The 54,579-nt window shown below is 66.8% G+C and carries 59 protein-coding genes and 4 tRNA genes (1 of these 63 only partly in view); 44 read left to right on the top strand and 19 right to left on the bottom strand.

Annotated elements, in window-relative coordinates; genetic code table 11:
• On the bottom strand, nt 1-393 hold the 5' end (the start) of the coding sequence (locus tag HV783_RS05095; protein ID WP_024068252.1) for a Bug family tripartite tricarboxylate transporter substrate binding protein. Its footprint begins 597 nt before the window's first position; the window shows 393 of its 990 coding nt (coding positions 1-393); it begins with the start codon at nt 391-393; its stop codon lies off the left edge, out of view.
• Nucleotides 394-583: 190 nt separating this feature from the next.
• Between HV783_RS05095 and gcvA the strand changes: the two genes are divergently transcribed.
• The 3 genes from gcvA to HV783_RS05080 all read left to right on the top strand — a co-directional run bounded on the left by gcvA (nt 584) and on the right by HV783_RS05080 (nt 3,576).
• A complete protein-coding gene (gcvA, locus tag HV783_RS05090; RefSeq protein ID WP_064524172.1) occupies nt 584-1,504 on the top strand; it encodes a transcriptional regulator GcvA in 921 nt (306 codons plus the stop codon).
• 12 nt (nt 1,505-1,516) lie between these two features.
• A complete protein-coding gene (gene mnmA / locus HV783_RS05085) occupies nt 1,517-2,635 on the top strand; it encodes a tRNA 2-thiouridine(34) synthase MnmA (RefSeq protein ID WP_054501336.1) in 1,119 nt (372 codons plus the stop codon).
• Nucleotides 2,636-2,757: 122 nt separating this feature from the next.
• On the top strand, nt 2,758-3,576 hold the full coding sequence (locus HV783_RS05080; protein WP_054501335.1) for a sulfite exporter TauE/SafE family protein: 819 nt from the start codon (nt 2,758-2,760) through the stop codon (nt 3,574-3,576).
• 62 nt (nt 3,577-3,638) lie between these two features.
• On the opposite strand, the gene HV783_RS05075 is transcribed toward HV783_RS05080, so the two are convergent.
• Nucleotides 3,639-4,250: a glutathione S-transferase gene (locus HV783_RS05075; RefSeq protein ID WP_054501334.1), complete on the bottom strand. Its 612-nt coding sequence runs from the start codon at nt 4,248-4,250 to the stop codon at nt 3,639-3,641.
• Nucleotides 4,251-4,411: 161 nt separating this feature from the next.
• On the opposite strand from HV783_RS05075, the gene purB reads away from it, so the two are divergent.
• Both purB and HV783_RS05065 read left to right on the top strand, forming a co-directional pair.
• Nucleotides 4,412-5,788, top strand: coding sequence for an adenylosuccinate lyase (gene purB, locus HV783_RS05070; RefSeq protein ID WP_175188784.1), 1,377 nt, complete (start codon nt 4,412-4,414; stop codon nt 5,786-5,788).
• 56 nt (nt 5,789-5,844) lie between these two features.
• Entirely contained in the window at nt 5,845-6,303 is a 459-nt protein-coding gene (locus tag HV783_RS05065) for a c-type cytochrome (RefSeq protein WP_006393799.1), read from the top strand.
• A 109-nt stretch (nt 6,304-6,412) separates the two neighbouring features.
• On the opposite strand, the gene HV783_RS05060 is transcribed toward HV783_RS05065, so the two are convergent.
• The 3 genes from HV783_RS05060 to HV783_RS05050 all read right to left on the bottom strand — a co-directional run bounded on the left by HV783_RS05060 (nt 6,413) and on the right by HV783_RS05050 (nt 8,649).
• Nucleotides 6,413-7,105, bottom strand: coding sequence for a cytochrome b/b6 domain-containing protein (locus tag HV783_RS05060; protein WP_054501332.1), 693 nt, complete (start codon nt 7,103-7,105; stop codon nt 6,413-6,415).
• Between the two features lie 87 nt (nt 7,106-7,192).
• Nucleotides 7,193-7,474 (bottom strand): hypothetical protein, encoded by a 282-nt coding sequence (locus HV783_RS05055; RefSeq protein ID WP_116791106.1) that lies wholly within the window; start codon nt 7,472-7,474, stop codon nt 7,193-7,195.
• 812 nt (nt 7,475-8,286) lie between these two features.
• A complete protein-coding gene (locus tag HV783_RS05050; RefSeq protein ID WP_054501331.1) occupies nt 8,287-8,649 on the bottom strand; it encodes a hypothetical protein in 363 nt (120 codons plus the stop codon).
• A 106-nt stretch (nt 8,650-8,755) separates the two neighbouring features.
• Between HV783_RS05050 and HV783_RS05045 the strand changes: the two genes are divergently transcribed.
• The 4 genes from HV783_RS05045 (at nt 8,756) to HV783_RS05030 (ending at nt 11,670) form a co-directional block, all read left to right on the top strand.
• Nucleotides 8,756-9,262 (top strand): GNAT family N-acetyltransferase, encoded by a 507-nt coding sequence (locus HV783_RS05045; protein WP_175168304.1) that lies wholly within the window; start codon nt 8,756-8,758, stop codon nt 9,260-9,262.
• Nucleotides 9,263-9,416: 154 nt separating this feature from the next.
• A complete protein-coding gene (locus HV783_RS05040; RefSeq protein ID WP_175188783.1) occupies nt 9,417-10,148 on the top strand; it encodes a DUF3053 family protein in 732 nt (243 codons plus the stop codon).
• Between the two features lie 43 nt (nt 10,149-10,191).
• Nucleotides 10,192-11,295 carry an AI-2E family transporter gene (locus tag HV783_RS05035; RefSeq protein WP_144658077.1) on the top strand — a complete coding sequence of 368 codons (1,104 nt, stop codon included), beginning with the start codon at nt 10,192-10,194 and terminating at the stop codon, nt 11,293-11,295.
• Nucleotides 11,296-11,445: 150 nt separating this feature from the next.
• Nucleotides 11,446-11,670 carry a hypothetical protein gene (locus HV783_RS05030; protein WP_054501327.1) on the top strand — a complete coding sequence of 75 codons (225 nt, stop codon included), beginning with the start codon at nt 11,446-11,448 and terminating at the stop codon, nt 11,668-11,670.
• Between the two features lie 66 nt (nt 11,671-11,736).
• Here HV783_RS05030 and HV783_RS05025 read toward each other — a convergent pair whose 3' ends face one another.
• Both HV783_RS05025 and HV783_RS05020 read right to left on the bottom strand, forming a co-directional pair.
• Nucleotides 11,737-13,545, bottom strand: coding sequence for a DUF4153 domain-containing protein (locus tag HV783_RS05025; RefSeq protein ID WP_175188782.1), 1,809 nt, complete (start codon nt 13,543-13,545; stop codon nt 11,737-11,739).
• Between the two features lie 4 nt (nt 13,546-13,549).
• Nucleotides 13,550-14,311: a S24 family peptidase gene (locus HV783_RS05020; protein WP_054501326.1), complete on the bottom strand. Its 762-nt coding sequence runs from the start codon at nt 14,309-14,311 to the stop codon at nt 13,550-13,552.
• A gap of 325 nt (nt 14,312-14,636) precedes the next feature.
• On the opposite strand from HV783_RS05020, the gene HV783_RS05015 reads away from it, so the two are divergent.
• From HV783_RS05015 to HV783_RS04920, 20 genes are all read left to right on the top strand, one after another.
• A complete protein-coding gene (locus tag HV783_RS05015; protein ID WP_054501325.1) occupies nt 14,637-14,894 on the top strand; it encodes a hypothetical protein in 258 nt (85 codons plus the stop codon).
• Between the two features lie 804 nt (nt 14,895-15,698).
• Entirely contained in the window at nt 15,699-16,292 is a 594-nt protein-coding gene (locus tag HV783_RS05010; protein ID WP_054501324.1) for a phage neck terminator protein, read from the top strand.
• 10 nt (nt 16,293-16,302) lie between these two features.
• Nucleotides 16,303-17,778 (top strand): DUF3383 domain-containing protein, encoded by a 1,476-nt coding sequence (locus HV783_RS05005; protein ID WP_144658075.1) that lies wholly within the window; start codon nt 16,303-16,305, stop codon nt 17,776-17,778.
• 13 nt (nt 17,779-17,791) lie between these two features.
• Complete coding sequence (locus HV783_RS05000; RefSeq protein WP_026384175.1) at nt 17,792-18,232, top strand: tail tube family protein; 441 nt, start codon at nt 17,792-17,794, stop codon at nt 18,230-18,232.
• A gap of 3 nt (nt 18,233-18,235) precedes the next feature.
• On the top strand, nt 18,236-18,685 hold the full coding sequence (locus HV783_RS04995) for a phage tail assembly chaperone (RefSeq protein ID WP_064524154.1): 450 nt from the start codon (nt 18,236-18,238) through the stop codon (nt 18,683-18,685).
• 26 nt (nt 18,686-18,711) lie between these two features.
• Nucleotides 18,712-18,870, top strand: coding sequence for a DUF6889 family protein (locus HV783_RS04990; protein ID WP_006393814.1), 159 nt, complete (start codon nt 18,712-18,714; stop codon nt 18,868-18,870).
• Nucleotides 18,863-20,539, top strand: a complete 1,677-nt coding sequence (locus HV783_RS04985) for a phage tail tape measure protein (RefSeq protein ID WP_175188781.1) — start codon at nt 18,863-18,865, stop codon at nt 20,537-20,539. Before HV783_RS04990 ends, HV783_RS04985 begins: the two co-directional genes overlap by 8 nt.
• A complete protein-coding gene (locus HV783_RS04980) occupies nt 20,532-21,131 on the top strand; it encodes a phage baseplate protein (protein ID WP_054501320.1) in 600 nt (199 codons plus the stop codon). The genes HV783_RS04985 and HV783_RS04980 overlap by 8 nt, the downstream gene beginning before the upstream one ends.
• Nucleotides 21,132-21,140: 9 nt before the next feature.
• Nucleotides 21,141-21,440, top strand: coding sequence for a phage baseplate plug family protein (locus HV783_RS04975; protein ID WP_175188780.1), 300 nt, complete (start codon nt 21,141-21,143; stop codon nt 21,438-21,440).
• 1 nt (nt 21,441) lies between these two features.
• Nucleotides 21,442-22,470 carry a phage protein gene (locus HV783_RS04970; RefSeq protein WP_231132908.1) on the top strand — a complete coding sequence of 343 codons (1,029 nt, stop codon included), beginning with the start codon at nt 21,442-21,444 and terminating at the stop codon, nt 22,468-22,470.
• A 34-nt stretch (nt 22,471-22,504) separates the two neighbouring features.
• Nucleotides 22,505-23,248: a Gp138 family membrane-puncturing spike protein gene (locus tag HV783_RS04965; RefSeq protein ID WP_175188779.1), complete on the top strand. Its 744-nt coding sequence runs from the start codon at nt 22,505-22,507 to the stop codon at nt 23,246-23,248.
• An 8-nt stretch (nt 23,249-23,256) separates the two neighbouring features.
• Nucleotides 23,257-23,610: a contractile injection system sheath initiator gene (locus HV783_RS04960; RefSeq protein ID WP_054501317.1), complete on the top strand. Its 354-nt coding sequence runs from the start codon at nt 23,257-23,259 to the stop codon at nt 23,608-23,610.
• Nucleotides 23,607-24,788, top strand: coding sequence for a baseplate J/gp47 family protein (locus HV783_RS04955; protein WP_175188778.1), 1,182 nt, complete (start codon nt 23,607-23,609; stop codon nt 24,786-24,788). Before HV783_RS04960 ends, HV783_RS04955 begins: the two co-directional genes overlap by 4 nt.
• Nucleotide 24,789: 1 nt before the next feature.
• Nucleotides 24,790-25,455: a DUF2612 domain-containing protein gene (locus tag HV783_RS04950; RefSeq protein ID WP_116791064.1), complete on the top strand. Its 666-nt coding sequence runs from the start codon at nt 24,790-24,792 to the stop codon at nt 25,453-25,455.
• 13 nt (nt 25,456-25,468) lie between these two features.
• Nucleotides 25,469-26,500: a phage tail protein gene (locus HV783_RS29425; protein ID WP_175168313.1), complete on the top strand. Its 1,032-nt coding sequence runs from the start codon at nt 25,469-25,471 to the stop codon at nt 26,498-26,500.
• Nucleotides 26,501-26,511: 11 nt separating this feature from the next.
• Entirely contained in the window at nt 26,512-26,961 is a 450-nt protein-coding gene (locus HV783_RS04940) for a tail fiber assembly protein (RefSeq protein ID WP_064524144.1), read from the top strand.
• Nucleotides 26,962-27,244: 283 nt separating this feature from the next.
• Complete coding sequence (locus tag HV783_RS04935) at nt 27,245-27,706, top strand: hypothetical protein (protein ID WP_054501310.1); 462 nt, start codon at nt 27,245-27,247, stop codon at nt 27,704-27,706.
• Nucleotides 27,696-28,226 (top strand): hypothetical protein, encoded by a 531-nt coding sequence (locus HV783_RS04930; RefSeq protein WP_144658067.1) that lies wholly within the window; start codon nt 27,696-27,698, stop codon nt 28,224-28,226. The genes HV783_RS04935 and HV783_RS04930 overlap by 11 nt, the downstream gene beginning before the upstream one ends.
• Nucleotides 28,207-28,479, top strand: coding sequence for a hypothetical protein (locus tag HV783_RS04925; protein WP_144658066.1), 273 nt, complete (start codon nt 28,207-28,209; stop codon nt 28,477-28,479). Before HV783_RS04930 ends, HV783_RS04925 begins: the two co-directional genes overlap by 20 nt.
• A 344-nt stretch (nt 28,480-28,823) precedes the next feature.
• Nucleotides 28,824-30,401, top strand: coding sequence for a diguanylate cyclase (locus tag HV783_RS04920; RefSeq protein ID WP_064524140.1), 1,578 nt, complete (start codon nt 28,824-28,826; stop codon nt 30,399-30,401).
• A gap of 19 nt (nt 30,402-30,420) precedes the next feature.
• On the opposite strand, the gene HV783_RS04915 is transcribed toward HV783_RS04920, so the two are convergent.
• Nucleotides 30,421-30,663, bottom strand: a complete 243-nt coding sequence (locus tag HV783_RS04915) for a 6-phosphofructokinase (RefSeq protein ID WP_144658065.1) — start codon at nt 30,661-30,663, stop codon at nt 30,421-30,423.
• A 169-nt stretch (nt 30,664-30,832) separates the two neighbouring features.
• On the opposite strand from HV783_RS04915, the gene yddG reads away from it, so the two are divergent.
• Nucleotides 30,833-31,741, top strand: coding sequence for an aromatic amino acid DMT transporter YddG (gene yddG / locus HV783_RS04910; protein WP_064524136.1), 909 nt, complete (start codon nt 30,833-30,835; stop codon nt 31,739-31,741).
• Nucleotides 31,742-31,798: 57 nt separating this feature from the next.
• On the opposite strand, the gene HV783_RS04905 is transcribed toward yddG, so the two are convergent.
• Entirely contained in the window at nt 31,799-31,990 is a 192-nt protein-coding gene (locus HV783_RS04905; RefSeq protein WP_006393830.1) for a hypothetical protein, read from the bottom strand.
• A gap of 258 nt (nt 31,991-32,248) precedes the next feature.
• Between HV783_RS04905 and HV783_RS04900 the strand changes: the two genes are divergently transcribed.
• From HV783_RS04900 to HV783_RS04890, 3 genes are all read left to right on the top strand, one after another.
• Nucleotides 32,249-32,503 carry a hypothetical protein gene (locus HV783_RS04900; RefSeq protein WP_054501304.1) on the top strand — a complete coding sequence of 85 codons (255 nt, stop codon included), beginning with the start codon at nt 32,249-32,251 and terminating at the stop codon, nt 32,501-32,503.
• Nucleotides 32,504-32,634: 131 nt separating this feature from the next.
• Nucleotides 32,635-32,826: a hypothetical protein gene (locus HV783_RS04895; protein ID WP_054501303.1), complete on the top strand. Its 192-nt coding sequence runs from the start codon at nt 32,635-32,637 to the stop codon at nt 32,824-32,826.
• Between the two features lie 161 nt (nt 32,827-32,987).
• On the top strand, nt 32,988-33,905 hold the full coding sequence (locus HV783_RS04890; protein ID WP_144658064.1) for a hypothetical protein: 918 nt from the start codon (nt 32,988-32,990) through the stop codon (nt 33,903-33,905).
• A gap of 41 nt (nt 33,906-33,946) precedes the next feature.
• Here HV783_RS04890 and HV783_RS04885 read toward each other — a convergent pair whose 3' ends face one another.
• From HV783_RS04885 to egtD, 4 genes are all read right to left on the bottom strand, one after another.
• Nucleotides 33,947-34,774, bottom strand: a complete 828-nt coding sequence (locus tag HV783_RS04885; RefSeq protein ID WP_054501301.1) for a carboxylesterase family protein — start codon at nt 34,772-34,774, stop codon at nt 33,947-33,949.
• A gap of 438 nt (nt 34,775-35,212) precedes the next feature.
• Nucleotides 35,213-35,289: transfer RNA gene (locus HV783_RS04880), tRNA-Met, on the bottom strand.
• A gap of 140 nt (nt 35,290-35,429) precedes the next feature.
• Nucleotides 35,430-36,743 carry an ergothioneine biosynthesis protein EgtB gene (gene egtB / locus HV783_RS04875; RefSeq protein WP_175188777.1) on the bottom strand — a complete coding sequence of 438 codons (1,314 nt, stop codon included), beginning with the start codon at nt 36,741-36,743 and terminating at the stop codon, nt 35,430-35,432.
• Between the two features lie 36 nt (nt 36,744-36,779).
• The gene (gene egtD / locus HV783_RS04870; protein ID WP_064524130.1) at nt 36,780-37,757 is read right to left on the bottom strand and encodes an L-histidine N(alpha)-methyltransferase; all 978 of its coding nucleotides are present in this window, start codon (nt 37,755-37,757) and stop codon (nt 36,780-36,782) included.
• A 325-nt stretch (nt 37,758-38,082) separates the two neighbouring features.
• Between egtD and HV783_RS04865 the strand changes: the two genes are divergently transcribed.
• Nucleotides 38,083-38,415, top strand: a complete 333-nt coding sequence (locus HV783_RS04865) for an ElaB/YgaM/YqjD family protein (protein WP_054501299.1) — start codon at nt 38,083-38,085, stop codon at nt 38,413-38,415.
• Between the two features lie 74 nt (nt 38,416-38,489).
• Complete coding sequence (locus HV783_RS04860) at nt 38,490-39,884, top strand: phospholipase D-like domain-containing protein (RefSeq protein ID WP_162876548.1); 1,395 nt, start codon at nt 38,490-38,492, stop codon at nt 39,882-39,884.
• A gap of 34 nt (nt 39,885-39,918) precedes the next feature.
• Here the strand turns inward: HV783_RS04860 and HV783_RS04855 are convergent, their stop codons facing one another.
• The 4 genes from HV783_RS04855 to HV783_RS04840 form a co-directional block, all read right to left on the bottom strand.
• On the bottom strand, nt 39,919-41,589 hold the full coding sequence (locus tag HV783_RS04855; RefSeq protein ID WP_054501297.1) for an FMN-binding glutamate synthase family protein: 1,671 nt from the start codon (nt 41,587-41,589) through the stop codon (nt 39,919-39,921).
• Between the two features lie 189 nt (nt 41,590-41,778).
• Nucleotides 41,779-43,002: a YeeE/YedE family protein gene (locus HV783_RS04850; protein WP_116791056.1), complete on the bottom strand. Its 1,224-nt coding sequence runs from the start codon at nt 43,000-43,002 to the stop codon at nt 41,779-41,781.
• A 149-nt stretch (nt 43,003-43,151) separates the two neighbouring features.
• Entirely contained in the window at nt 43,152-44,096 is a 945-nt protein-coding gene (locus tag HV783_RS04845; RefSeq protein ID WP_054433276.1) for an AEC family transporter, read from the bottom strand.
• A gap of 31 nt (nt 44,097-44,127) precedes the next feature.
• Nucleotides 44,128-45,036 carry a DMT family transporter gene (locus HV783_RS04840; RefSeq protein WP_175188776.1) on the bottom strand — a complete coding sequence of 303 codons (909 nt, stop codon included), beginning with the start codon at nt 45,034-45,036 and terminating at the stop codon, nt 44,128-44,130.
• A 118-nt stretch (nt 45,037-45,154) separates the two neighbouring features.
• Here HV783_RS04840 and HV783_RS04835 point away from each other — a divergent pair, with 118 nt between their 5' ends.
• Nucleotides 45,155-45,598 (top strand): GNAT family N-acetyltransferase, encoded by a 444-nt coding sequence (locus tag HV783_RS04835; protein ID WP_064524123.1) that lies wholly within the window; start codon nt 45,155-45,157, stop codon nt 45,596-45,598.
• 139 nt (nt 45,599-45,737) lie between these two features.
• Here the strand turns inward: HV783_RS04835 and HV783_RS04830 are convergent.
• A tRNA-Leu gene (locus tag HV783_RS04830) sits at nt 45,738-45,822 on the bottom strand.
• Between the two features lie 192 nt (nt 45,823-46,014).
• On the opposite strand from HV783_RS04830, the gene HV783_RS04825 reads away from it, so the two are divergent.
• The gene (locus tag HV783_RS04825) at nt 46,015-46,626 is read left to right on the top strand and encodes a tRNA-uridine aminocarboxypropyltransferase (RefSeq protein ID WP_175188775.1); all 612 of its coding nucleotides are present in this window, start codon (nt 46,015-46,017) and stop codon (nt 46,624-46,626) included.
• Nucleotides 46,627-46,910: 284 nt separating this feature from the next.
• On the opposite strand, the gene HV783_RS04820 is transcribed toward HV783_RS04825, so the two are convergent.
• Nucleotides 46,911-46,995: transfer RNA gene (locus tag HV783_RS04820), tRNA-Leu, on the bottom strand.
• Nucleotides 46,996-47,176: 181 nt separating this feature from the next.
• Here HV783_RS04820 and rnr point away from each other — a divergent pair.
• From rnr to HV783_RS04785, 7 genes are all read left to right on the top strand, one after another.
• On the top strand, nt 47,177-49,642 hold the full coding sequence (gene rnr / locus HV783_RS04815) for a ribonuclease R (RefSeq protein ID WP_054501293.1): 2,466 nt from the start codon (nt 47,177-47,179) through the stop codon (nt 49,640-49,642).
• 88 nt (nt 49,643-49,730) lie between these two features.
• Nucleotides 49,731-50,468 (top strand): 23S rRNA (guanosine(2251)-2'-O)-methyltransferase RlmB, encoded by a 738-nt coding sequence (gene rlmB, locus HV783_RS04810; RefSeq protein WP_054433280.1) that lies wholly within the window; start codon nt 49,731-49,733, stop codon nt 50,466-50,468.
• Between the two features lie 42 nt (nt 50,469-50,510).
• On the top strand, nt 50,511-51,755 hold the full coding sequence (locus HV783_RS04805; protein WP_054501292.1) for a cystathionine gamma-synthase family protein: 1,245 nt from the start codon (nt 50,511-50,513) through the stop codon (nt 51,753-51,755).
• 53 nt (nt 51,756-51,808) lie between these two features.
• Entirely contained in the window at nt 51,809-52,489 is a 681-nt protein-coding gene (locus tag HV783_RS04800) for a Fe2+-dependent dioxygenase (RefSeq protein ID WP_054501291.1), read from the top strand.
• A gap of 356 nt (nt 52,490-52,845) precedes the next feature.
• Nucleotides 52,846-53,118: an HU family DNA-binding protein gene (locus tag HV783_RS04795; RefSeq protein WP_003812968.1), complete on the top strand. Its 273-nt coding sequence runs from the start codon at nt 52,846-52,848 to the stop codon at nt 53,116-53,118.
• A gap of 148 nt (nt 53,119-53,266) precedes the next feature.
• Nucleotides 53,267-53,342 (top strand) — tRNA-Val (locus HV783_RS04790).
• Between the two features lie 338 nt (nt 53,343-53,680).
• The gene (locus HV783_RS04785; RefSeq protein WP_175188774.1) at nt 53,681-54,478 is read left to right on the top strand and encodes an energy transducer TonB; all 798 of its coding nucleotides are present in this window, start codon (nt 53,681-53,683) and stop codon (nt 54,476-54,478) included.
• Nucleotides 54,479-54,579: the final 101 nt, after the last annotated feature.

The raw sequence follows: 54,579 nt of genomic DNA, 5'->3' as shown, positions 1-54,579 counted from the left end.
CGGCACGGCGGCCAGGTTCGAAACCGGCGTGAAGTCCTTCTCGCCATCGAACGGCAGGTTCGGGTAGATGGCCGGGTTGATGCCGTGCGTGCTGACGGTGGCGATGCCCAGTGTGTAGCCGTCCGGCGCGCTGCTGGCGACGAAGGCGCTGCCGATGGAACCGCCGGCGCCGCCGCGGTTTTCCACCACGACGGTCTGATTCAGTTCCTTGCCGAGCTTGTCGGCGAACAGGCGGCCGACGATGTCGGTGGTGCCCCCGGGCGGGAACGGCACGATCAGGCGGATCGGCTTGCTCGGGTAGGCGTCCTCGGCATGGGCGATGCCCGAGGTCAGCGGCGTGGCCAGGGTCGCGGCGGCGACACACAGGCCCAGGACTACATTACGGCGTTGCATGAATTCCCCTATGAATTGGAACGCGGATGCGCAAAAGGCAGACGCAAACAGCAAGATTCTTTCGTGCAACCCTAGTTTGCACAAACGAAAGTTTCTCCTTAAGCTATGACTTTTTTTCATGCCTCTCTTTCGGCGGAGTTTCTTTTTGTAACTTCGCCTGCCGGAAACCCCGGTGCGGAGGCGCTATCCCATGAGACGGTTCTGTCCTTCCCTCACCGACCTGCAGGCTTTCGAAGTCGCCGCCAGGCATAGCAGCTTCACCCGCGCCGCCCAGGAACTGTGCGTCACGCAGGGCGCAGTGAGTAAGCAAGTGAAACACCTGGAGGAGTTCGTTGGCGTCGAACTATTCCTGCGCATCAGGCAAGGCCTGGTCCTGACCGAGGCCGGCCGCAGCTATCTGACCAAGGTGCAGGCCGGGTTGGGGCAGATCGAAGCCGCCACCGTCGAGCTGATCGCGCACCAGGGGCAGGGCGGCACGCTCAACCTGACCTGTATGCCGACCTTCGGCGCGCGCTGGCTGATTCCGCGTCTCACGGCTTTCATGCGGCTGCGGCCCGACATCCACGTGGAATTCCTGCCGCATCGCCAGGGCTATGACTTTTCCTCGCCCGAACTGGACGCCGCCGTCCGTTTCGGCGAAGGCATCTGGCCGGGCAGCGGCGCCGACTACATCGTCGGCCGCGAGATCCTGCCGGTCTGCAGCCCGCGCCTGATTCCGGGCGGCTGTAGCACGCCGGCGGACCTGCTGGCCTACCCCCTGCTGCATCACACCTCGGCCCTGGAAGGCTGGCGCGACTGGTTCGAGCAGGCCGGCTGCGACAGCCGGCGCAGCCTGGAAGGAGCGCGCTTCGACCAGTATGCGCTGCTGTCGCAGGCGGCAGCCGCCGGTTTCGGCGTGGCGCTGATCCCGCGCTGCCTGATCGAGGACGAACTGCGCGACGGCAAGCTGGCGGTGGCGATGCAGCTACCGATCCGCGCGCGCATGGGCTATTACCTGTGCTACCCGGACCAGAAGGCCAACCTGCCGACGCTGCAGGCGTTCCGGACCTGGCTGATGGAGGTCTCGCGGGCGGCCGAGCCGCAGCCGCAGGACGCGGCCAGCCCACAGTAAAATGGCATCATCATGAGTCAAACATCCACCAAGAAGGGCCGCGTTGTCGTCGGCATGTCCGGCGGGGTCGATTCTTCGGTCACCGCCTGGCTGCTCAAGCAGCAAGGCTACGAGGTCGTCGGCCTGTTCATGAAGAACTGGGAAGACGACGACGATTCCGAATACTGCTCCACCCGCCAGGATCTGCTGGACGCGGCCAGCGTGGCCGACCTCGTCGGCGTGGAATTCGAATACGTCAATTTCGCCGCCGAATACAAGGACCGCGTGTTCGCGGAATTCCTGCGCGAATACTCGGCCGGCCGCACGCCCAACCCGGACGTGCTGTGCAACGCCGAGATCAAGTTCAAGGCCTTCCTCGACCACGCCATGGCGCTGGGCGCCGAACACATCGCCACCGGCCATTACGCCCGCGTGCGCGAAGTGGCGGCCGAGGGCGGCGGATCGCGCTTCGAGCTGCTCAAGGCGCTGGACGGGTCCAAGGACCAGAGCTATTTCCTGCACCGGCTGAACCAGGCGCAACTGTCGCGCACCCTGTTCCCTCTGGGTGAGATCCACAAGACCGAAGTGCGCCGCATCGCGCACGAGATCGGCCTGCACAACGCGGCCAAGAAGGACTCCACCGGCATCTGCTTCATCGGCGAGCGGCCGTTCCGCGAGTTCCTCAACCGCTACCTGCCGACCGAGCCGGGCCCGATCCTGACGCCCGAGGGGCAGAAGGTCGGACGCCACGAGGGCCTGTCGTTCTACACGCTGGGCCAGCGCAAGGGCCTGGGCGTCGGCGGCGTGAAGGGCCGCCAGCGCGAGGACGGCACGGCCGAGGCCTGGTACGTGGCGCGCAAGGATCTGGAACGCAACGTGCTCTACGTGGTGCAGGGGCACGACCATCCCTGGTTGCTGTCCGGCTCGCTGCGGGCGCAGGACGTCAGTTGGGTGGCCGGGCAGGCGCCCGCCGCCGGGGAATACGGCGCCAAGACGCGCTACCGCCAGGCCGATGCGGCTTGCCGGCTGGGTGATGCGACCGCCGCAGGCTTCACGCTCGACTTCGTCGAGCCGCAATGGGCGGTCACGCCCGGGCAATCCGCGGTGCTTTACGATGGCGATATCTGCCTGGGCGGCGGCATCATCGTCTAGACAACCCGGCCCGCCACGGGCCGCCGCCATACCGATAGCAGTTCCAGCCAGGCCCCGCGGGCGTCGCGTCCGCGGGGCCTGGCTCATGAAAAACGGCGCACGCCGACAACGAGGAGAGGGATGTGGATGTAACGATGGTGATTTGCCTGCTGGCGCTGGGCGCGGTGGCGGGTTTCGCGGCGGGCTTGCTGGGCATCGGCGGCGGCATGCTGCTGGTGCCGTTCCTGACGATGCTGTTCGCCTGGAAGGGCATGCCGGCCGACCTGGTGGTGCACGCCGCCATCGCCACCTCGATGACCTCGATCCTGTTCACCTCGATCTCCAGCGTGCGCGCGCACCAGCAGAAGGGCACCATCAAGTGGCCGATCGTCTGGGCCATGGCGCCGGGCATCATCCTGGGCGGCCTGCTGTCGGGCGGCGCGGTGTTCGCGGCGCTCAGCACCCTGTGGCTGTCGCTGTTCTTCGCGCTGTTCGTGGGCTATTCCGGCTGGAACATGCTGCGCAACAAGAAGCCCAAGCCGAGCCGCCAGATGCCCGGCGTGATAGGCACCAGCGCGGCCGGCGCCGGCATCGGCTTCCTGTCGGGGCTGGTGGGGGCGGGCGGCGGCTTCCTGTCGGTGCCGTTCATGGTCTGGTGCAACGTGGCGCTGCACAACGCGGTCTCGACCTCGGCGGCGCTGGGCTTTCCCATCGCGCTGGCCAACAGCATCGGCTACGTCGTGTCGGGCCTGAACGAGGGCGCGACCCGACCCGGCATGCTGGGTTACATCTACTGGCCGGCCCTGCTGGTGCTGGTGTGCGTCAGCGTCCTGACGGCGCCGCTGGGCGCGCGCATGGCGCACCGCCTGCCGGTGCAGACGCTGAAGCGGGTGTTCGCCTGCCTGCTGTTTGCGCTGGCGGCCTACATGCTGTTCAAGGCCGGCCAGGCATTCTCGGCCTGAGCCGGACGTGAAACCGGCCGCGCGAGGCGGCCGGAGCGTTGCGGGTGGGCGCCGGAGGCGCGTCAGGCCGTCTTGGGGATGGTGTCCACGAACGACTGGCGCTGCGACAGCTTGTCGTACAGGCGCGCCAGGTTGGGGTGGTTGGCGCGCCAGTCGAGTTCGGCGAAGCGCAGGTCCAGGTAGCCCAGGGCACAGCCCACGGCGATGTCGGCCAGGCTGTAGTTGATGCCCATGCAGTGGGCGTTGTCGCCCAGGCTCTTGTCCATGGCGTCCAGGCTGGCGCGGATCTTGCCGTACTGGCGTTCGATCCATTCGGGGCTGCGCTGCGCCTCGGGGCGCTGCTTTTCCTTGACGATGGTGACGCACGCATCCAGCAGGCCATCGGCGATGGCTTCCCAGCACTTGACGGCCGCGCGATCGCGGCCCGGCTGCGGAATCAGGCGGGCGACGGGGGACAAGGTGTCCAGGTATTCGACGATGACGCGCGAATCGAACAGGGCGCCGCCATCTTCCATGACCAGGCAGGGCACCTTGCCCAGGGGGTTGTACGTTTGGATCTGCGTGTCGGCGGACCAGACGTTTTCGAGTTCGAGCCGGTAATCCAGCTTTTTCTCGGCCATGACGATACGCACCTTGCGCACGTATGGACTGGTAAGCGAGCCGATCAGTTTCATGGATTCACAAGCGGAGTCGGAAAGCGGCCGAAGTATAGCAGGCCGCATGACGGCCAAACCGTCCGCGGGACGGAATCCCGCCCAGTTTGCCACAATGTTGCGCGGCCCTGAATGATAAAATCGCCGGGTTTTCCCATCCGCCGCTTTTTCTTTCCCAGACCATGCAAATCGCCGACCAGCTTAGCCAACTTAACGCCCTTTCGCCACTGGATGGCCGATACGCCTCCCGCGGCGACGCGCTGCGCGGGCTGCTCTCCGAGGCCGGCTTCATGGCCCACCGCGTCGAAGTCGAGGTGGCCTGGCTGGTGGCCCTGTCCGATGCCGGCCTGCCCGAACTGCCCGCCTTCTCCCAGGAAGCCCGCGCCCGCCTGCAGCAACTGGTGCGCGACTTCTCCGAGGCCGACGCCGCCCGCATCAAGGACATCGAACGCGTCACCAACCACGACGTCAAGGCGGTTGAATACTGGCTCAAGGAAAAGGTCGCCGACCACGCCGAGCTGGCCACCGCGGCCGAATTCATCCATTTCGCCTGCACCTCCGAGGACATCAACAACACCTCGCACGCGTTGATGCTGTCGCGCGCCCGCAGCGAAGTGGTGCTGCCGCGCCTGCGTGAAATCGCCGCCAAGCTCAACGACATGGCCGTGGCCCAGGCCAACCAGCCGATGCTGTCGCGCACCCATGGCCAGCCTGCGAGCCCGACCACGCTGGGCAAGGAATTCGCCAACGTCGCGGCGCGCCTGAACCGCGCCATCGTCGCGGTCGAAGCGGTCGAGCCGCTGGCCAAGCTCAACGGCGCCACCGGCAACTACAACGCCCACCTGTCGGCGTACCCTGAAATCGACTGGCCCGCCTTCAGCCAGCGCGTGCTCGCCGGCCTGGGCCTGACCCAGAACCGCCACACCATCCAGATCGAACCGCACGACTGGATGTCGGCGCTGTTCGACGCCATCGTGCGCGCCAACATCATCGTGCTCGACCTGGACCGCGACATCTGGGGCTACGTGGCCCTGGGCTACTTCAAGCAGCGCCTGAAGGAAGGCGAGGTCGGTTCGTCGACCATGCCGCACAAGGTCAACCCGATCGACTTCGAAAACTCCGAAGGCAACCTGGGCCTGGCCAACGCCGTGCTGCGCCACCTGTCCGACAAGCTGCCGATCTCCCGCTGGCAGCGCGACCTGACCGACTCCACCGTGCTGCGCAACCTGGGCGTGGGCCTGGGCTACTGCCTGGTGGCGTGGGACGCCTGCATGCGCGGCCTGGGCAAGCTCGAAGTCAACGCCGCCGCGATCGACGCCGACATCGACGCCTGCTGGGAAGTGCTGGCCGAGCCGGTGCAGACCGTCATGCGCCGCTATGGTCTGCCGCAGCCGTACGAACAGCTCAAGGCCTTGACGCGCGGCAAGGGCATCACCGAGGAAGCCCTGCGAGAATTCATCCAGGGCCTGGCCCTGCCGGACGAACCCAAGGCGCGCCTGCTGGCGATGACCCCGCGTTCGTATATCGGCCTGGCCGCGGACCTGGCCCGGGCGGTATAGTCGCCTTGCCGCGCGCCGGGCGCGCGGCATTCTTGTTGTACTTACGGGAGATTGCAATGAAGAAGTTGTCCACGCTCGCCGCGCTGGCCTGTATGACCGTCGGGTCGCTGCTGGCGACCTCGGCCCAGGCGCAGTTCGCCAAGCCCGAAGACGCCGTCAAGTACCGCCAGTCGGCGCTGACGCTGATGGCATCGCACTTCGGCCGCATGACGCCGGTGATCAAGGGCCAGGCGCCCTACGACGCGGCCCAGATCAAGGCCAACGTCGAAGTGCTCAAGACCCTGTCGGCGCTGCCGTGGACGGCTTTCGGCGCGGGCACGGAAGGCGGCGATGCCCGTCCGGAAATCTGGAGCGACGCGGCCGGCTTCAAGCAGAAGCAGCAGGCGTTCCAGGACAACATCGTCAAGCTGTCGGCCGCCGCCGACGCCGGCGACCTGGACAAGCTGCGCGCCGCCTTCGGCGACGTGGGCGCGAGCTGCAAGGCCTGTCACGACGCCTACCGCAAGAAGAAGTAAGCCGGCCGCGCCCTCCGTGGCGCATCCGTCGCATGCGAAAAGCCCCTCGAACGAGGGGCTTTTCTTTTGGCGCGCGGTTTGGTTGTCGCGCCCTGCGCGAGCCGGACAGCTACGAGAACGACATGTCCGCGGCGATCTCCAGCGAGCGAATCCACAGCACCAGGCCGGTGACACAGGCGCCCAGGATCAGGGCGCGCAGCCAGATTGCGAACCCGTCCTGGGTCGGCGGGGTGCCGGCCGGGACGTCTTTCGGGTCGACATTGCCGGTGATGATGGCGCGCACCAGCCGCTTGCGCCGCACCAGCGCGTACCAGGCCACGGCCAGCAAGTGCAGGGCGACCAGGCCGATGATGACCCATTCGTTGAGCTTGTGCCACGAGGTCAGCAGGCTGGCGGTGGATTCGCTGACGTGACCGAACAGCGGGCCCTGGGTCATGATGTCGTCGGTAGTGAACAGGCCGCTCACGGCCTGGAAACCGATCACCAGCAGCAGCGCCAGCACCGACAGCGCACCCAGCGGATTGTGGCCGGCGGGCGCGGCCGCGCCCTTGAGGTAGCTGGCCACCGCGCGCGGGCCGCGCACGAACTGCGCGAAGCGCGCATAGCGCGGGCCGACAAAGCCCCACAGCAGGCGGAAGATGATCAGGCCCAGCGCGACGCAGCCGAAGCGCACATGCCAATCCATGTACAGACCGCCCAGCTTGACGCTGACGAAGGCGCCGACGATACAGACGACGAGCGCCCAGTGGAAGAGGCGGGTGGGAAGGTCCCAGATGCGGATGGCAAGCCGGTTGTTTTGCATGATGGTCGGGCGATGACTGCGTTGCCTGCGACTTTATCACGCACAAATGAAGCCGCCGCGGCATGACCGCGGCGGGTTTGCGCTAGCTCAGCGAGCGGCGCGACGCACCGGTTCGATGCGGTGCACGTGCTCGTGACGGAAGCGGATGCGCTGGCCGGGCGCCTTTTGCGCGACTGCCCCGCACGGCACCACTTCGGTGGTGTACGTGGTCGTGCCGTCGATCGGCGCGTTGAAGATCACGGCGGCGCGAATGGCGGGGCCGTGGGCCGGTTGCAGATAAACGATGTCGCCGATGTGGATCGGCATGTTGTCCAGCTTGGTATGGGCCGGGCGTCGGATCAGGTCCGAGGTCGTGAAACGAGTATTCATGGTGTTGTTCTCTTTCAAGTTCTTGTTATGGGATTGCCGTGCATTGCATGCCGCGAGGACCGGGCGCGGGCGTTGTCGCGTCCTGTTCGCGTGCCGAGTCATGCATGACACTAACGCATCTCCGTTGCCGGCGTTTTGCGCATTCTCATGGTTTGCGTTGCGCGTCACGCCGGTGGCGGAGGTACTGACCGCGGGCATGCGCCTGCGGCTTGTTGCCGGGCCGCGTCGGTCAATGACGGACGGCGTTCCTGGCGGGCGGTGGCGTTGGGTCGCCGCCGCGAATGGGTTACTGCGGGGTTACTGCGGGTTGCCGCGGGTTTACCGCGCCGATAGGGCCGCGGATAAGGGTTTTCGATCAGGCCGAAACGATCAGGCCGAAATGATCAGAAAACTGCAATGTTTGTCGTAAGACGAAAACCTGGGCGGGATGATCTTGCCATTCATCATGATGGCATCAATCGAGTCTGCGTTGTTAGGGTTATCTGTCGCAGAACGGATAAAACCGGACCCAGGGAAGGATTTCTTGCAAGCGCCCGGCAAGCGGGCCAAATGCCAAATGCGTGGCAAAGCGAACAACCGAAAATCAGGCCAATATCGGGCCAGTCAGTTGGGCAACGATAACGATGCCAATCGGGCAGCTCTATATGAGCCAAATATATGAGCCGCTTCCCGTACTTTTTCCAGCACTTTTCGGCTCAATCAATGATTCTATATCTAGTTCCGTGATTTTGCAAGGGTTTTTGGATGGAGCAGGCATGTCGCACCGAGAGGGCGCGCGGGCGAGGGGGCGTCGACACGCCTGCGATTCCCTGTCAGTGGCTGGTGGGGCCCGCCGCCTGTCGCTGGGCTTCGATGATCAGGCCTTCCAGCCGCGGCGACATCCGCAACGCGACCTGGGCGGCGGTCGAACCGTCCGGGCGCGTGTCGGTCTCCAGGGCCAGTTCGACGCGTTCGTCATCAAAGGCCTCGGGGGCGGCTTCGATCTCGACATAGCGCTCCAGCAGCGCGTCCACAGCCTTCTGGGCGTCGGCCAGCGCTTCCTGGCTCAGGCGGCCGGGGCGCAGGTACTGGTTGGCCACGCGCGCCAGGTCGCTCATGAAATACAGCAGCGCGGCGGCGCCGCGGCAGTCGGGCTGGGCAAAGCCCCAGGTGTCGGGGGAAACGTCTTGAGTCATTCCGTGGGATGGCTAGGAGGAAGGGCGGCCCTGGCGGGCCGGCAAACCGACATTCTAGGGGGTAACGACAGGCCCCGCCCGCCTGCCTGGGGCATACTGATGCCCCATGATCCGACGCGCCCATCCTGCCGACCTTGCTTTGCTGCCCGACATCGAGCGCTCCGCCGCCGAGCGCTTTCTCGGCACGCCCATGGCCTGGGCGGCCACGGGGGAAACCCTGCCAACAGCGACGCTGGCGCATGCGGCCGCAGCGGGATTGCTGTGGGTCGCGGCGGACGCCGGCGACCGGCCCGTGGGATTCGCGCTGGCGCAACCGATGGACGGCGACCTGTTTCTGTTGGAAATGTCGGTCTCCAGGCCTTGGCAGGGCCAAGGCCTGGGCGGCGGGCTGCTGCGCGCGGTGGTCGCGCGGGCGGCGGGGGAGTACGACTCGGTCGTCCTGACGACGGACCGGGAATTGCCCTGGAATGGCCCGTTCTACCGGCGGCACGGTTTTGTCGAAGTGCCCGCGGCGCAATTGACGCCGACATTGCGCGCGCGGCTGCGGGAAGAGGCGGCCGCGGGATTCGATCCTGCCCGCCGCTGCGCGATGCGTTTGGCGTTGCTCGATTGAGCGCGCCGGGCCGCCTGTGTCATATCGCTTCGATGGCAACAAAATCCGCCCGCCGGCGGCAGGCGGCGGATGCTTCGGGATAATCTGGCCGGGGGCACCGGCCGCGTAGCGGGCCGATAGCCGCGCGGCAACGGACTACGCAAGGAGCAAGGGCATGGCAATGCTGCGGATCTGCCTGGCCACCCTGGCGGCGGCCATGGCGCTGGCGCTGACGGCTTGCGGCAATCGCGAGCCGCAGGAGCGGGCCGCCTTCATCGGTCTGCTGCAGCAACGTATCGCCGCTGGCGCGCTGGCGCCGATCGGCGCGCTGAGCGAGGCCGAGTCGGACGCCATCGGCCGCTATCGCGATGCCTATGCGGTCATCACCGACTTCCAGGACGCCCTGGCCAAGACCGCGACGTCGCTGGGCCCGGTGCTGGCGGCCGAGCGCATTCAATCGGTCGACGACATCGTGCGGCGGCGCCAGGCGCTGAGCGACGCACGCGTGACGCTTGCCGACAGCGCCCGCGGCTTGCAGGCTGCCCGGGCCCGCGCCGACACGGCGCGCGGCGGCATGGAGCTGGCGCCGGATCTCGCGTCGGTCTACGACGGTGTGTACGACGAGGCGGTCACGGCCCCCGCGGCCGAGTTGCTTGACGCCGCGGGCAGGATGGACACGGTGGCGCGCGAGGCGCTGGGAGTGGCCGACTTCGTTGCCACCCATGCCGGCGACATCACGCTCGCGGACGGGCAGGCCAAGGTCGCCACGCCATCGCTGCAGCAGGAGCTGAATCGGCGGTTGCAGGGCCTGAATGCGCAATCCGGGGCGCTGGAACAGGCCCGCGCCGTGGTGGCGCGGCAGGCCCCTGGGCACCGGCCTCCAGACAGGCCGCCGGCAGGCCCTTAGTACAATGCGGGTCTCGCGGCGCATGCCGCGCCTTGGACGGAACATGAGCCAATCCTCAAGCTTGCATTACCGGACTTTCCTGCTCCTGCTGGTGGTGGTCTCCATCGCGTTCGGCTGGTTGCTGTGGCCGTTCTACGGCGCGGTGTTCTGGGGCGCCATCCTGGCCATCCTGTTCGCGCCGCTGCAACGGCGGCTGGTGCCGCGCATCGGCGGAAGGCGCAACCTGGCGGCCCTGATCACGCTGGCGCTGGTGCTGCTGCTGGTGATCCTGCCGCTGGTGGTCATCAGCGGTTCGCTGGTGAGCGAGGGCGCGAACCTCTACCAGAGCATCAAGTCGGGGCAGATCAACTTCGGCGCCTACTTCCAGCAGGCCATGGAGGCGTTGCCGCCTTCGGTACACGACATTCTGGCGCGGTTCGACCTGGCTGATATCCCCAGCCTGCAGGAAAAGCTCAGCGCGGGCGCGATGCAGGCCAGCCAGTTCCTGGCCACGCAGGCCCTGAGCATCGGCCAGGACACGTTCCAGTTCGTGATCAGCTTCGGCATCATGCTGTACCTGTTGTTCTTTCTGCTGCGCGACGGGCCGCAACTGGCCCAGCGCGTCAAGCGCGCGGTGCCGCTCAGCGACACGCACAAGCATCACCTGTTCCGCAAGTTCACCACGGTGGTGCGCGCCACGGTCAAGGGCAATATCGCGGTGGCGGCGTCGCAGGGCGCTTTGGGCGGCATCATTTTCTCCATCCTGGGCATCCAGGGGGCGCTGCTGTGGGGCGTCATCATGGGCTTTCTGTCGCTGTTGCCGGCGGTGGGCGCGGGGCTGATCTGGGCGCCGGTGGCGATCTATTTCCTGCTGACGGGCGCGACCATCAAGGGCGTGGTGTTGATCGCGTTCGGCGTGCTGGTGATCGGCATGGTCGACAACGTGCTGCGTCCGATCCTGGTGGGCAAGGACACCAAGATGCCCGACTACGTCGTGCTGATCTCGACACTGGGCGGCATGGCGCTGTTCGGTCTGAACGGCTTCGTCATCGGGCCGCTGATCGCCGCGTTGTTCATGGCCTCCTGGGACCTGTTCTCGCCTCCCGCCGAGGCCGTCGTCGAGCCGGCCGAACCGTCGCCCCCGTCCTCGCCCGAGAAGGCGGATTGAAGGCATTGCAGCCGGTCAAGCCGCCGTCAGCGCGGCCGGTGTAAGGTTGTGATGGCGCCGGTCTTCGCGGGCCGGCGCCACGCGCCAACGCCGCAGCCGGCCGCACGCCGGCAGCGCGCCTTTCCTTCTCTTACCAGGAGCACGTCGGATATGGACTGGAAACTGCACAAGTCGGGCTGGATCGAAGAACGCAACTTCGACATCGAACTGGCCGAAACCCCCGAGGGCTACCACGCCCGCGTCCGCGTCTTCGGCTTTCCCGTGCTGGAAGACACCAAGAACGTGTTCCCGAATGAGGCGCTGGCGGAAAAGGGCGCGCTGACCTTGCTCAAGAGCCAGTTCGCCGGCACGCCGGACCTGGAAGAAAAGCCGTAACCTTCATGCCCGAGGCTGTCGGCGCGACGCGCACGAGCGGCCTCGGGAGCGCCCGCCCCACGCCGTTCAGCGCAGTGGCAGGCGGCGCCCGCCGACGATCAGGTCGCGATCCTGGCGTGGTTCGGTGCGCACCTGGCCTTGCGCCAGCGCATTGACGATGTCCACGTCCGGACCGTGTTCGGACTTGCGGTTGCTCTTGGAGGACACGAGGCCCCACGTGTCGTCGCCCAGCCTTTGATAGGTGAGGAACGCTTCGTAGCCCCCCGCGCTGGCATCCGCACGCGGCGGTATGTACAGCACCAGGTCGTCATTGCCGAGGCCGGTGATGTCCGCGTGGATCAGCCAGCAGCGCGCGCCGCCCACGGCCGGATTGTCGGCCGCGGCCTGTTCCGCTCGCACGCACCTGTCTGCCTCATAAGGATTTTCCGCCGCGGCGTAGCGCCACCAGGCATCCGGCACCGGGCTGCCCGGCGGATACGCCTGCAGGTTGGCCGGCTTGGCTGGGGAACGTTCCCGGGATGTGACTCGCGGCCCCCAATCATGGTACTGACCCTTCAGGGCGTCGGCGGCCGCCGTTGCAATCCTGGGGGATTGCGCCTGGGCGGCGCCCTCGGCCAGTTTGCGCATGGCTTGCCGGCCGTATTCGCCCCGGTCGCGCGCGGCCGAGAGATAGCTGAATTCCTCCGGCGGAATGCGCCCGTCGATCAGGCGTTGTACCTGGCTGTGGACCTCGATTCGGTCGGGGCTCAGCAGCGGCGTGTTCGCCAGGGCCAGCATGATGAGCGCGCAGAACGCCGCGACGATGTTGGTGCCGCCCAGGATCGTGTGGAAGCGCCGCGCCGCCAATGCCGCCCAGGCATAGCCCAACGCGTACAGCGTCAGCAGGATCGCAGCGTAAAGGCCCCAGATGCGTGGAACGGTCCAGCCGTACTGCTCGATGCGCACCACCAGGCCGTACAACGCCACCAGTGCCAGCGGCAGCAGGCCGATCGTCGTCACACGCAGCACCGCGCGCAGGCGCGGGCCGAAGGGCGGGGCCTGCGGGCTGTCCTGCCAGGCGGAGTTGATGAGCTTGATCCACAGCGCGCTGAAGGCGATCAGCGCGCCGGCCGACAGGGCGCCCGCCTGCAGGTCCAGCGTCAGCCGGGCCGCCAGCGCCAGCACGAAGGCGATACCCACCAGCGCGACCAGCGGCAGCAGCCACGCGGTCAGCGTGAGCCACGAACGCTGCAGCGTGTCCGCCAGTTGCGGGCGGCGGTGCACGCCCACCAGGCAGACCGCCAGCACCAGCGGCATGACGCCAAGCAGGAAGCGGGTGGATTTGACGACCTGGCCGACCGCGGCGATGCCGATCATGCCGAACATGGCGCTGGCGGCCCAGAACAGCAGCCAGACCGCCAGGGTCAGGCCGCCCGCTAACGCCAGTTTGACGGTATTGCGCCACGCGGCGCGGAACACGGCGGGATAGTCCCAGCCGGGTCGGGATGGATCGAGCGCCTGGATCAGCGGCAGCAGCATGAAGCCGCTGGCGGCGGTGATCAGCGTCGCCAGCGACCGGGGGCCGCTGTCGGTGTAGGCGGCGGGCTGCCAGCCCTGCAGCGTCACCAGCCCGTAGGCATTCAGCGCCGGCAGGGCCACGCCGTAGGCCGCCAGCGCCAGCAGCCAGCGCCTGCCCGAACGCATGCCCGCCAGCATGGCGCCGGCCAGTGGCACCAGCCAGATCCATTGGATCGCGAAAAGGGTGGCGAACGGGTTGTGCCATGGCCACGCGCGGTTCAACAGCGCCGCATGCAGCGCCAGGGCCAGCAGTGCGCCGAGCGCGCCATGGATCAGGATGGTTTTCTCGGGCGCCGACAGGCGCGATGGGATTGCCATGGGGCTAGAAGTCCTCGCTGCGCCAGACCTTCAGCACGCGGCCGAAGACCTCGAAATCCATGCCTTCGGTGATGTCCCAGGCATCGTACTTGGTGTTCTCGGATTTGGCCCGGACCACGAGGCCGGCGGCGGTGGGGATGCGCTGCAGCCGCTTGATGAAGCCTTCGCTGCCGACGCGAAAGAAGTAGATGGCGTCGTATTCGACGGCCTGCACGCCACGGTCGACGATCAGGGGATCGCCGGGATTGAACATGGGGCGCATGGAGTCGCCGAACCCGGTGACGATGCACAGGTTCTTCGAGGCGGAAAAGCCGCGCACGTTCTTCTGCAGCCATTCCGGGCTGACGTTCCAGCTCTGGATGACGCCAGGTTGGTCGCGCAGCTCCAGGCCGTTGCCCATGGCGCCGCCGGTGTCGAACTGCGCGATGAGGACGTTGCCGTGGTCGGGCCGGCCCAGCCGCGCGGGGTGAAAGGAGGCAAGCCGGCCCGTGGGCTCGTCGGCCACGACATCGGGCGAGAGTTCGCGCCACAGATCGGGGTGCGGCAGGTCCATCCAGTGGGCGGGCTGGCCGAGGCCGGCGGCCAGCCTGGCGGCCAGCGCGTCGCCGACCCGGCGCGGGTTTTTGTCGCGCCTGCCCTGGAACCCTTGAAGGATCTGGTCGAGGTATTTGCGACTGACGCCAGCGCGTTCGGCCAGGCGGTCGACGCCCCCGGCCTCGTGCACGGCGTATTTGAGGTTGTTCAGTCGTATCGAGCGGATGTCCATGGTAGCGATAGTAGCAATCCGCTACCCGAAAGTACAGTAGCGATTCGCTGTTGATTTTTCGGTAGCGACTCGCTACCATGACTTTCATCCCGGGCATAGTCGGGCCGACCGCAAGTCTTCGATCAAGCGGCTTGCGGCTTGTGCGGATACGACGGGGCTGGCCGCCACGTCCGTGGCGATGGGGGTGGGTGACCGGCATGTGGCCCATTCATCGCTACCCAGGTAGCGATTTTCACCCGCCAGCCTTTCCGGGGACATGACGAACGGCAAGCTTGCATCAAGGAAAAAAAAGCATGGATAAGCGTCTTGGCGGGGAGGCATCCCGATGAAATATGCAACCGAAGTGCTGGACCTCATGGCGGCGGCGCCGGGGCGTCCGTGGCGCATGGCCGAACTGGTGCGGGGCGCGTCCGGCGCGCGCGAGCTGACGCGGCGCGAACGCAACGCAATGCGACAGGCGATCCTGCGCGTGCTCGAAGCCCTGCACGAGGGCGGCCAGGTGGCCCGCATCGAGCATGCGCGCAACTCGCTGACCTACGTCTGGGGCGAAGTGCGACGCGAGGGGGATTGCCTGCACGCCTGATGCGGCGGCAGAATGCATCCATGTCGTCGCGCTTCCCGCCGACGATCCGTCCAGGCGCCGATGCGCTGGAATGCTGGAGAATCAGGCCCGCTTACCGCGGGCCTTTTTTATGAGAGGGTACGTTCGTGTGAACGCGCCGTCAGTTATCGGCGCAACGCAGTGCGACATGCCGGGATTGCTTCGGCGGCAGACGGTGCGCGACAATTCGTTCATGGCGTTGCGGTTCATATCGACGCCCCTTGCAGGCAGCAACAAGTGCGCACCGAGCACACCGAAAACACCGCAGGCAACAAGCGGATCGCGACAATCGAGCAGTAGCAAGTAGCAAGCAAACAGCAAACAGCAAGCAAACCAGGCCCGCCTACAGCGGGCCTTATTTATGAGAGGGTACGTGTGCCCGGCCAACGCGCCGGAAGGCGGATGAATCGCCGGATGCGCGTCCCTCATGTTCTTCGCAGTTCTCCGATACAGGCTCGCCACTGGCGGGCCTTTTTCATTTGCGCGCCCCGCGTTCTCTTCGAGAGCGCGGGGCGTTTTGTTAGGCGCCGCCCGCAAGGCGGGGCCCAGCGGCCTGCCGCCTCGCCGTTCCTTCCATGACCGGGCCTTTCTCCCGCCCGCGGTGACCTGGAATGGCTCGAGGCGGCAGCCCGGTGGGCGACAGCCGGAATCCGCCGCAACCCGGCCGCACGCATCACGCAACGCGGCACCGCGCCGATGGCGCAGCAAAGTCGGCGTTCCGCCTCCAGGCCTCTGGATTCCCCCAAACCCGCCCTCGGGCATCTCAACACGACAAAGGAGCGACGCATGGCGAACAGTTCGGCCACCGGCGGCTACCTGGCGCCGATCGCCATTTCTCCGCCCCTGGAGGATGCCGAGCTCGAGGCGCTGTTCCAAGGGTTCATCGCCGGCGTGTCCGGCCTGCCCCTTGACCTGGTTCGTACGCGCTGGCCTGCCGCCGGCGTGGAACCGCCCGCGCAGACCGAGACCTGGTGCCTGATGGACATCCGGTCGCAAACCGCGGACGCCGGTCCGGTCGTCACCCACGACCCGGCCGGGGAAGGATCTGATTCATACGTTCGGCACGAACACATCGAGGTGCTTTGCTCGATGTTCGGGCCGCGCGCGCTGCGCCACGCGGCGCTGCTGCGCGACGGCGCCGCCGTGCCGCAGAACCGCGAGCCCTTGCTGGCGCAAGGCATGGCGGTGAGCGGCGCGGGGCCGATCGTGGCCATGCACGAACTGGTGAATCAGCAGTGGATACGGCAGTTCGACATGACCCTGCGTTTTGCGCGCCGGGTCGCGCGCAGCTATCCGGTCCTGAATCTCCTGTCGGCGCAAGTCACGACGCACGCCGCGTCGCTGTCCCCGACGGACAACATCAACCACCTTGCAGATTAAGGGATTTACCATGGCTAATGGATTGCCGGTATCACGCCTGATCAACGTCACGATCAACATGTCGCCGCTCGCGGCGCAGGGCGCGAGCCTGAACACCGCGCTGCTGCTGGGCTCGTCCGCGGTCATCGACACCGGCGAGCGCATGCGCTCCTATGGCGGCATCGACGCCGTCGCCGCCGACTTCGGCACCGGCGCGCCCGAGTACCGCGCGGCCCTGCTGTACTTCCAGCAGACGCCCCAGCCCTCGCAGTTGTACATCGGCCGCTGGGCCAAGGGCGCGACCTCGGCCACGCTGCGCGGTGCCGTGCTGTCGGCCGCCGAGAAGCAGATGTCGGCCTGGACCGCGGTGACCGCGGGCGCCTTCACGCTGACCGTCGACGGCACCGCCAAGACGGTCAATGGCCTGGACTTCTCCGGCGCCACCAACCTGAACGGGGTCGCGTCGATCATCTCGACGGCACTGGCGTCGGCCTCGGTGCTGTGGAACGGCTCGCAGTTCGTCGTGACCTCTAACACCTCGGGCGCGACCTCGACGCTGGGCTACGCCACGGCCGCGGGCGCCGGCACCGACATCTCGTCGATGCTGGGCCTGACCGCGGGCAAGGCCTCGGCGCCCGTCGCCGGCATCGTCGCCGAAACCCCGGTGGACGCCGTGTCGCTGTTCCTGGACCGCTTCGCCAACAAGTTCCTGGGCCTGGCCTTCGCCGATGCCGACATCACCGACGCCCAGCACCTGGCCGTGGCCGGCCTGATCGAGGCCGACCAGCGCCACCTGTACGGCGTGTCGACCCAGGCGCCGCAGGTGCTCGATCCGACCCACCACGACGACATCGCCAGCCAGTTGAAGGCGCTGAAGTACAAGTACTCGATCGTGCAGTTCTCCAGCGCCAGCCCGTACGCGGTGGCCTCGCTGCTGGGCCGCCTGCTGACGGTGAACTTCAACGCCAACAACACCACCATCACGCTGATGTACAAGCAGGAGCCCGGCATCGTCGCCGAGACCCTGAGCAGCAGCCAGGCCGACACGCTGGCAGCCAAGAACTGCAACGTGTTCGTCAACTACGACAACGACACGGCCATCGTCCAGTACGGCGTGACGCCCAGCGGCATCTTCATCGACTCGGTCTACAACGCGATCTGGTTCCGCAACCGCGTCCAGACCGACGTCTACAACCTGCTGTACACCAGCCCGACCAAGGTGCCGCAGACCGACGCCGGCAACCAACTGATCGCCTCGGTGATCGAGGCTGCGTGCGAGGCCGCCGTCAACAACGGCTACCTGGCCCCGGGCGTGTGGAACTCGGCCGGCTTCGGCGCTCTCAAGCAGGGCGACACGCTGGCCAAGGGCTATTACGTCTACGCGCCGGCGATCGCCACCCAGTCGCAGGCCGACCGTGAAGCGCGCAAGGCCGTCCCGTTCCAGGTCGCCGCCAAGGAAGCCGGCGCCATCCACACCGTCGACGTTCTGGTCACGGTCAACCGCTAATCAGGAGTAGCAGATGTCTACCTATTCGTTCGCTGATATCAGCGCCAGTCTCGTGGGCCCGGGCGGGGCGATTTCGCTGGGCTCCGGCTCGGGCGTGGCCGATGAGGGCATCGCCATCGCCGCCAAGGCCGAGAAAAGCGCCATGACGGTGGGCGCCGATGGCGAGGTCATGCACACGCTGCGCGCCGACAAGAGCGGCACCGTGACGCTGAGCTACCTGAAGACCTCGCCCGTCAACGCCCAGCTGCAGGCCCTGTACGACGCCCAGTCGCTGGACAGCCGCCTGTGGGGCAAGAACCTGATCACCATCACCAACCCGGCCACGGGCGACGTGACGGCGTGCCGTTCGTGCGCCTTCAGCAAGAAGCCCGACTTGACCTACAAGAAGGACGGCGACGTGGTGAAGTGGACCTTCGACGCCGCGAAGATCGACACGATCCTGGGAACCTACTAAGCCATGTCGCAGGAACTTGATCTGAACGGCCACCGGTACTCCATCGGGAAACTGAGCGCCAAGCAACAGTTCCACGTGTCGCGCCGCATCGCTCCGATCGTTCCTACGCTGATCCCCGTGTTCGTCCGCCTCGCGGCGGGCGGGCGCGGGATCATCGAGGATCCGGGCGGCATGGCCGATGTCCTGCAACCGCTGGCCGACGGCCTGGCGGCGATGAAGGACGAGGACGCCGACTATGTGCTGGACACCTGCATGCAGGTGGTCCAGCGCCGGCAGGAGCATGGCTGGACCGCCATCTGGTCGGCAAGCCAGCGCGTGCCGATGTTCCAGGACATCGACCTGGCGGTGATGCTGCCGCTGGCGGTGCGCGTCATCGTGGCAAGCCTCGGGCCTTTTATTCAAGGGCTGCTTACCAGCCAGACCGGCAGCCCCGAGGCGACACAGGCTGGCTGAAGAGCCTGCCCGGTGGCGAGGACTGGTTGCTGGCGCCGGTCCTCGAGGGGCTCTGCAAGTACGAGTCCCTCAAGGACGGCACCCTGGACCTGGCCGACATCGCGCTGCTGAACGACGCGTTGTCGGTGCGGGCAGACAACAAGGCGGAAGCGTACCGCCGCCACATGGCAGAAAAAAATGGCTAATACAACCGTGCCCATCGATCCGTCGGGGTTGATCGGCATATTCAAGATCGACAAGGACGACCTGAAAGACCTCAAGCAGGCGATCGGCGACTCGCGCAAGCAGAGCCTGGCCGACGCGCTGGCGGTGTTCGCGGGGCGGGCCAAGAGCGTTGTCGACTTCGCCGAAAACAAGATCGCCCAGTTCGAGCAAGGCTATTTCGCCGCCAAGCTGGGCGGCACATCGGGCCGGGACATGCGGGCGCTGGAGACGGTGGCGCAGGACTTCGGTGTCTCCGTCGAAGCAATGCGCAACAGTACCCAGGCGCTGCACCGCAACGTGCGCGACGATCCCAAGATCGCCGCGCTGCTGGAACAGCTGCACATCTCGTCGAGCGATGGCGCGGGCGCCCAGCGCAACAGCGCCGACCTGATGCTGGAGCTGAGCGACGCGCTCAAACGCATGGATCCGGCGCAGGCCCGGGCGACGGGCCAGAGCCTGGGGCTGGAACCAGGCGTCATGGAAGCCCTGCGCGATCCCGAGTTCGGGCAGCGCCTGTCGGTGCAGCGCGATGCCCAGGAAAACAGCACCGTCGAGGCGGCCGGTGAACGCGCCCATCAGTTGATGGGCACCATCCGTGAATTGAGCGGCTCCGTCAACGCGATGTTCGCGCAGGCGCTCCTGACGATGGGCCCGAAGCTGCAGGAGACGCTCGACGGCATTTCGGCCTGGTTCAAGGAGAACGGCCAGACGGCCGGCAAGCGGCTGGGCGAGGTCGGCAATTTCGTGCTGTCGATCATGTCGTTGCTGGGGCCGGTGATCAGCCTGATCACCTGGCTCGACGGGCTGACCGGGGGCTTGAGTTCGCAGCTCCTGGTGCTGGTCGGCGGCTTCCTGATGCTGGGCGGCGGTGGCGTGGTGGGGGCCTTGATGGGCCTGGTCTCGCGACTGGGCGGCATGCGCTCGATCATCGGCGGGCTGGGTACTCGGCTGGCCGCGCTGCCTGGCCAAATCAGCGGTTTCGTGAGCCGGGCCTGGACGGCGACCAGCAATTTCGTGGGCGGCGTGTTCGGCAGAATGACCTCGATGGGGCGGACGGCCGTCACCCAGATGAGCAACATGGCCAGCGCGGTCTGGTCCTGGATGGGCAACATGGCCGCCCGCGGCGGCGCACTCGTGGTCGACAGCGTCAAGGCCGCCGGCGCCACCGCCCTGCAATGGGGCCAGTCACTGTGGGCCTCAGCCAGTTCCTGGATCGGCCGCATTGCCGATGGCGCCAAGAGCCTGGCCCGCGGCGTGGCGATATCGCCGGTGGCGGCGGGAGTGGGGCTGGGCCTGTATCCCAGCACGCTCGGGGACGGCACGCTGAAGTCGCTGCAAGGCGACAGGGGTGTGGGTCTCGGGCAGCAGGAGCCGCGTGTCGACGGGGCCGCAGGCATCTGGCAACCGCCTCCCATGGACGGTGCCCGGATCGAGCCGTGGCGGGATTACCACTCCGGTTTCGCGCTTGGCGAAGCGGGTGGTGCCGCGCTGGCGCCGCCGGCCGCCGCTGCGCCGGTGTCGGTCAATGCCACCACCACCATCTACGTCAATGGGTCGGCCGATCCTGGCGCGACCGGAGCGGCCGTGGCCAATCAACAGAGCCGGGTCAATGCCGACCTGACGCGCAACCTGCAGGGTTCCTATGACTGACACGAATTTCACGGGCACCGACATGGTGGGCCTGCTGTCGAAGAAGATCGGCGACATCGTGGTGCAGGCGACCATCACCGAGTCGCACGACGATACGCTCAAGATCACCAGCCACCCGGTGGAGTCGGGCCCCTATGGCCGCTCGGCGATCAGCGACCATGCCTTCAAGCTGCCGCTGTCGCTGACCATGAAGTGCGCCTGGAGCAATGCCTCGTACGAGGCATTGCGCGGCGCCCGGGCCAGGGACGTGGCCAATGGCAAGGCGGCCGCCGACGACTACGCCACCGCGATCTATTCGCAACTGCTCAATCTGCAGGAGTCGCGCGAGCCGGTGGATGTGATCACCAGCCGGCGCCGCTACAGCAGCATGCTGATCGAGAAGATCGCGGTCGAGAACAGCCGGGAGACCTCCGGCGCCGTGTTCGCGACCGTGACGCTGCGCGAAGTGATCGTGGCGCAGACCCGCAGCACGTCGCTGCCGCCCTACGCACACCAGAAAGAGAAGGAAAAGACCGCGGACAGGCAGAACCTGGGCGTGAAAGCGTCCCGGCCCGCGGCCGCGCCCAACGGCGGCTCGCTGCATTGGAACTAGGAGATCCGCATGAACTACTTCGAGATACCTCTGTCGCCGATTCCGCAGGTGTTCGCCATCTCGCTGGGCGGTGACGACTACCGGCTGACGCTGCAGTATCGCGAGGGCTGGATATTGGACGTGGCCGATGACCTCGGCCAGCCGCTGGTGTCCGGCATTCCGCTGTTGACGGGCCTGAACCTGCTGGGGCAATACCGGCACCTGGGCTTTGCCGGGGGCCTGCGCGTGACCGGGGCGGAGTCGCCCGACGACGCGCCGACGGCCACCGACCTGGGCCGTGGCGCCAAGCTCTACTGGGTGGCGGACTGACATGGCGGACACGACCACAATGGAGCCGATCGCCGTATACGGCGATCCGGTCGATGACGATGAGGGCGTGCGCCAGTGGGGCCGGAAGGTGTCGCTGATCGTCGGCGACGAGGAGGCGCTGGATCTGTCGGCGCTGAGCTTCAGCTTCGGCATCAAGCGCAACGACGCCAAGTCCCCCAACACCGCCACCATCAAGGTGATGAACGCCAGCCGTGAAACCGCCAGCCTGGCGCAGCGCGAATTCACCCGAGTGGTGCTGCAGGCCGGCTATGAAGGCAATTACGGCGTGATCTTCCACGGCAACGTGGTGCGCGCCAAATGGGGCGGCTCGGGTGACACCGAGACCGTGCTGGAAATCACCGCGGCCGATGGCGACAAGGCCTACAACTTTGCGGTGGTCAACGCCACCGTGCCCAAGGGCAGCGACCGCGCCGACAAGGTGCGGCTGCTGTGCTCGGCCATGAACCCCTACGGCGTGCGCCAGGGCTACGTGCCCGACCTGGGCGGCAAGAAGTCGATCCGCGGGGCCGTCATGTCCGGCATGGTGCGGGACTACCTGCAGGATGTCTGCGGCAGTGCGAACACCTTGTGGAGCATCCAGGACGGCAAGGTGGTGGTGGTTCCCGAAACCGCCTATGTGCCGGGTTCGGTGCCCGTGCTGTCGCACGACAGCGGCCTGGTCGGCATGCCGGAGCAGACCGAGAAGGGCATCAAGCTGCGCATGTTGCTCAATCCCAGCATCCGCGTGGGCGGCCTGGTCAATCTGGACAACAGCCGCATCGCCGAGTATGGCTTCCAGGCCCGCTCCGAGGGCAAGGGCGCGAACGAAATCGATCGCAGCGAGCAGCGCCGCATCAGCGGCGATGGCTACTACTACGTGATGGAAGTCGAGCACCGCGGCAACACACGCGGCGACGAGTGGTACACGGAGGTCCTTTGCCTGGCCACCGACGCCACCCTGTTTCCCGGCGACCTGGGGCGGGCCGGCGCCGAGGGCGACGCCGCCCAGCCTGCCGCCGTCGTCAAGTAGCGCACGGCCAGGTCCTATCTCAGCAGGAAGATTCATGAACCGACTTGAGACTTTGAACGATCCGCAAGCCGCGATCGGCGCGGCGCTGCATGGCGCGCTGGCGCAGACCTGGACCGCCATGCCGGCGATCATCGGCGCCTTCGATCCGGTGGCGATGACGTGCACGGCGCAACCGGCCATCCGCGCGCGGGTCAAGACGCCCGAGGGCCGGCAGCACAGCATGGCGCTGCCGCTGCTGGTGGATTGCCCCGTGTATTTCCCAGCGGGCGGCAATTGCACGCTGACCTTTCCGGTCAAGCCGGGCGATGAGTGCCTGGTGGTGTTTGCCTCGCGCTGCATCGACGCCTGGTGGCTGTCTGGCCAGGTGCAGGACCAGACCGAGATGCGTATGCATGACCTGTCCGACGGCTTCGTCTACGTGGGCGTGCGCTCGCAACCCCGTGTGCTGCCGGCGGTCAGCACCAGCGCGACCCAACTGCGCAGTGACGATGGCTCGACTTTCCTGGAGCTGGACCCGGCCGCCGGCAAGGTGAAGATCGTGGCGCCGGGCGGCTTCGACGTGGTCGCGCCGGTGTCCGAGTTTTCCGGACAGGTGCTGGTGAACGGCCTGCTCAGCTATCTGGCGGGACTGGTGGGCAGCGGCGGCCAGGGCAACACCGCCCAGATCACCGGCGTGCTCAACGTGATCGGCCAGATCCTGGCCAACGGCAAGCGGGTCGATGACACCCATACCCATACCGCGCAAGGCGCCAACGCGGTGACCACGCCACCCAACTGAGGATTCCTATGCGTTACCGAAAACTGGACGCCGATGGCGACTATTCATTCGGCTCGGCACGGGCCGATTTCCACCGCGATTCGGCCGAGGCCGTGGCGCAAGCGGTCAAGACCCGGCTGATGCTGGCGCGCGGCGAGTGGTTCCTGGACGTGACCGAAGGCATGCCCTGGAACGGCGAAGTGCTGGGCAAGCAGCCCCGCGCCAGCTACGACTGGGCCATCCGCCAGCGCATCCTGGGCACCGCCGGCGTCACCGACCTGGCCGAGTATTCGAGCCGGCTCGACCCGCAAACCCGCGGCCTGAGCGTGACGGCATCCATTTCAACCCTTTTCGGCACGGCCACTGTGCAGGCGGCATTATGACGATTCTTTCCACAGCCCCGGTCATCGACGCCGCGGGCATCCGTGCGCCGAGCTATGGCGAGGTGCTGCAGTATTTCAAGGAACAATATCGCGGCATCTACGGCGCGGATACGTACCTGGAGGCGGACAGCCAGGACGGTCAGTTACTGGCCGTGTTTGCCCTAGCCATTCACGAGGCCAACTCGGCGGCGATCAGCGTCTATAACGCTTTCTCGCCTGCCACCGCAGCCAACGCGGCGCTGTCGAGCAACGTGAAGATCAACGGCCTGGTGCGCGGCGCGGCGACGCGCTCCTCGGTGGACCTGCGCATCGTGGGGCAGGGCGGCGTCACCATCATCGACGGGGTGGCGACGGATGCCAACCGCGGCCGTTGGCAATTGCCGGCGAGCGTGACGATTCCGCCGGGCGGCGAGATCACCGTCACCGCCCGGAGCCAGGCGCTGGGCGCCGTGACCGCCCCGGCGGGCACTATCAATCAGATCGGCACGCCGACGCTGGGCTGGCAGTCCGTCACCAATCCGGCCGCCGCGACGCCGGGCGCGCCGGTCGAGAGCGACGCCGCCCTGCGCGTGCGGCAGGCCCGTTCCGTGGCGCTGCCGTCGCGCAGCGTGCTTGAAGGCACCATCGGCGCGGTTGCGTCGGTGCCGGGAGTCTTGCGCCACGCGGCCTTCGAGAACGATGGCGCGGTGGCGGACGCCCATGGGCTGCCGCCGCACAGCATCGCCCTGGTGGTCGACGGCGGCGACGCGGCGCTGATCGCCCAGGCCATCGCCGCCAAGAAGACGCCCGGGACGGGCACGCATGGCACCACCACGGTGGTCGTGACGGATATCTACGGCATCGCGCACCGCATCCGGTTCTTCCGGCCCACGATCGTGCCGCTGGCGGTCGACGTGCAACTGCGGGCGTTGCCCGGCTATACCACCGCCATCGGCGTCGCGGTGCAGCGGGCGGTGGCGGATTACGTCAATGGCGTTCCGATCGGCGGCGGCGCCAGCGCGTCGGTGGAGTGGGCCGACGCCATCTCGGCCGCCAATGGCGTGGCAGGCAATGGCACGTTCAAGATTTCCGGCCTGACCCTGCGCAGTCCCGCGGGCAGCGGCGCGCCCGACGTGTCGCTGGCCTTCAACGAAGCCGCCGCGGCGACGCCGGACGACGTGAAACTCACGGTGACCTGATATGGCCAACACAGACGACTACATCGGCCGGCTGTCGGCCTATCACCGCGCCAGGCCCCGGTTCAAGGCCACCGTGGCCGCGCTGTGCGACGCTGCGGCGGGCGTGCGCGAGCTATACGGCAGCATGCCGGCAGCGTTCGACCTGGACCTGGCCATTGGCGCCCAGCTCGATGCGGTGGGACGCTGGGTGGGACTGGACCGGAAGGTCAGAACGCCGATCTCCAATGTGTATTTCTCGCACGACATCGACGGCCTGGGCTTCGACCAGGGCGTGTGGCAAGGCCCGTTCGATCCGGACAGCGGCCTGACCGAGCTGGACGACGATACCTACCGGCTGCTGCTGCGGGCCAAGATCGGGGCGAATCATTGGGACGGCACGCTGGAGACTTCGGCCGCCATCCTGGACCGCATCTTCGGTGGCGGCACGCACGTGTTCATCCAGGACAACGGCGACATGTCGGTGGATATCGGCGTCGCCGGCGCGCCGCCGTCCGCGCTGTTCCTGGCGCTGCTGACCGGCGGATACATCCCGCTCAAGCCGGAAGGCGTGCGCATCAGTTACTACGTCATCCCCTCGGAAGAGGGGCCTCTGTTCGGTTTTGACGTTCAAAACCACTACATCTCCGGGTTCGACGGCGGACTCTGGGGTTCGCTTTTTGCCGGTTGAATAAGGACATTCCGTGGCTATCAATCAGATTCTTCCCTTCGGCACCGTTCCCGGCGCCAATGTGCTCGCGCCCGCCGACTACCAGGCGTTGGCCGCCCGGCTGGGCGGCTTCTCGGCCGGCACGGCCAAATCGAAGGAACTCAACACCGTCTGGCGCCAGGCTGCGTTCGTGGCTGCCATGATCGGCCAGTACATCGCCGACAAGGCCGGCCAGGACGTGCTGGACGACGGCGACCTGGCGGCGCTGCAGGCCAAGTTCGTGGCGGCGCTGGCGGCGTCGCCGGCGCTGACCGGGACACCGACCGCGCCGACGCCGGCGGCGGCGGATAAGAGCACGAGGATCGCGACGACCGCGTTCGTGAGCGGTAACTTCCCGCGGGTGTATTCGATCAATGCGCTTCCCACGCAGGATGTCGGCCCCATCATCGTCGCCGAATGCAGTGAGGTCTGGATCTGGGGTTCTTCTGCCATCCATACCGGTTATCGCTCGCCGCTGTGCGGCCAGATCGCCTACTTCCCGTTTTCGAAAGTGCCTTATGGATGGATGCGGGCCAATGGCGCCGCAGCGTCTGTCAGCGCTTATGGAGCGTTGGCGTCGGCCATCTACTGCGGCGATGCATTGAACGCGACCGCGCCGGTGGGGTACCGCTGCACCAACGCCGCAGATCCGATGAACACGCGCAGCACCACGGGTGCGTACATCGTCTTGCCCGATCTGCGCGGCGAGTTCGTGCGGGGATGGGACGACGGACGGGGGGCGGACGCCGGCCGCCAATTGGGATCCAGCCAGCGTGCTTCCCGCGTGATCGGAGCGGTCAGCAATCCTTCCTTCCCGTATCTGTCCCAGAACGGTGAGTGGCGTTTCAGCACCGATAACGGGAGCGTCTCGTTCAAGGTGGGCGATGCCTATACGGAAGGCTATGACATCACCAGCGGCTCTGGTTCCTTCCTGGCGGGCTGGTCGTACACGACTCTGGGTACCTCGGCGGCGCTGGCGTCCGTTCGCCCACGCAACCTGGCACTGTTCGCCTGCATCAAATACTAAGGAGATATCGCATGGAAAAAATGGTTTCGCAACTGAATCATGAGGGTTACTACGTGGGCCAGGTCACCGCAGACGAGTCCCCCTTGGAATCCGGCGTCTTCCTGATGCCGGGCGGTTCCATCGATATGGCCCCGCCTGCGCTCATCGAAGAGGGCAAGCGTTACCGGATTGTGGAGGGCCGTTGGGCCGCCGAAGACATTCCGAACCCTTCCCTCGCCGCTCCGCCGGAATCGCTAACGAAGGAGCAACTGGAGGCTGCGGCACGCGCTCGACGAGATTTTCTGCTGGAGCGCGCCGGACTGCGAATGGCCCCCCTGTCGGATGCTGTGGATCTTGGCGTCGCGACGGATGCCGAAAGAACCGCGCTGGCGGCATGGAAGGCGTATCGGGTGCAACTGAACCGCGTCTCCGGGCAGACCCACTACCCCGCGCAGATCGAGTGGCCTGTTGAGCCCATTTGACCGGCGCAAGCAAATCATGGCTCGCCTTGGCGAGCTTTTTTTGTCGGGTTCCGCCTGTCGCTGACTGGCATGGCGGCTCAGGAAGGCCGACTCGGCCTGCGTGTCCCGGGCATAGGAGAAAGGCAATAGACAACGGCAGAACGTATGCCGGTCCTGGCAATGCCTGCGGCAAACGGACGGCAGCGTCATCCACATTTGAATTGGTCCATCCGGCGCGCCCCTGCGGCGCCCGTGATGTTCACGGGAGGCAGCAATGCGCACCGTCGACAGGAGCGGTGTAACCATGGAACCGGCATCTACGGGTTTGGGCGGTTGGGCCGCCCTGAAAATTGCGCTGGCTTTCGGCATGCCGGCCGCGATGGCGGCGTTGATCGGCATGTTGCTGATGCCGCCGCGCACGCCGCGCGAATTCGTCGCGCGCACCGCCTGCACGGTGGTCAGCTCATTTCTGTTCGGGCCTTTGCTGGCGATCGGCATGATCGCCTGGATGCCCGACCTGATGTCCTCGGCCTACTGGATGGCGCAGCGCACGGGCCTGGGCGAGGACGGGCTGCTGGCCATGTTCTATGTGCTCGGCCCGTGCATGTTGCTGGCGGGATTGCCGGCCTGGTGGGTGCTGGGCGCTTACCTGCGCCTGACCGCCAAGCTGCAGAACCAGGACCTGGTGGACTGGGCGGTCGAGATCCGACGCAAGACGCTGGGCATGGAAACCCACGCAGACAAGGAGGGCAGGCATGACGCTTGACCAGATCATGGACGATGCGGTGCGGCCGGCGATGGCGCTGTTGCCCGCGCGCATGGATACGCCCGAGGCGGACTGCATGCTGCTGGCCATCGGCCTGCAGGAAAGCCGCTTCGTGCATCGGCGGCAGATCGGCGGGCCCGCCCGCGGCTTCTGGCAGTTCGAGAAGGGCACGCGCGTCAGCCGCGGCGGCGTGTGGGGTGTGTTCCTCCACGCGGCCAGCAGGGATCACCTGGCCATGTTGTGCAAGTCGCGCGGCGTGGCCGGCGATCCGGAGGCGATCTATGCCGCGCTGGAGTATGACGATGTGCTGGCCGCCGGCGTTGCGCGGCTGCTGCTCTGGACCGATCCGAAGGCGCTGCCGCCGGTCGGCGAAACGCAGGCGGCCTGGGCGCTGTATTTGCGCACCTGGCGGCCGGGCAAGCCCAAGCCGGACAGTTGGGCCGGCCTTTACCAGCAGGCCGTGACGGCCATCCGGACGCGGTCCGACAGGAGCACGGCGCATGTTGCAACAGTGGATTAAGCGGGGCCTCGGCGTGGTGGCGGCAGTGCTGGCGGGGCTGGCCGCCGTCGCCGGGGTGTATTGGCGGGGGCGGGCCATGGGCCGGGCGCAGGAACGCTCGGACAGTGAGGCCCGCCTCCAGGCGCGGGCGGGCCAGGCCCGCAAGGAGGCCAGGGATGTGCAGGAAAAAGTGGCTCGCAGCGATGACGATGTCGTGGCTGATCGGCTCAAGTCTGGCTGGGTGCGGATCGCTCCCCCCGCGGACCGGGATTGAATATTGCGACCATGCCCGGCCGATATATTTCAATTCGGCGGCGGAAGTGGATGCGACGCCGGCGGCAATACGCCGGCAGGTGCTCGAGCACAATGAAATGGTTTCTCGGCTTTGTTTTTGAGGTAAATTGGGGACGCGATTTTTTCCACCTTCAGGGCGCTTTTTTTCCGGCGCCGTCGGGGCGATGGATGATGTGCTGCGGTCTGGTTCTGCAATAATTTCTGGTTTTCCGTCCCCTCGGGCCGTCGGCCCGGATGACTGTTCCAGGAGAGGCGCAATGGGTCAGAGGGTGCAGTGTCGGCAAGCGTTTTGCCCCGTGCAAATGCGCGGCAGGGAAAAATAATATGGCTGACGGCGAAAGCCTGGTCGCCGCGCGGGTCCGCCCGAAGCTCCGGTATTCGATGCGAACCGGACTGCTGGTGCTGGTGTTCGCCTGTATTGCGCCGGCGCTGGCGGTGTCTTCGATCGCCGTTTATGAAAGCTACCTGATCCAGAAAGAGCGGATATTCCGCGACACCATTTTCCTGGCCCGCAACCTGACCGCGATTCTCGACCGGGAAATGACCGGCGTCGAAGCCGGCTTGCAGATGTTGGCGTCGTCCCCCGACCTGGTGGGGGGCGACCTGGGCGGATTCCACCAGCGCGCCCGCGAAGCCATCAAGTTCCAGATCGTCGACAGTTACGTGCTGACCGACAAGGAGGGCCGCCAGGTGGTCAACACCATGGTGCCCTACGGCACGCCCTTGCCGTCTTCGGGGGTGTCGCAGGAGCTGGCGCGGGTTTTCCGCGCGCGTGAACCCGTCCTGAGCAGCCTGTTCATCGGCGCGCTCAGCGGCACGCCGACCATCGCGCTGGGGGTGCCGGTGGTGCGTGGCGACGAGGTCATCTACAGCCTGAACGTGGGCCTCTCGCCCGACCGCATCGGCAACGTGCTGGGGCGGCGCGGGCTGCCGGACGGTTGGGTGGCGGCAGTGCTGGACAAGAACGGCACCATCATCGCGCGCACGCGCGATCCCGAGAAATTCGTGGGCCAGAAGGCGGTGCCGACGCTGGCGCGCGCGGTGCAGTTGGAGAACGAGGGTTCGCTGGAGTCCACCACCAAGGAAGGCACGCCGGTCTACACCGCGTTCAGCCGCTCGGGCCTGACCGGCTGGACGGTGGCGGCGGGCGCGCCGATGACGCTGGTGACGACCGACCTTTACCGCTCGATCGCCTGGCTGGCGCTGGGGACGGTGGCGGCGTTCGGGCTGGGGTTGTGGCTGGCCCTGCGGCTGGCCAATCGGCTGACGTCGGCGGTGCAGGGGCTGGTCGGCCCGGCTCTGGCGCTGGGCGAAGGCCGCACCGTCGAACTGCCTGGCACGCGGGTCAAGGAGGCAGAGGAGGTCGGCACGGCGCTGCTGCAGGCCTCGCGGATGCTGGCGCATGCGCAGCACCTGGCGCACTACGATCCCCTGACCGGATTGTGCAACCGGGTGCTGTTCGGCGAGCTGGTGCTGCGCGAGCTGGCGGTGGCGCAGCGCAGCGGCGCGACGTTCGCGATCCTGGCGATCGATCTGGACGGTTTCAAGGCGGTCAACGACCTGCATGGGCATGCCGCCGGCGATACCGTCCTGAAGGAAGCGGCCGACCGCATGGCCACCGCCATTCGCGTTTCGGACGTGGCGGCGCGGCTCGGGGGCGACGAGTTCGCCGTGCTGCTGCTCGGCGCCAACCAGGAAAACGCACAGGCGGTGGCCGAGTCCCTGGTCGAGAGCCTCTCTTTGCCCTACCCCAAGATCCGCGTCGCGGTCTCGGCCAGCGTTGGCATCGCCGTCTATCCGGATTCGGGCGTCACCATGCTGCAGTTGCTGGAGCGGGCCGACGTCGCGCTGTACCGGGCCAAGGGTCTGGGCAAGCGGCGGGTCGCGTCCGACGAGCGTTGACGCGGCCGCGCCCGGCGCATCAGGCGCCGTGGCGGGGCGCGGCGGCGGGCGGCAGGGCGGTCAGCACCTCGCCCGATTTCAGGCGATAGCGCCGTTCCCCCAACGCGATCACGCGCTCTCCCTCCGAGGTCCTGAGAATGTAGTGGACCGTGATGGGCGGCCCCGTGCGCGGGTCGGCGTGCGAGAACACTTCGATCCGGTAGAGCCGGCCGGATGCCGTGGTGGCGAGCACGTCGCTCAGCCTGCGTACAGAGATGGTCATGCGGCGAGATCTCCTTCTTGTTGATATTCGATCGGTCGCGCCGCGTCGGCCCGCAATTGCCGTGCCGGCCCTCCCGCGGCGGGTTTTCCGTTTTCGCTACACTGCGTCGTTTTGGGCGCGCGCCATGGCGCGGCGCCCGGGATGGACTTCGGGAAATCGGAAAAAAGCAATGCAATCTGCCCCCAGCCGCAATGCGGCGACATTGATGGGAGTGATGGCCGTGGTGCTCTGGGGCACCGTCGTCGGCCTGATTCGCGGTGTCAGCGAGCGTTTCGGGCCGATCGGCGGCGCGGCCCTGATCTATACGGTCGGTTCGGCATTTCTCGTCCTGTTGCTGGGATGGCCGCGGGTGCGTTCATTCCCGCGCCCCTACCTGGTTTCCGGCAGCCTGTTGTTCGTGGCCTATGAAATCTGCCTGTCGCTGTCGCTGGGATTCGCCGCCAACCGCGGCCAGGCGATCGAGCTGGGGATCGTCAATTACTTGTGGCCGTGCTTTACCGTCATCCTGGCGATCCTGATCAACGGCCAGCGCGCCAGCGTCTGGGTGCTGCCGGGCATTGCGCTGTCGCTGTGCGGCATCGTCTGGGTGGTCGGCGGCGACGGCGGCGTTTCCTGGTCGCGCGTGGCGGCCAATGTCTCCAGCAATCCCCTCAGTTATGGTCTGGCGTTCAGCGGCGCCGTCATCTGGGCCTTCTATTGCAACGTCACGAAACGCTACGCTGATGGCAAGAACGGCGTGGCGTTGTTCTTCATGCTGACCGCGGCCGTGCTGTGGATCAAATACGGATTCAGCGCCGAGCCGGCGCTGCCGTTCGCCTGGCCCGCCGTGCTCGAGCTGTGCGTGACGGGCGGCGCCATGGCGGCCGGTTACGCGCTCTGGAACGTGGGCATTCTCAGCGGCAATCTGACGCTGCTGGCCACGGCGTCCTATTTCACGCCCGTGTTGTCGACTTTTTTTGCGGCCATATGGCTGTCCACGCGCTTGACCATGACATTCTGGCAAGGCGTGGCGATGGTCACCGCCGGCTCGCTGATCTGCTGGGCGGCGACGCGCGGCAGGCCCGCCCGGGGCAAGTAGCCCCGTGGCAATCTCCTGGCTCATCGGTTGACGGGGATTCCGGAGGAACCCGTCGGCTCATTCCAGGACGATGGTCTGCGCCACGGCGTAGCCGAGCGGAATGAGCAACAGGGAGGCGAACAGCGAGCTGACGATCGCCGCCGATATTTTCAGCCACGGCTCGGGTCCCGCGCTCTGTATCGTTTGAACCACCAACGCGACGATACCCACAACCATCAAACAGCTGATTACCACTGCTACGTAAGTCATGATGTCTCCGTCCTCGCCTGATTAAAGGGATGCGGCGCCGCTACTGCGGTCTGTCACTACGTCGCTACGTTTAGTCTGATTGTGCGCCTGTATGCGGGGGTGTGGCGCTAGGGTTTTCCTGGCTCGGGCGCGTGCTGTGGCGTTTTTGCCGCGCACCGTGCAGCATGAAATCGGTGTGCGGCGCAGCATTTTTCCGCCCCCGCCGCGCCCGCGCTTTGCGCTACGATGGCGGCGTCCACCCACTCTCCAGATCGCGAAATGCCGCAACGACTCCGCCCGGGCACGCGCGCCACACTGCAGGTCAGGCAGTTGCTGCCGGGCGAATTCGCCTGGATCATCACCCTGCTGGATCCCGACACCGGCAATGTGCGCAGCACCAATTATTCCGAACGGCGCTATGCCAGCCAGGACGAGGCCTCCGCCGCTGGCAAGGCCGCCGTGGTGGAATTCCTGGGCAATAGCGATCCGAACGCCGGGACTTCCGCCAAGGACGGCAAGCCGTCCAGGTCCTGATATCCGGCCGGCCATGCCCGAAAGCCCTCGCTGGAGGGCTTTTTTGCGTCGGGCCGATGGCGGCCGGCGCGCCGGGCATGGCAGTTGCTGAGCAGCGGGCTGGCGCGATAGGCGCGCCCAGGAGATCCGCCATGTTCCCACCCGACCATCGCCCGCCGGACGCGCCCGACGACGTGCCGCCCGATGATCCGCCGTTGCCCGGCGATCCACCGCGGCCCGACGACCCGCGCCCCAATCCCAACCACGCGCCCGACGATCCGGGCGAGCCCGACGTCGTCCCGCCGCCCGATCCGCGCGCGCCGGGCACGATCGACCTGGCCTGAGCGCCACCAAATCCGATCCCACTTCCAAGGAGGCTTGCATGCGTTCGATCCTGTTATGGCTGCTGGGGGTACCCATTCCCATCATCATCCTGCTGGCGCTGTTCTGGCATTGAGCCAGTCCGGTCCCGCGCCACGGCGCGCAATGTGAACGAGGAATCACCATGGAAAATGCACTCTCGGCCAACCGGCCCTACGACGGCGTGCCGCCGGTGAGGGAATCGGCGGTGTCCGCCGTATCCTGGGCCGCGGTATTCGCCGGCGCTGTCATCGCCGCGGCCTTGTCGTTGGCGTTATTCGCGGGCGGCTCCGGCCTGGGCTTCCTGTCGATCTCGCCTTGGAGCGGGGAGGGCGTCTCCGCGCCCACGGCGGGCATCGGCCTGATCGCCTGGATGCTGTTCACCCAGATCGTGGCCTATGGCGTTGGCGGCTATGTCGCCGGCCGGCTGCGCACCAAATGGGCCGACGTGCATGGCGACGAGGTCTATTTCCGCGACACCGCGCACGGCTTCCTGGTGTGGGCATTGAGCGCTGTCGTGAGCGCCGCCCTGCTGGGCTCGGCAATTGCCACGCTGGCATCGGGCGCGGCCAAGGCCGGCGCTTCCGTGGCGGCGGGCGCGGGCGCAGCGGTGACGGCAAGCGCCGCCGCTGGCGCGGGAGCCGCGGCGGGCGGCATGGACGGCGCCGGCGATTACTTCACGGACGTGCTGCTGCGCAATGAACGGCCCGATGCCGGCGGCGATCGCGCCGCGGCCCGCGCTGAAGTCGGTCGCATCGTCGCCATGAGCCTGGCTCGCGGCGAAATGACCCCGGCCGACCGCGACTATGTGGCCCGGGTGATCGCGGCGCAGGCGGGCATCGATGCCGCCGCCGCGCAGCAGCGCGTGAACCAGACGCTGCAGCAGGCCCGGCAGGCCGCCGACGACGCCAAGCACAAGGCGCGCGAGGCCGCCGACGCGGCACGCAAGGCCGCCGCGGCGCTGGCGCTGTGGGGCTTTGCCTCCATGCTGATCGGCGCGTTCGTGGCCAGCCTGTGCGCGACCTGGGGCGGGCGGCGCCGCGACACGGTGTTCAAGCCATAATCGTGGCAGGCGAGGCGCGGGGCATCACGCCCCGCGCCGCTTCAAGGCAGCTTCTGCTGGAACATCCATTCGCGCCAGGGCCTGGCGGTCAGCAGCTCCGGCGCGATGCGGTGATCCATGCCCTGGTAGGTGACGAAGATCGGATGGCCGCCCGCGGCCGCCAGCGCTTCGGCCCAGATCCGGCTGCCCTCGTAGGGATTTTCCTGGTCGGCGGTGCCATGGACGAGCAGCGTGGGGACGCCCGCCAGCGGCTTGGCGAGCGAGCGCTCCGGTGGCACGCCCGACATGGCGACGATGGCGGCGAAGCGCCCGGGCGAGGCGACGGCGGCGTCCAGCGCGGCCGATGCGCCCATCGAGAAGCCGACGGCATAGATCCGTTTGGCGTCGACCGGATGGTGCCGGGCGATGTCCTCGACCAGCCGCATGACGTCAGGCAGGTCGGCGCCGGCCTTCGAGACCCGCACGCCATGGCGGTCCTTTTCATAGTTGGCGGTGCGGCCTGGTGTCTGCGGCACCAGTACATAGGCGGGAAAATCGCGGCGCGATTCGGCCGAGCCGAAGGCGCGGGTGAACGCGTTCAGCGGCAGCAGGTTGTCGGTGCCGACGCCGCCCGAACTGTGGAAAATCACCACCAGTGGGTATTTTTTGCCGCTTTCAGGCGCAACCGGCGAGACCAGGCGATAGGGCAGCGGGGCCTTGCCGGCGCGGGCGAATTCCGCCGGCGCGAAGGCGTCGATGGGGGCCTGCTTGAGCGTCTCGACGGTCTGCAATTGCGCGGCCGTGGGCGCGTAGCTGACGCTCGAGGCTTGCACGCCGCCTTGCGCGGCACAGGCGCGGCCGATGGTCAGGCCCAGGATCGCGGCGAGCACGGCGCGTGCGGCGATTCCAGCGATACCGCTGCTGATGATGACGCCTTGGCGGCCAGGCGTTGCCAGGGGGGCGGCCGGGGCGACAGGTCGGCGAGCTTGCGCGGGGCGCCAAGCCTGGATGCGGCTGGAGGGCATGTCAGATTCTCCCCATGAGATTGTGGTGGGCGTGGTGCGCGAAGATTCTAAAAGGGCGCACCGCGCCGGTATGCGGGAAAAATGTGGGGAATATGTGGAAATGTGTGAAGGGCCCAAATGCGGGCCGCAGGCAACGTGGTCGCGAAAGTGATGTCGGGGTGGCGAGCCCTCGGCCTTCGATCTGGGCCGGCACGCTTTGGTTCGCACCCCCGGTCCCCCCTGGTGCGCACCCCTGGTCCGCACCCCTGTTCCGGCGCCCCAATGGAAAAAGGCCTTCACGCAAGTGAAGGCCTTTTTGAATTCTGGTGGCGCATCCCTGATTCGAACAGGGGACCTGCGGATTATGATTCCGTCGCTCTAACCGGCTGAGCTAATGCGCCATCCTTATCGTCGCAGGTTTCAATGAAAGCCAAGCAACGAAGAACGAAATTCTAGCATGGAATTTTTTAGGATTGCAAGTAGGGGGCGGCTTTTTTTGTTCAGGCCGCGGGCGGCCCGCTACGACCGCGCAGTCACTCCGTCAGGCATCCCGCGCCAGACGAATGCCGGAAAACTGCCAACGCGCTTCCGGCGGGAAGAAATTGCGGTAGCTGGGCCGGATGTGGCCGCGCGGGGTGGCGCAGGAGCCGCCCCGCAGCACGTACTGGTTGCACATGAACTTGCCGTTGTATTCGCCCACCGCGCCGGCATCGGGCTTGAAGCCGGGGTAGGCATCGTAGGCACTGGCGGTCCATTCCCAGGCGTCGCCGAACAACTGCGCCGGGCCGCTGCCCTGCCGGGCGGGGGCGGGGCGGGGATCCAGGTGGCCGTTTTCCAGCAGGTTGGCGCGGTTCGACCAAGCGCCGTCGGGCAGTTGCCGCGCCGCGTGCTCCCACTCGGCCTCGCGCGGCAGGCGCACCCGTGCCCAGCGCGCATAGGCGTCGGCCTCGTAGTAGCTGATATGCGTGACCGGGGCCTGCAATTCCAGCTCCTGCATGCCGCGCAGCGTGAAAACCCGCCAGTCATCGCGCTGGCCTTCCCAATAAAGCGGCGCGCGCCAGCCTTCCGCGCAGACCCGCTCCCACCCCAGCGACAGCCACAGTTCGGGCCGCTTGTAGCCGCCGTCGCGGATGAAGGCGAGGTATTCGTGCTGCGTCACCAGGCGGTCGGCCAGGTGGAAGGGAGCCAGTAGCACGTCGTGCGCCGGGCCTTCGTTGTCGAACGCGAAGCCCTGCCCGTCATGGCCGATGCGGACGACGCCGCCGTTGTAGCGGGTCCAGCCGGCGGGCGTGCCGGGTGGCAGCGCGGGCGAACCCGACGCGACGTAGGCGGGCTTGAGCGGGTTGGCGAACAGCAGGTGCTTGATATCCGTCAGGATCAGTTCCTGATGCTGCTGCTCGTGGTTCAGCCCCAGTTCCAGCAGGGCGTCGAAGGCCGGATCGTTGCCGCCCAGCCGCGCGATCAGCTCGTGCATGGCTTCGTCCACGTGCTGGCGATAGCGCATCACGTCGGCCAGCGGCGGCCGCGTCAGCAGGCCGCGCTGCGGCCGTGGATGCTTGGCGCCAATGGCGTTGTAGTAGGAGTTGAACAGCATCCGATACTGCGGGTGGAACGCGGGGCAGGCCGGATCGAAGTGCGTCAGCAGGAAGGTCTCGAAGAACCAGGTGGTATGCGCCAGGTGCCATTTGACCGGGCTGCAGTCCGGCATGGACTGCACCTGACAATCCTCCGGACTCAGGGGGGCGGCCAGCGCCACGGTGGTGGCACGCACGGCATCGTACCGGTCATGCTGGCCGGCCTGGCCGGCGGCATAGGGGCCGTTGGCCGGGTGGGTCAGCAGGCAGGCAGGTTCCATGGCGATCCTCCAGGGGCGGGTTGAGGGGGCGCGGTGTCAGGCACGGGCGCTGAATACTGAAAACCAGCCGCGCGCGTCCGACCAATGGTGGATGTCGTGGTATCCCGCGCGCTGCAGCAATTCGGTGAAGGCTTCGGGCGTGAACTTGTAGGAGTTCTCGGTATGGATGCGCTCCTGCGCCGCGAAGCGCCGCTGGCCGCCGGGCCAGGCCACCGTGACGGAACGGCGCGCTTCCAGGTGCATCTCGATGCGCGATTGGTCGCTGTTGAACAGCGCCACATGGCGCCAGTCATCGACATCAAAGTCGCTGCCCAGCAGGTCATTGACGTGGCGCAGCAGGTTCAGGTTGAAGGCCGCGGTCAGGTGCAGGGCGTCGTCGTAGGCCGGTTCCAGCACCTGCCTGGGCTTGACGCGATCGACCCCGACCAGCAGCCCGCCGCCGGCGCATTGCCGCTGGATCCGCCGCAGCATGGCCAGCGCGGCTTGCGGGTCGAGATTGCCGATGCTGGAGCCGGGATAGAAGAACAGGCGCTGCTCGGTGCCGATATCCGCCGGCAAGGCCAGCGCCTGGGAGAAGTCCAGGCCGATGGGCGTGATCCGCAGGTCCGGGTACGACAGTCGCAGCCGCCGCACCGCGGATTGGAGGTAGTCGGCGGAAATGTCGATTGGGACGTAATGGCGCGGCCGCAGGCTGGAAAACAGCCGCTCGGCCTTGACGCAGTCGCCCGCGCCCAGGTCGATCATGGCCTGCACCGGACCGATGTGGCGCGCGATGTCCTGCCCGTGCCGCGTGAAGATCTCTGCTTCGCAGCGGGTCGGGTAGTACTCCGGCAATTGCGTAATGGCGGTGAACAGCGATGAGCCGAGCGCGTCGTAGAGAAACTTGGGGTCGATATGAGCGGGATGATCCAGCAGTCCGTCGCGCAATTCCTGCTGCTCGGCGGTCATGGGCTGGGGTTGCGGCGCCAGGAACCGCGGGGCGGCGCCGGCGAGCAGTGCGGAGGGAGAGACCATGCGTTCAGTTCCTTTTTTGAGGCCGATGAAGCGCATTGCAAAAAACACATTGTGGCCGCCAGAGGGGTTCCGGTGTCAAGTTAAGCCACTGAAATGCAATGGACTTTTACGAAATTGGCGGGGGCGGAAAGGCCGGCCGCACACGGGGACGGTACGTCCGGCCGTCACCGTGCCGGGAGGCCTCAGCAAGCGGCGCGCCACTGAAATATCGGTTAACGGCTGGTTGCGAAAGCTCGGGCGCGCGGCGGCGGGAATGGCCACAATGTGGGCACGGTCTGGCGGCGAGCCGCAAGACTGTCTGAGCAACCCGCGACAAGGAGCGACTATGAATAGAAAGCACCAACGCGCCGAAATGGCCCTGCACCGCGATCGCGTGAGCGACAGCCTTCATGAGTTGCTTGCCGGTACGGAGGACCTGTTGCGTTCGACCGCCTCATACACCGGCTCTGAGATCGAAGCGGCGCGCGCGCGCCTGACGCGCCAGTTGGCCGAGGCGCGCGAATCCGCGGGCGAGTGGGAAGGCGTGGCGCGCGAGCGCGCCCGCCGCGCCAAGGCCTATGCCGATGAATACGTCCATGAGCACGCCTGGAAATCGGTGGGTGTGGCGACGCTGGTGGGCGTCTTGCTGGGCTGCTGCCTGCTGGCCAACCGGCGCTGAGCCCTCGCGCCATGAGGCCACCACCGGGCCTGCCCGCGCCGTTGGCGCGGGGGTGGCGCGCATGGCGAGGCGCCATGCGCGCGGCGGCGCTGGCCTGCTGCGCGGCCCTGCTGGCCGCCTGCGCCAGCGTGCCCGATGCGCAGGAACGCGCCGTCCGCAAGGCCCAGGCCGGCCTGTCCGCCGACGCGTCGCAGGCCAGTTACCGCCGCGGCCACGACATCGCGGCGGATCCCCGCAATGCAAGGAATGACTTCCTGGCGCGCCACCTGGCGGTCGAGGAAGCGGTCAGCGGCGCGCCGCTGTTGGCCGGCAACCGCGTGCGCCTGCTGGCCGACGGGCCGGGGACCTACCAGGCCATGCTGCGCTCGATCGCGCAGGCGCGGCGTTACGTGCACATGGAAACCTACATCTTCGAGGATGATGCGGAAGGGGCGCGCTTTGCCGAGGCCTTGATCGCGGCGCGCAATCGCGGCGCCGATGTCGCGCTGATGGTGGATGCGGTGGGCACGATCAAGACGCCCGACGCGCTGTTCCAGCGCCTGCGCGACGCCGGCGTGCAGGTCGCGGTCTTTAATCCGATCAGCCCCGTGAATGGCAGCCGCGCCGGCTGGTCGCCGAACCAGCGCAACCATCGCAAGGTCCTGGTGGTGGATGGCAAGGTGGGCTACCTGGGGGGCATCAATGTCAGCGCCGTGTACGCCTCGTCGCCCGCCAGCGGCAGCGGCGCATCGGGCGGCGTGGGCAGCGGAGCCGACGCAAAGCGAACCGACGCCCAGGCCGCGCCCTGGCGTGATACGCATCTGCAGATCGAGGGGCCGGCCGTGGCCCAGTTGGAGGCGGTGATCCGGGACGGCTGGCAGTCGCAGGCCAAGGAGCCCCTGCGTGGCGGCGGCACGGCGATCGCGCCGCCCGTCGGGCCGACGCGTGTGCGTATCCTGGCCAACCAGCCCGATCGCAGTGACGGCTACACCGTCTATCTGACGCTCATGTCCGCGTTCGAGAGCGCGCAGCGCTCCATTCACATCACCATGGCGTACTTCGTGCCCGACCCGGCCTTTGTCGACGTGCTGGCCGCGGCCGCGCAGCGCGGCGTGGACGTGGCGCTGGTGCTGCCGGGCTTCAGCGATTCGTCGCTGGTGTTCAATGCCGGCCGCTCCCATTACGGCAAGCTGCTCAAGGCGGGCGTGAAGATCTACGAGCGGCGCGACGCGCTGCTGCACGCCAAGACCGCGGTGGTCGACGGCGTCTGGTCCACCGTGGGATCCAGCAACATGGATTGGCGCAGCTTCGCTTTGAACTACGAGGTCAACGCGGTGGTGCTGGGACCGGAGTTCGCGGCCGACATGGAAGCGCTGTTCCAGCGCGACGTGACCGAGTCGGTGCGCATCACGCCCGAGGCCTGGCGCGCCCGGGGCGTGGATGACCGCTTTATGGAGTTCTTCTCGCGCATGTTCGAGCGCTGGCTGTAGGCCGCGGCGAGCGCCATCGCGGCCCGGCCCGCGCTCAGGCCGGCGTCGCCTGGGGCGGATGCGCCATGACGTATTCCTGCGCCAGCGCGGTGCTGATGTCGTGGGTGGGCTGGAACGAATCGGCGCGCGCCATCGACCAGCCGGCGCGGAACACCTGGTGACGGAACTCGCCGCGCAGCAGTTCGCCCGGCGCCAGCTCCGGGAACAGCGCCGACAGCAGCCGGATCTCGCTCGATGAAATGCGGCGCGCGATATGGTGCGGGCGCAACTGGTTCGGATGCGTCAGGCCGGCGGCTGCCAGCAGCTCGGCCAGCGCGTGCAGCGTGTTCTTGTGGAAATTGGCTACGCGCTGGGCCTTGTCCGGCACCACCAGGGCGCGCTGGCGCAGCGGATCCTGGGTAGTTACGCCGGTAGGGCACTTGCCGGTGTGGCAGGCCTGGGCCTGGATGCAGCCGATGGCGAACATGAAGCCGCGCGCGGCGTTGCACCAGTCCGCGCCCATGGCCATGACGCGGGCCATGTCGAACGCGGTGATGATCTTGCCCGAGGCCCCCAGTTTGATGCGGTCGCGCAGGTTCACGCCGATCAGCGTGTTGTGCACCAGGCGCAGCGCCTCGCGCAGCGGCGTGCCGACGTGGTCGACGAACTCGACCGGCGCGGCGCCGGTGCCGCCCTCGGCGCCGTCGACCACGATGAAGTCGGGCGTGATGCCGGTTTCCAGCATGGCCTTGACGATGGCGAACCATTCCCACGGATGGCCGACGCAGAACTTGAAACCGACCGGCTTGCCGCCGGACAGCTCGCGCAGGCGTGCCACGAACTTCATCAGGCCAATGGGCGAGTCGAAGGCCGAGTGGCTGGCGGGTGAGTTGCAGTCCTGCCATGGCGCCACGCCGCGCGCCTCGGCGATCTCGGGCGTGACCTTGCCGGCTGGCAGGATGCCGCCGTGGCCCGGCTTGGCGCCCTGCGACAACTTGATCTCGATCATCTTCACCTGCGGCGTACAGGCGTTCCTGACGAAGGCTTCCTCGGAGAAGGCGCCGTGCTCGTCGCGGCAGCCGAAGTAGCCCGAGCCGATGTTCCACACCAGGCTGCCGCCTGGCTGGCGATGATAGCGGCTGATGCCGCCTTCGCCCGTGTCATGCGCGAAGTTGCCTTGCCGCGCGCCTTCGTTCAGCGCCAGCACCGCGTTGGCCGACAGGGCGCCAAAGCTCATGGCCGACACGTTGAAGGCGGACATCGCGTACGGTTGGGTGCAGTCCGGGCCGCCCACGGTCACGCGAAAGTCGGTGTCGCCGATGTGGGTGGGCGACATGGAATGGTTGATCCACTCGTAGCGATCGCCGTACACGTCTTCCTGTGTGCCGAAGGGGCGCTTGTCGATCTCGCGCTTGGCGCGCTGGTACACGATCGAGCGTTGCGCGCGCGAGAACGGCGAGGCCTGGGTGTCGTCTTCCAGGAAGTACTGGCGGATCTCGGGGCGGATGAATTCGAACAGGAAGCGCAGATTGCCCAGCACCGGATAGTTGCGGCGGATGGCGTGGCGCGTCTGGATCAGGTCGTACACGCCCAGCAGGCCCAGCAGTACCAGCGGCACGGCGGCCCACAGCCACCAGTACGAATCCGTGAACACCAGGATGGTGGTCGCGGCGGCGGCCACCAGGGTCAAGATAAAGGCCGTGTAGCGGCCGGCAATCCATTGCATGTCCGTCTCCGTATTGCGGAATGCAGCAACCATACACCAGGGCGGCTGTAAAACCGGTAAACGCAAGGCGCGGCCCGGCGGCCGCGACCACCCCGTCCGCCATTGCGGAAACCGCGCCAATGCTGGCGTTGCGAGGCATGGACGAAAAAAAGCCCCCTCGGAAGGGGGCTGTTGCTGGAACAGTGTTTCTCAGCAGCTGGATGCCGACGGCGTTTTTTCCACCGCCAGGCCAAAAAGCGGACGCAGGCGCACGCCCAGGGCGCTGCCGGCAAACGCCGCCGGCAACCACAGCCAGGCATGCAGGCTGCCCGACAGGATGCCGCTGAAGTAGGCGCCGATGTTGCAGCCGAAAGCCAGGCGCGCGCCGTAGCCCAGCAGCAGGCCGCCGATGACCGCGCCGGCCAGCGAGCGCGCGGGCACCTTCCAGACCGGCGCGAACTTGCCGGCGGCGCTGGCCGCGGCCAGCGCGCCCAGCATCAGGCCGATGTCCATCACCGTGGTCACGTCCTGGCGTAGCGGCGCGCCCAGCGCGGCCTGCTTGCTCCAGTAGGCCCAGGTGGCCACGTCGCCGCCCATCGCGTCCAGCGCCTTGGCGCCCCACAGCGCGAACGCCGAGGTGATGCCCCAGGGCCGGCCGGCCAGCGCCAGCGTGGCGAAGTTCAGCGCCACCAGCGCCACGCCGCCCCAGATCAGCGGCCACGGGCCCTGCAGCAGCGAGGCCGGGCGCGCGGTGCGCGAGGCGAACGAGATCACGTGGCCATGGCGGCGTTTTTCCAGCACGGTGGCGATCCAGGCGATCAGCGCGAACACCGCCAGGTTGGCGATGATGGCGGGCGCCAGGCCCCAGGTCTTGATGAGCGAGGTCGGCGCCAGCGCGGGCAGGGTCGACCACCAGCCGAAGTGGGCGGTGGCGATGACCGAGCCGATGATGAAGAACAGCAGCGTGACCAGCATGCGGGTATTGCCGCCGCCCACCGCGAACAGCGTGCCCGAGGCGCAGCCGCCGCCCAACTGCATCCCGATGCCGAACAGGAACGCGCCCAGCAGCACCGACACGCCTGGTGGCGAGACCAGGCCGTTGACGGGTTGGCCGAACAGCGAGCCTTGCGCCAGGAACGGGAAGAACAGCAGCACGCCGATGGCCAGCATGAACATCTGCGCGCGCAGGCCGGCGCCGCGGCGGTCCGACACGAACACGCGCCAGGCCTGGGTGAAGCCGAACGACGCGTGGTACAGCGCCACGCCCAGCAGCGCGCCGACGATCCACAACGCGCCCTGGCGCCAACTGACGGTCTGGTTCAGGTACAGGGCGCCGGCCAGCACCAGCAGCAGCGCGATCCAGAGCGGCTTGCGGTTGATCTGGATTGGCGGCAGCGCCGAGGGCAGGGGCAGGGTGGAAGTGTTGGCGCTCATGGGAGAGTCCCGGGAATTCGATAAGGGAAAAGCAAACGGGCGCGTAGCCGCACCCGTTGTCGTGGATAAAGTCTAAAGGCGGTCAATAATTTCTCAAAGCATTTATTGGTGCTTTTTTAATAACTTTTGATTATATAAAGATGCGCGGCTCAGGAGATCGGATGCGCGCTGATCCAGGCTACCAGCAGGCTCACGGTCAGGACGGACAGCACCGTGGACACCAGGATGGCGCGCGAGGTGACGCGCGCGTCGCGCCCGTACATCTGCGCCAGCATGAAGGGGCCTGTGCCGATCGGCAGGGCGCTCATCAACACCGCCGTCCAGGCCCACAGCGGCGGCATGGAGAACACCTGGAACGCCAGCAGCGCCGTCACGGCCGGTTGCAGCAGCAGCTTGCCGGCCACCAGCCGCAGCACGCCTGGTCCCGGGCTTGCGGTCTCGGTCTGCGCCAGGAACAGGCCGATGGTGACCAGCGCGCAGGGGCTGGCGGATGCGCCCAGCAGCGACACGTAGCGATCCAGCCCCTCGGGCAGCGCCAGCCCGGTGCCGGCCCACGCCAGGCCCAGCACCGGCGCGGCCAGCAGCGGATTGCGCATGAGCGCGCGGCCGACCTTCACCAGCGTGGCGCCCAGGCCGGGCGCCTGCTGGCGGTCGAATTCGATCAGGGCGATGGCGAAACCGAACAGCACGCTGGCCGTCATCAATGTGGTGAAGGCCGCCGGCGCCAGGCTTTCGGCGCCAAACAGCGCCAGGCATAGCGGGATGCCCATATAACCGGCATTGGCGTAGGCCGCCGCCAGTCCTTCGATGCTGCGGTCGGTCAGGCCGCGCGGGCCGCGTTTGCGCGGCAGGAACGACAGCGCGAACGTGACGGCGATGCCGCCGGCGAACGCGCCGACAAAGCCCCAGTGCGCCATGTGCGCCAGGTCCACCTGCGTCATGGCGCGGAACAGCAGCGCCGGCAGCGACAGGTAGACCACGTAGCGGTTCAGGGCGTCGGTGGCGGCCGGCCCCAGGATGCGCCAGCGCGCCGCCAGCCATCCGGTCAGGATCAGCGCGAAGACCGGCAGGGCGGCGGTGATGACGGCATTCATGGCGGCGGCGGAAATGGGCGCGAAAGGGCGCTCATTCTACTTGCCGCGCCGGCGCGGGCGTGCGCGCCGAACGGGTCACCAGCAGGATGCCGAGCGCGGCCAGGGCCATGCCGGGCCAGGCCAGCGGCGGGATCGGCTCGTCCAGCACCAGCAGTGCGATGACCGCGGTCGATGGCGGCACCAGGAAGAACAGCGCCGACACGCGTGACGCTTCGCCATGGCGCAGCATGGCCAGCAGCAACGTGATGGCGACCAGCGAATTGCCCACCACCAGGTACGCCAGCGAACCCAGCAACGGCCCGGTCCAGTCGATGCGCATCGGCTCCAGCCAGAAGGCCAGCGGCGCCGTGACCGCCAGGCCCACGGCGTATTGCACCGTGTTGGAGGTGACGGGGTGGGTCTGCACGCCAAAGCGCTTCTCATACAGCGTGCCGCTGGTGATGCAGAGCAGCGCGGCCACCGCGAACACCAGCCCGAGCGTCGAGGCCAGGTCGATGGAGGCCTTGGCGATGATGACCAGCGCGGCGCCGGAGACGCCCAGTCCCAGCCCGGCCCAGCGCCGCGCATCGACGCGTTCGTGCGCGATCACCGGCGCCAGCAGCCCGATCAGGATGGGCTGCAGTGATGTGATCAACGCCAGTCCGCCGGCGGACATGCCTTGCTTGAGCGACAGGTAGGTGAAACAGAAGTAGCCCGCCTGCAGCAGCAGGCCGACCATGGCCAGGTGGCCCCAGGCGCGGGTGCCTTGCGGCAGCGGCGGCCGCAGCGCCAGCAGGAACGGCATCAGCAGCGCCACGACACAGGCGTAGCGCAGTGCCAGGAATGTCATCGGGTCGGCATAGGCCAGCCCCACTTTCAGCACGACGAAGCCGCTGGACCACAGCAGCAGGAAAAGCGCGGGCGCGAATTTCAACCAGGCGGGCGTTGCGGCTTGCGGCATGATGGCGATCAGCTGCGGGAATGGGCCAGCCGCGATGGTACGCCTGTTTCGCCGACACGCCATCCCTGCGAAAATGTCGACAGTGGATTCATATTCAGCAGTGGCGCGAGGGAAAAAAATGGCCAACCAACAAAAGCCGACGGTACGTATCACCCTGGGAACCTGGGATCGCCTGCGCGACGACGCCTCGTCGGTCCGCTATGACGTTTTCGTGGTCGAGCAGAACGTGCCGCCCGAGGTCGAGATGGACGACGACGACGCGGTCTCGGTGCATGCGGTGGCCTACGCCGCCGACGGCACGCCGCTGGGCACCGGCCGGCTGCTGCCCGACGGCCACATCGGCCGCATGGCCGTGCACAAGCGGGCGCGCGGCCTGGGCGTGGGCGGCCAGTTGCTCGACGCCCTGATCGGCCAGGGTCATGGCGATGGCCACCGCATGCTGGTGCTGCACGCGCAAACCCACGCCAAGGGCTTTTACGAGGCCCACGGGTTCCAGGTGGAAGGCGAGGAGTTCATGGAGGCCGGCATCGCGCACGTCGTCATGACGCGGATGCTGGCCTAGGCGCTTGCGAACGAGCGAACGATCGGCCGGCTGTCCAGGCTGGCCTGATCATTCGGGCCGCAAAAGAAAAAACCCCGGACGCTTTCGCGAACGGGGTCTTTCTTGGCGCATCACGACAGGTACCTCGTGATGTAATAATTGGTGCCCAGGAGAGGACTCGAACCTCCACACCTTGCGGCACATGGACCTGAACCATGCGCGTCTACCAATTCCGCCACCTGGGCGCTGATGTCTTACCTTCCGCGTCGCTTTCCAGTTTGCATTCCATCTTTCGACTTCTTGCTACCGGCTGCGTTTCGTTTCGTGTTCAACAGCAGAGGAACGAGATTATGCATACTTTTTTGGAAGTGTGCAAGTCATGCAGCATTTTTTTCACTTTTTTTTCCATGCGGCCGGCTTCGCTATAGTGTCGCCCCATGTCACGCCCTGTTTGCCTGCGCTGTAAGCGCCCCGAATCCCATTGCCTTTGCGCCCTGATCCCGACGCTGACTCCGCGCACCCGCGTGGTGGTGTTGCAGCATCCGAGCGAGGCGCGCCATGCGCTGAACACGGCGCGGCTGGCGGTGCTGGGGCTGCAAGGCGCGCGGCGCCTGGTGGGCGAGCGCTTTCAATATGAGCAGTGGGCCGAGCCTGGGTATGCACCCTGCGTGCTGTTTCCCGGCGAGGGCGCGGAGGTATTGATTCCGGGGTGCGCCGCCGCGACGGGCGGGCCGGTGCAATTGGTCGTGCCCGATGGCACCTGGACTCATGCGCGCAAGCTGCTGCACATCAATCCGCAACTGGCCGCGTTGCCGCGCGTGATGCTGCCGCCCGGCCTGACGTCGCGCTACCGGGTGCGGCACGCGGACATTCCGGGTGCGCTGTCCACCATCGAGGCGGTGACGCACGCGCTCAATGCGCTGGAGGCGCCTGGTAATTTCGATGAACTGCTGCGGCCGTTCGAGGCCTTGATCGATGGCCAGATCGCGGGGATGGGGGCGGACCTGTATGCGCGCCATCACCTGAACCGCAAGGTGCCGTGGCGCTGAAGGTTGTCCGATCGAGCAATACTGTCCCGGGGGGGGGGGCTAACGTTGGGGTGGGGGCATCACCATCCTTGTGATGGCCTTTGAATCTGGTCGCGGATGGGTCGGCACAGGGCAATTGATGCCGTGCAAAGCAGTTCACGCCAGACCATTCACGCAGCTCAAAGCAAAAACCCCGAAAATCTTGCGATTTCCGGGGTTTTCAACTTTTTTGCCAATGCTGTCTGTTTGATTTCACGGCGATGTTTTTTTCATCGCAAACCCAAACAGCCTCAGCTGAAATTCCGTGGTGCCCAGGAGAGGACTCGAACCTCCACACCTTGCGGCACATGGACCTGAACCATGCGCGTCTACCAATTCCGCCACCTGGGCACTGAGACATTTCAGTCAGAACTTTGTGATACGCTGCCACTTCGATTGCATGAGGTTTTTATTCTCATGTATTCAAAGCGTAATTGCAAAACCACTCTACAATCCGTCTGACCATTTCTGCTTCAGTGTTCAGCCTTGGGCGAACCACAGAAGCTGCGCATTATATACGGAAAAATTAGCTTTGGCAAAACGATCGAATAACGAATCGAACAACAACAGATCCACTCCGTTGCCGGAAGCGCCGCCAGACTTCGATCCCGATGTCCCGTCCCGTGAAGCCATCCTGAAAGCGCTGCGATCCGCGGGGGCGCCGTTATCTCCGGTGGAGCTCGCCGAGCGCATGGGCGTGGAGCGTCCTGCGACGATGGTGGGATTCGAGCGCCGCCTGGGCGCGATGGAGCGCGATGGCCAATTGATGCCCAACCGCAAGGGCGTGCTGCTGCTGGCCACCAAGCTGGACTTCGTGGCGGGCAAGGTGCTGGGCCACCGCGACGGTTTCGGCTTCCTGCTGCGCGATGACGGCGGGCCGGACCTGTTCCTGTCGCCGCGCGAAATGCTCAAGGTGCTGCACGGCGACCGCGTGCTGGTCAAGCCGTCGGGCGAATACCGGGGCAAGCCGGAAGGCACCATCGTCGAGGTCATCGAGCGGCGCACCAACAAACTGGTGGGGCGCTTCCTGCACGAGCATGGCTTGTCCATCGTGGTGCCGGAAGACCAGCGCATCAAGCATGACATCCTGATTCCGCCCAGCGACACCAACGGCGCCCAGCACGGGCAGGTGGTGTCGGTCGAGATCATGGAGCAGCCCACCCGCCATACGCAGCCGCTGGGCCGCGTGTCCGAGGTGCTGGGCGAGATCGACGATCCCGGCATGGAAATCGAGATCGCGGTGCGCAAGTTCGATGTGCCCGTCGAATTCTCCGAGGCCGCGCGCAAGCAGGCCGCCCGCCTGCCGGACGTGGTCCGCAAGGGCGACCTGAAAGACCGCGTCGACCTGCGCGACGTGCCCCTGATCACCATCGACGGCGAAGACGCGCGCGACTTCGACGACGCCGTCTATTGCGAGGCGGTCGAACTGGGCACGGGCCAGCGCAAGCGTCCGGGCTGGCGCCTGTTGGTGGCCATTGCCGACGTCAGCCACTACGTGCGTCCCGGCGACGCGCTGGACGATGACGCGCTCGAGCGCGGCACCAGTGTGTATTTCCCGCGCCGCGTCATTCCGATGCTGCCCGAGTCGCTGTCCAACGGCCTGTGCTCGCTGAATCCCGATGTCGATCGCCTGGTGCTGGTCTGCGACATGGTGATCCCGGCGTCGGGCGCCAAGGCCGGCACGGTTACGGCATACCAGTTCTACAACGCGGTGATGCACTCGCATGCCCGCACCACCTATACCAATATCTGGGCGGCGCTGCAGCAGCCCGGCGGCCCGGCGGCCCATGCCATGCGCGCCGTCATGCCGCAGGTGCAGAGCCTGTATGAACTGTTCCACCTGCTGTCGCAGAGCCGCAAGAAGCGCGGCGCGATCGATTTCGACACGGTCGAGACCAAGATCGTCTGCAACGAGTTGGGCCGCATCGAACAGATCGTGCCGTCGGTGCGCAACGATGCCCACAAGCTGATCGAAGAGTGCATGCTGGCGGCCAACACCTGCGCGGCCGATTTCATGACGCGCAGCAAGCATCCGGGCCTGTACCGGATCCACGAGGGGCCGACGCCCGAGCGCCTGCAATCGCTGCGCGAGTTCCTGCGCACGATGGGCCTGTCGCTGGGCGGGGGCGATACGCCCACGGCCAAGGACTACGGCGACTTCCTCGACTCCGTGCGCGGCCGTCCCGACTACCAGTTGCTGCAGACCATGTGCCTGCGCTCCATGCAGCAGGCCATCTATAGCCCGGACAACGTGGGCCACTTCGGCCTGGCCTATCCCGGCTACAGCCATTTCACCTCGCCGATCCGGCGCTATCCCGACCTGCTCACGCACCGGGTCATCAAGGCCTTGCTGGCCGGCCAGCGCTACGTGCCGAGCCTGGACGACCAGCCGGTCGTCATCGGCCGCACCCAGCGCGAGCACGAACACGCCATCTGGGAAAAGATGGGCCTTGTCCTGTCGGCCAGCGAACGCCGCGCCGATGAAGCCTCGCGCGACGTCGAGGCCTGGCTCAAGTGCTGGTTCGTCAAGGAGCGCGTGGGCGAGGACTTCAGCGGCACCGTCACCGGCGTGGCCAGCTTCGGCATCTTCGTCACGTTGGATACGCTGCACGTCGAAGGGTTGGTGCACGTGTCCGAGCTGGGCGGCGAATACTTCCAGTTCAACGATGCGCTGCACGAGTTGCGCGGCGAACGCACCGGCATGCGCTACCGCCTGACCGACAAGGTCCAGGTGCAGGTGTCGCGCGTCGACCTGGAGGCGCGCCGCATCGAGTTCCGCCTGGTGCAAGGCACCAGTTTCGACGCCCTGCGCAAGGCGTCCGCGCGTGGTCCGGACGAGGGTCCGCGCCGCGTCAAGAAGGCGGCGGCGCCCAAGCCGGCCGCGCTCAAGGGCCAGACCGCCAAGGAGCGGCGAGCCGAAGCCAAGAAGGCCGGCAAGCCGCCCAAGACCCCGCAACGCGCCGCGCCGGCCAAGAAGGCGGTGCGCAAGCGCCACTAAGGGGTAACATTGCGGCTATGGCCGGATACGTCCGGCGGCCCGCCCCCCTCTGGGGCGGGCATCCGTTTTTCTAAAGGTATTTGCATTTATGGCGTCGACCCAAGTCCTTGCCGGGTTTCACGCGGTTGTCGCGCGGCTGCGCCACGCGCCCGACTCGATCAAGGAAATCTACGTAGAAGCGTCGCGTCGCGACAAGCGCATGCAGACGTTCATCGAGCAGGTTGAAAAGGCGGGCTGCCGTCTGCATCCGGTCGCCATGGAGCGCCTCGATGGCCTGGCGCGCGGCACCCGCCACCAGGGCGTGGTGGCGCTGGCCGAAGAGCGCCAGTTGGCGGTGGACGTGGATGAAGTGCTCGACGTGATCGAGGGGCCGCCGCTGCTGCTGATCCTGGACGGCGTGACCGATCCGCACAATCTGGGCGCCTGCCTGCGCACGGCGGACGCCGCCGGCGTGCATGCCGTGATCGCGCCGCGCGACCGCGCGGTGGGATTGAACAGCACGGTGCAGCGCGTGGCGTGCGGCGCGGCCGATACCGTGCCCTACCTGATGGTCACCAACCTGGCACGCACCATGCGCGGCCTGAAGGACCGTGGCGTGTGGCTGGTGGGCACCGACGACCAGGCGACCGACAGCATGCACCAGATCGACGCGCGCCAGCCGATGGCCTGGGTCATGGGGGCCGAAGGCGAGGGCATGCGCCGCCTGACGCGGGAGACCTGCGATCAGCTCGTGAACATCCCGATGCTCGGATCGGTCGAGAGCCTGAACGTCAGCGTGGCCAGCGCCGTCTGCCTTTACGAAACCGTGCGCCAGCGTCGCGCCTGAACTGTCTTTTCCATCGCTATCTTCCTTCCCGCGCAGCCCATCATGCACCAGAACGGCTTTACCACCACGATCCTCCATTCCGACCGCCAGCAATCCGTCGAGCACGGAGCGGTGCACAAGCCCATGCATCCCTCGTCGGAGTTCGCCTACGCCGATGCGCGCGAGCTGGCCGCGGTGTTCCAGGGCAAGCCTGGTTTCACCTACGCTCGCCAGGGGACGCCGACCACCACGGCGCTGGAAGCGAAGATCAACCACATGGAAGCCGGCAAGGGCACGGTAAGCTTTGCCACCGGCATGGCCGCGCTGGCCGCCATTTTCACCACGCTGCTGCGCCGGGGCGACCATCTGGTGTCGAGCCAGTACGTGTTCGGCAACACCAACAGCCTGCTGGGCACGCTGCTGGAACTGGGCGTGGAGATCACTTTCGTGGATGCCACCGATTCGGCGCAGGTGCGCGCGGCGATCCAGCCCAACACCCGCATGGTGTTCACCGAGACCATCGCCAACCCCGGGACCCAGGTCGCGGACCTGGCGGTCATTGGCGAAATCTGCCGCGAGAAGGGGCTGGTCTACGTCGTGGACAACACGCTGACCTCGCCGTGGATGTTCCGGCCGTCGACGGTCGGCGCGTCGCTGGTCATGAACTCGCTGTCGAAGTACATCGGCGGCCATGGCAACGCGCTGGGCGGCGCGGTCACCGACACCGGCCTGTTCGACTGGGCAGGCTATTCGAACATCTACGACGCCTATCGCAAAGGCCCCTCCACCGGTTGGGGGCTGACCCAGATCAAGAAGAAGGGCCTGCGCGACATGGGCGGCACGCTCGCGGCCGAGCCCGCGCATCGCATCGCGGTGGGCGCCGAGACGCTGGCGCTGCGCATGGCCAAGCATTGTTCCAACGCACTCGCGCTGGCGCGCTTCCTGGAAGAGCATCGCGGCGTGGCCAAGGTGCATTATCCGGGCCTGGCCAGCCATCCGCAGCATGCGCGCGCCGCGGCGCTGTTCGGCGCGCGCTTCGGCGGGCTGCTGGGCGTGGAGCTGGCCGACGGCGTGGACTGCTTCGATTTCCTGAACCGCCTGCGCATCGTGCTGATGGCCACGCACCTGGGCGACACGCGCAGCCTGGCGCTGCCTGCCGCGCACACCATCTACTACGAGATGGGCGCCGAGCGTCGCAAGCAGATGGGCATCGCCGATAGCCTGATCCGGGTGTCGGTGGGCATCGAGGATGAGACTGATCTGCTATTTGACTTCGATCAGGCGCTCAACGGCTGCCTGCAGGGATAATCGGGCGGGGCTTCGGCGCGGTGACGTGCCGGCCGTTACCTGCGCAGGAACCCATGCTTATACAGATCGCCGAAGTATTCACACCCGACGAGGCGGCCGCCATCCGCCAGCGTCTTGATGCCGCCGATTGGGTGGATGGCAAGGTTACCGCGGGCTTCCAGTCCGCCTCGGTCAAGCACAACCGCCAGTTGTCCGAGCAGCATCCGCTGGCGCAGGAACTCGGCAACCTGATCCTGCAGCGCCTGTCCGGCAACAACCTGTTCATGTCGGCGGCGCTGCCGCGCAAGATCTTCCCGCCACTGTTCAACCGCTACGAGGGTGGCGAGGCCTTCGGTTATCACGTCGACAACGCCGTGCGCGGCATCGCCGGCACCGCCGAGCGGGTGCGCACCGACCTGTCGGCCACGCTGTTTTTTTCCGATCCCGATTCCTACGACGGCGGCGAGCTCGTCATCGACGACACCTACGGTCCGCGCACGGTGAAACTGCCCGCCGGCCACATGGTGCTGTATCCCGGCACCAGCCTGCACAAGGTCAACCCGGTGACGCGTGGCGCGCGCGTGAGCGCGTTCTTCTGGATGCAGAGCCTCGTGCGCGAGGACAGCCAGCGTGCCTTGCTGCTCGACATGGACGTCGCCATACAGCGTCTGAACCAGGACGCGGCCGGCCATCCATCGATCGTGCAGCTCACCGGCATCTATCACAACCTGCTGCGCCGCTGGGCCGATGTGTGAGCGAATTTCGGGGCGTTGCGCCGGTGTCGCGCAAACCCCGAAATGCGCGTTTTTGTTTATTGCGAAAAGGCCTAAAAGCTAGTATTGGTGCGGCTTGACGTGAGGTTTTCGCTTGACAGCCGCTCTACGCCAAGGCCTAATACATGTCTGCGTCGCTGACGGTTCACGGGCTCGAAAGCCCTTGAAACCTAGGCGGCGCAGCAGTTTAAAAGTTGTGCTTTGCAGCGCAAGAAAAAGTTTATCCACTAGTCTGTTCGTCGTTTGTCGGGTCTACGCGCAAGTCGTGATGTCCAAGATGGCAGCCATGATGAACTGCACTCCCGGCAGACTCCATACCTTGTGAGGGGTACACCTGAATGAACAAAACCGAACTCATCGATCACATTGCCAGCAAGGCCGATATCTCCAAGGCTGCCGCCGGTCGTTCGCTTGACGCCCTGATTGGCGCCGTCAAGACCACCCTGAAGAAGGGCGGTACGGTCACCCTGGTGGGCTTCGGCACGTTTGCCGTGTCGGCTCGCGCCGCTCGCACCGGCCGCAACCCGCGCACGGGCGAAACCATCAAGATCAAGAAGGCCAAGGTGCCGAAGTTCCGTCCGGGCAAGGCCCTGAAGGACGCCGTCAACTAATTGACGGATCGGCGAATCGAGCGGGCGCGGCCTGCGTTGATTTGCCGACAGGTACGCGGTCCGGTATACTCCGGCCCGCGTATTGCTTTTGAGTACCCCGGCTAGCGTTTTCTCCGCAGTTCGTTCGCGGCGAAACCATCATCAGGACGGGTGCTTAGCTCAGTTGGTAGAGCGGCGCCCTTACAAGGCGTAGGTCACAGGTTCGACCCCTGTAGCACCCACCATCAGCAAGCCAAAACAGAAACCCGCACACGGTAACGTGGCGGGTTTTTTGTTTGCGCGCTTCGGGTTCGTGTTTCGGCTTCGTGTTTCGTTCGCATGCCTGGGTTGCGGTATGGGTTGCGTGCATTGGGAGCGCGCGTTGGTGGTGTGCGTTGGTGGCGTGTATTCCGGCGCGGGGTTGGCGCCGCATCAGGGTGTTACGCTATTGCAGACGAAATATGACGTGCGAATCATTCGCATTTAAGCTATGATCTTTGGCTTGTACCGGTCAGCCGGCGTGCGCTCGTTGCGCGCGTTTTTTCCTGGCTGGCCAGATAAGTTAATGCACCCTGGCTGATTCATGCCTAGCTTTCAACGTGGTTTGAACTCTTCACCGCCGTCTTCCCTTGGTATACGCATAGGCGCAGGCCTGGCGGTCGTTGCGCTACATGCCGCGGTGGTCTATGCCATTTACCTGGCGCCCGAGAACCGCCCTGAACTGGAGGAACCCGAGGCCATCATGGTCAGTGTGGTGGATGCGCCCACGCCGCAGATCGCCAAAGCCGAGCCCACGCCGGAAGTGCCGCAGCCGGTGACGGAACCGCCGCCCGAGCCGCAGCCCGAGATCGAGCCCGAAACCGAACCGGATCCCAAGGTGGAGCCGGAACCCGAGCCCGAACCCGAGCCGGTGGTCGAGAAGCCGCCGATGCCGGCCCCCAAGCCGAAGCCCAAACCCAAACCCAAGCCCCAGCCCAAGCAGGAAGTCAAACCCGAGCCCAAGCCAGAGACGCCGCCGGTGGAAACGCCGCCGGCCGGCGCCACGGAAGGCGCGCAGACCACCCAGGCCCCGCGCCAGGGTCCGCCGCCCGACCAGATCCTGCAGGAAACCCAGATCGAATACCTGGGCGCGCGACCGATGCCCAACTACCCGATGGCATCGCGCCGCATGCGGGAAGAGGGGCGGGTGGTGGTGCTGGTGGAAATCAATACCCAGGGGCTGGTCGAGCGGGCCACGATCGACGCGTCCTCGGGCTTTCCCAGGCTGGACGAGTCGGCACTGGCCGCCGCGCGCAAGGCCCGCATGAAACCCTATAGCCGCAATGGCGTGGCATATCCCGCCAGAGCAAAGATTCCGTTCGATTTCGTAATGAGGAACTGAGATGTCCAACGCAATGCACAGCGCCACCCTGGTGGCGCAGGCGGCCACCAGCCCGGCAGCGGCTCCGGCGGCCGCGGCACCCGCCGCCGCCGCGGCGCCCG

This window comes from Achromobacter dolens, from assembly GCF_902859745.1.
Classification (GTDB): Bacteria; Pseudomonadota; Gammaproteobacteria; order Burkholderiales; family Burkholderiaceae_B; genus Achromobacter; species Achromobacter dolens.
The sequence above is the reverse complement of the archived record's forward strand: the minus strand, read 5'-3'. Positions and strand labels throughout refer to the sequence as shown.

Excerpts from the sequence above, each read along its gene's own strand:
- gcvA (WP_064524172.1), top strand. The coding sequence starts at position 584 with ATGAGACGGTTCTGTCCTTCCCTCACCGACCTGCAGGCTTTCGAAGTC.
- mnmA (WP_054501336.1), top strand. The coding sequence starts at position 1,517 with ATGAGTCAAACATCCACCAAGAAGGGCCGCGTTGTCGTCGGCATGTCC.
- HV783_RS05075 (WP_054501334.1), bottom strand. The coding sequence starts at position 4,250 with ATGAAACTGATCGGCTCGCTTACCAGTCCATACGTGCGCAAGGTGCGT.
- purB (WP_175188784.1), top strand. The coding sequence starts at position 4,412 with ATGCAAATCGCCGACCAGCTTAGCCAACTTAACGCCCTTTCGCCACTG.
- HV783_RS05065 (WP_006393799.1), top strand. The coding sequence starts at position 5,845 with ATGAAGAAGTTGTCCACGCTCGCCGCGCTGGCCTGTATGACCGTCGGG.
- HV783_RS05060 (WP_054501332.1), bottom strand. The coding sequence starts at position 7,105 with ATGCAAAACAACCGGCTTGCCATCCGCATCTGGGACCTTCCCACCCGC.
- HV783_RS05055 (WP_116791106.1), bottom strand. The coding sequence starts at position 7,474 with ATGAATACTCGTTTCACGACCTCGGACCTGATCCGACGCCCGGCCCAT.
- HV783_RS05050 (WP_054501331.1), bottom strand. The coding sequence starts at position 8,649 with ATGACTCAAGACGTTTCCCCCGACACCTGGGGCTTTGCCCAGCCCGAC.
- HV783_RS05045 (WP_175168304.1), top strand. The coding sequence starts at position 8,756 with ATGATCCGACGCGCCCATCCTGCCGACCTTGCTTTGCTGCCCGACATC.
- HV783_RS05040 (WP_175188783.1), top strand. The coding sequence starts at position 9,417 with ATGGCAATGCTGCGGATCTGCCTGGCCACCCTGGCGGCGGCCATGGCG.
- HV783_RS05035 (WP_144658077.1), top strand. The coding sequence starts at position 10,192 with ATGAGCCAATCCTCAAGCTTGCATTACCGGACTTTCCTGCTCCTGCTG.
- HV783_RS05030 (WP_054501327.1), top strand. The coding sequence starts at position 11,446 with ATGGACTGGAAACTGCACAAGTCGGGCTGGATCGAAGAACGCAACTTC.
- HV783_RS05025 (WP_175188782.1), bottom strand. The coding sequence starts at position 13,545 with ATGGCAATCCCATCGCGCCTGTCGGCGCCCGAGAAAACCATCCTGATC.
- HV783_RS05020 (WP_054501326.1), bottom strand. The coding sequence starts at position 14,311 with ATGGACATCCGCTCGATACGACTGAACAACCTCAAATACGCCGTGCAC.
- HV783_RS05015 (WP_054501325.1), top strand. The coding sequence starts at position 14,637 with ATGAAATATGCAACCGAAGTGCTGGACCTCATGGCGGCGGCGCCGGGG.
- HV783_RS05010 (WP_054501324.1), top strand. The coding sequence starts at position 15,699 with ATGGCGAACAGTTCGGCCACCGGCGGCTACCTGGCGCCGATCGCCATT.
- HV783_RS05005 (WP_144658075.1), top strand. The coding sequence starts at position 16,303 with ATGGCTAATGGATTGCCGGTATCACGCCTGATCAACGTCACGATCAAC.
- HV783_RS05000 (WP_026384175.1), top strand. The coding sequence starts at position 17,792 with ATGTCTACCTATTCGTTCGCTGATATCAGCGCCAGTCTCGTGGGCCCG.
- HV783_RS04995 (WP_064524154.1), top strand. The coding sequence starts at position 18,236 with ATGTCGCAGGAACTTGATCTGAACGGCCACCGGTACTCCATCGGGAAA.
- HV783_RS04985 (WP_175188781.1), top strand. The coding sequence starts at position 18,863 with ATGGCTAATACAACCGTGCCCATCGATCCGTCGGGGTTGATCGGCATA.
- HV783_RS04980 (WP_054501320.1), top strand. The coding sequence starts at position 20,532 with ATGACTGACACGAATTTCACGGGCACCGACATGGTGGGCCTGCTGTCG.
- HV783_RS04975 (WP_175188780.1), top strand. The coding sequence starts at position 21,141 with ATGAACTACTTCGAGATACCTCTGTCGCCGATTCCGCAGGTGTTCGCC.
- HV783_RS04970 (WP_231132908.1), top strand. The coding sequence starts at position 21,442 with ATGGCGGACACGACCACAATGGAGCCGATCGCCGTATACGGCGATCCG.
- HV783_RS04965 (WP_175188779.1), top strand. The coding sequence starts at position 22,505 with ATGAACCGACTTGAGACTTTGAACGATCCGCAAGCCGCGATCGGCGCG.
- HV783_RS04960 (WP_054501317.1), top strand. The coding sequence starts at position 23,257 with ATGCGTTACCGAAAACTGGACGCCGATGGCGACTATTCATTCGGCTCG.
- HV783_RS04955 (WP_175188778.1), top strand. The coding sequence starts at position 23,607 with ATGACGATTCTTTCCACAGCCCCGGTCATCGACGCCGCGGGCATCCGT.
- HV783_RS04950 (WP_116791064.1), top strand. The coding sequence starts at position 24,790 with ATGGCCAACACAGACGACTACATCGGCCGGCTGTCGGCCTATCACCGC.
- HV783_RS04940 (WP_064524144.1), top strand. The coding sequence starts at position 26,512 with ATGGAAAAAATGGTTTCGCAACTGAATCATGAGGGTTACTACGTGGGC.
- HV783_RS04935 (WP_054501310.1), top strand. The coding sequence starts at position 27,245 with ATGGAACCGGCATCTACGGGTTTGGGCGGTTGGGCCGCCCTGAAAATT.
- HV783_RS04930 (WP_144658067.1), top strand. The coding sequence starts at position 27,696 with ATGACGCTTGACCAGATCATGGACGATGCGGTGCGGCCGGCGATGGCG.
- HV783_RS04925 (WP_144658066.1), top strand. The coding sequence starts at position 28,207 with ATGTTGCAACAGTGGATTAAGCGGGGCCTCGGCGTGGTGGCGGCAGTG.
- HV783_RS04920 (WP_064524140.1), top strand. The coding sequence starts at position 28,824 with ATGGCTGACGGCGAAAGCCTGGTCGCCGCGCGGGTCCGCCCGAAGCTC.
- HV783_RS04915 (WP_144658065.1), bottom strand. The coding sequence starts at position 30,663 with ATGACCATCTCTGTACGCAGGCTGAGCGACGTGCTCGCCACCACGGCA.
- yddG (WP_064524136.1), top strand. The coding sequence starts at position 30,833 with ATGCAATCTGCCCCCAGCCGCAATGCGGCGACATTGATGGGAGTGATG.
- HV783_RS04905 (WP_006393830.1), bottom strand. The coding sequence starts at position 31,990 with ATGACTTACGTAGCAGTGGTAATCAGCTGTTTGATGGTTGTGGGTATC.
- HV783_RS04900 (WP_054501304.1), top strand. The coding sequence starts at position 32,249 with ATGCCGCAACGACTCCGCCCGGGCACGCGCGCCACACTGCAGGTCAGG.
- HV783_RS04895 (WP_054501303.1), top strand. The coding sequence starts at position 32,635 with ATGTTCCCACCCGACCATCGCCCGCCGGACGCGCCCGACGACGTGCCG.
- HV783_RS04890 (WP_144658064.1), top strand. The coding sequence starts at position 32,988 with ATGGAAAATGCACTCTCGGCCAACCGGCCCTACGACGGCGTGCCGCCG.
- egtB (WP_175188777.1), bottom strand. The coding sequence starts at position 36,743 with ATGGAACCTGCCTGCCTGCTGACCCACCCGGCCAACGGCCCCTATGCC.
- egtD (WP_064524130.1), bottom strand. The coding sequence starts at position 37,757 with ATGGTCTCTCCCTCCGCACTGCTCGCCGGCGCCGCCCCGCGGTTCCTG.
- HV783_RS04865 (WP_054501299.1), top strand. The coding sequence starts at position 38,083 with ATGAATAGAAAGCACCAACGCGCCGAAATGGCCCTGCACCGCGATCGC.
- HV783_RS04860 (WP_162876548.1), top strand. The coding sequence starts at position 38,490 with ATGCGCGCGGCGGCGCTGGCCTGCTGCGCGGCCCTGCTGGCCGCCTGC.
- HV783_RS04855 (WP_054501297.1), bottom strand. The coding sequence starts at position 41,589 with ATGCAATGGATTGCCGGCCGCTACACGGCCTTTATCTTGACCCTGGTG.
- HV783_RS04850 (WP_116791056.1), bottom strand. The coding sequence starts at position 43,002 with ATGAGCGCCAACACTTCCACCCTGCCCCTGCCCTCGGCGCTGCCGCCA.
- HV783_RS04845 (WP_054433276.1), bottom strand. The coding sequence starts at position 44,096 with ATGAATGCCGTCATCACCGCCGCCCTGCCGGTCTTCGCGCTGATCCTG.
- HV783_RS04840 (WP_175188776.1), bottom strand. The coding sequence starts at position 45,036 with ATGCCGCAAGCCGCAACGCCCGCCTGGTTGAAATTCGCGCCCGCGCTT.
- HV783_RS04835 (WP_064524123.1), top strand. The coding sequence starts at position 45,155 with ATGGCCAACCAACAAAAGCCGACGGTACGTATCACCCTGGGAACCTGG.
- HV783_RS04825 (WP_175188775.1), top strand. The coding sequence starts at position 46,015 with ATGTCACGCCCTGTTTGCCTGCGCTGTAAGCGCCCCGAATCCCATTGC.
- rlmB (WP_054433280.1), top strand. The coding sequence starts at position 49,731 with ATGGCGTCGACCCAAGTCCTTGCCGGGTTTCACGCGGTTGTCGCGCGG.
- HV783_RS04805 (WP_054501292.1), top strand. The coding sequence starts at position 50,511 with ATGCACCAGAACGGCTTTACCACCACGATCCTCCATTCCGACCGCCAG.
- HV783_RS04800 (WP_054501291.1), top strand. The coding sequence starts at position 51,809 with ATGCTTATACAGATCGCCGAAGTATTCACACCCGACGAGGCGGCCGCC.
- HV783_RS04795 (WP_003812968.1), top strand. The coding sequence starts at position 52,846 with ATGAACAAAACCGAACTCATCGATCACATTGCCAGCAAGGCCGATATC.
- HV783_RS04785 (WP_175188774.1), top strand. The coding sequence starts at position 53,681 with ATGCCTAGCTTTCAACGTGGTTTGAACTCTTCACCGCCGTCTTCCCTT.